This window comes from Streptomyces sp. NPDC111520 (assembly GCF_055635295.1).
Genome location: NZ_JBVKBW010000007.1, coordinates 56,974 through 111,217, shown reverse-complemented (window position 1 = coordinate 111,217; position 54,244 = coordinate 56,974). Strand labels below are relative to the sequence as shown.

The window sequence follows — 54,244 nt, the reverse complement described above, 5'->3', positions numbered from 1 at the left end:
CGCGAGGTAGCCGAGTTCGTCGAGGGCGCGGCGCAGCCCGGCCGGGTCCGGGACGCGCCGCTCGGTGAACGTGCTCACCGCGCCTCCGCGTGGTCGCCGCGGCCGGCCTCGAACGCGGTGCGGCAGCCCTCGCAGCAGAACCAGCGGCGTTCGCCCCCGGCGTCGGAGTACGGGGTGCCGGGCACGGCGGCCACCGTCATCCCGCAGACGGGGTCGAGCGCGGTGCGTGCGCCCTCCCCGCCCGCCGGCCCGCCGGCGGGCACCGCCGCGGCGGCCGGGCCCCGCCTCCCGTCCCCGCCCCGCACCGAGGCGACCACCTCGGCGAGGATGGACAGCGCGACCTCGCCCGGTGTGCGGGCGCCGATCCACAGGCCCGCCGGCGTCCTGACCGCCTCGCGCTGCTCGCGCGTCAGGTCCAGCCCGCCGACCACCGCCGTCCCGCGCCGCGGGCTGGCCACCAGGCCGACGTACGGCACCCCCGCGCGCACCGCCGCCGTCAGCGCGGCCTCCTCCTCGCGCCCGTGCGAGGCCACGACGACCGCGTGGACGCCGGCGAGCGCCTCCGCGTCGAACCCCCCGGCCGGGGGCCCCGCGACCTCGTAGCCGAGAGCGGGGCCGAAGCCGGCCAGGGCGCGGGCGATGGGCGTGTCGCCCAGTACCAGGACCCGTGGGACGGGGCGCCGGGGTTCGAGGAAGATCTCCAGTTCGCCGCCCGACAGGCACGGGTTGCGCAGGCTCAGCGCCCCCTCCTCGGCCTCCGCCGCCCCGGCGGCGTCATCCTCGGCCGCCTCCGGGGAGATCCGCAGCAGCAACGCCTCGCCGCTCGCCAGCGTCCGCAGCGCCTGCGCGCGGACCGTCGCCTCCGCGCAGACGCCGCCGACGAACCCCTCGATCCTGCCGTCCTCCAGCACCACGGCGGTGTCGCCGGGGCGCGCGCTCGCCGGGCGGCGGGCGCGCACCACGGTCGCCCGGACGAACGGGACGTGCCGCGCCGTGAGTTCGGCGATCCGCTCGTCCAGCGCCGGAGCCCCGCTCACTGCGGCGCCTCGACCTGGCCGTGCCGCATCGCCTGCCACACCCGGCCGGGTGTGAGCGGCATGTCGGCGTGGCGCACGCCGATCGCGTCCAGCACCGCGTTGACCACGGCCGGGGGCGAGCCGACCGTCGCGGACTCGCCGATGCCCTTGGCGCCGATCGGGTGGTGCGGGGACGGCGTGACGGTGTGCCCCAGCTCCCAGGCCGGCACCTCCAGCGCGGTCGGCAGCAGGTAGTCCATGAAGGAGCCGGACAGGCAGTTGCCGTCCTCGTCGAAGCCGATGAACTCCATCAGGGCCATGCCGACCCCGTCCGCGAGGCCGCCGTGCACCTGCCCCTCGATGATCATGGGGTTGATGCGCGTCCCGCAGTCGTCCACCGCGATGAACCGGCGGACCTTCACCGCGCCCGTGCCCGGGTCGACGTCGACCACGCAGACGTACGCCCCGAACGGGAACGTCAGGTTGGGCGGGTTGTAGACCGTCGTGGCCTCCAGATGGCCCTCGACGCCCTCCGGCAGCTCCAGCGCGCCGTGCGCCGCCAGGGCGATCTCCTGGATCGTCCGGGTCATCGCCGGGTCGCCCTTGACCGACCAGCGGCCCTTGGTCCACTCCAGGTCCTCCGGGGACACCTCCAGCATCGCCCCCGCGATGATCCGCGCCTTGTCGCGCACCTTGCGCGCCACCAGCGCGGCGGCCGCGCCCGACACCGGGGTGGAACGCGAGCCGTAGGTGCCCAGGCCGAACGGCGTCTGGTCGGTGTCGCCGTGGACGACGTCGATGTCCTCGGGAGGGATGCCCAGTTCCTCGGCGACGATCTGCGCGAACGTCGTCTCGTGGCCCTGGCCCTGCGTCTGCACGCTCAGCCGCACCACGGCCTTGCCGGTGGGGTGGACGCGCAGCTCGCAGCCGTCGGCCATGCCCAGGCCCAGGATGTCCATGTGCTTGCGCGGGCCCGCGCCGACCGTCTCGGTGAAGAACGACAGCCCGATGCCCATCAGTTCGCCGCGCTCGCGCTTCTCCGCCTGTTCACGGCGCAGATCCTCGTACCCCGCGAGGTCCATCGCCTTGCGCAGGCAGGCCGGGTAGTCGCCGGAGTCGTACTCCCAGCCCGTCTTGTTCTGGTACGGGAACTGCTCGGGCCGTAGCAGGTTGCGCATCCGCAGCTCCGCCGGGTCGGCGCCGAGTTCGGCGGCGAGGCAGTCCACCATGCGCTCGATCAGGTAGACGGCCTCGGTGACGCGGAAGGAGCAGGCGTAGGCCACCCCGCCCGGCGCCTTGTTGGTGTAGACGCCGGTGACCTCGCAGTGCGCGGCCTCGATGTCGTACGAACCGGTGAAGATGTGGAAGAAGCCCGCCGGGTACTTGGTGGGCTGCGCCGTGGAGTTGAAGGCGCCGTGGTCGGCGAGGACCTTGACGCGCACCCCGAGGATCCGCCCCTCGCGGGTCGCCGCGATCTGCCCGGTCATGTGGTAATCGCGGGCGAAGGAGGTGCTCATCAGGTTCTCGGAGCGGTCCTCCACCCACTTCACCGGCCGGCCCGTGACGATCGAGCCGACGACCGCGCACACGTAACCGGGGTAGATGCCGACCTTGTTGCCGAACCCGCCGCCGATGTCGGGGGAGATGACCCGGATCTTGTGCTCCGGCAGCCCCGCGACCATCGCGTACAGGGTGCGGTGCGCGTGCGGCGCCTGGGTGGTCGTCCACAGCGTCAGCTTGCCGTCGACGGGGTCCATGGAGGCCACCGCGCCGCAGGTCTCCAGCGGCGCGGGGTGCACGCGCGGGTAGAGCATCGTCTGCTCGACGACGACGTCAGCGCCGGCGAACACCTCGTCGGTGGCGGCCCGGTCGCCGGCCTCCCAGTCGAAGATGTGGTTGTCGGTACGGCCCTCCAGGTCGTCGCGGATGACCGGCGCCGCCGGGTCGAGGGCGCGGCGGGCGTCGACGACCGGGTCGAGCGGCTCGTAGTCCACGTCGATCAGCTCGATGGCGTCACGGGCCGCGTAGTGGTCCTCGGCGACGACGAAGGCGACCTCCTGGCCCTGGAAGCGCACCTTGTCGGTGGCGAGCACCGCCTGGCTGTCCATCGACAGCGTCGGCATCCACGCCAGGCCCAGCCCGGCCAGCGTCTCCCCGGTGATCACGGCCTTCACCTTGGGGTGCGCCTCGGCGGCTGAGGTGTCGACGGACACGATCCGGGCGTGCGCGAAGGGGCTGCGCAGCACCGCCCCGTGGAGCATCCCGGGCAGCTTCACGTCGTCCACGTAGCGGCCCTTGCCGCGGACGAAGCGCGGGTCCTCCTTGCGCTTCATCCGGCCGAAGCCGATCGGCCGCTCCTCGGCGGGGGCGGCGGGGGCGGCGAGCGCGCCGGGAGCTGCCGGGCCCGCGGGTTCCTCGACGGTGGTCATGCCTGGCTCCCCGCTTCCTCACGGCCGGCGGACTCGTGGGCGGCGGCCCACCGGATGGCCTTGACGATGTTGAGGTAGCCCGTGCACCGGCACAGCTGCCCCGAGATGGCCTCGCGGACCTCGTCCTCCGTCGGGTCGGGGTTGCGGTCCAGCAGCGCCCGGCCGCTGAGCATCATCCCCGGGGTGCAGAAGCCGCACTGCAGCCCGTGCTCCTCGATGAAGCCCTGCTGCACCGGGTCGAGCCGGTCCCCGTCCGCCAGCCCCTCGACGGTGCGGACCTCGTGGCCCTCGGCCATGGCGGCCAGGACCGTACAGCTCTTGACCGGCTCGCCGTCCATCAGCACCACGCAGGTCCCGCAGTTGCTGGTGTCGCAGCCCCAGTGCGTCCCGGTCAGCTCCAGGTCGTCACGGAGGAAGCGGACGAGCAGATGGCGGGCCTCCACCTCACGGGTGTGGTCCTCGCCGTTGACGTTCACCGTGATCCGCACGTCCGTCATCCCTCCTTCGCGGCCGTGGCCGGGGCGGCGGCCCGGGCGACGGCGCGCCGCAGGGCCCTCTTGGTCAGTTCTCCGGCCAGGTGCCGCTTGTAGTCCGCGCTCCCGCGACCGTCGGTGACGGGCGAGCAGCTCGCCGACGCCACGCGTCCGGCCTCCTCGACGAGCTCCGGCGACGGCTCACGGCCCTCCAGGAGCCCCTGCACCGCCTCCGCGTGCAGCCCGTCGGCGCCGACCGCCGCCAGACCGACCCCGACGTGCGTCATGCGCCCGCCGTCCAGGCAGAGCGCCACCCCGGCCGCCGCCACCGCCCAGTCGCCGGCCTTGCGCTCCAGCTTCTCGTAGGCGCTGCCGGAGCGCGGCCGTACGGGGAAGCGCACCTCGGTGAGCATCTCCCCGGCGCCGACCGCCGTCTCGTACGGGCCGCGGTGGAAGTCGGCCATGGGGACGGTGCGTTCCGCGTCCACGCCGCGGATCACGGCCACCGCGTGCAGCGCCGCGCACACCGCCGACAGGTCCTCGGAGGGGTCGGCCTGGCACAGCGAGCCGCCGATGGTGCCGCGGTTGCGGACCGGCGGGTCGGCGATCACCCGCTCGGCGTCGTGGATGATCGGGAAGTGCCGGCCGACCAGCGGCGACTCCAGCAGGGTGCGGTGCCGGGTGAGGGCCCCGACCCGCAGTTCGCCGCCGGTCTCGTCGATGTGGTCGAGTTCGGTGAGGTCGTTGATGTCGACGAGCACCTCCGGCCCGGCCAGACGCAGTTTCATCATGGGGAGCAGGCTGTGCCCTCCCGCGAGGACCCTTGCCTCCTCGCCGAAGCGCCCCAGGAGTTCCAGGGCCTCCTCCACGCTCTGCGCCCGCTGGTACTCGAACGAAGCGGGTACCTGCACGGCACCCTCCTTCCCTGCCCGGACGGTGGACGGTGTGGGTCGTTGCGGGGTGCATGTGGGGGGAACACTCGCGCCGCGGACGGGACCGGTCAACGGCAACTGAAGAGAATGGTTAATACGGACTGCGACAGTTGACGCTCGAACAGATGTAATGTCCCCATGACGCTCACGCAGTTGCGGGCCTTCGTCGCCGTGGCCCGGCTGGGATCGGTCAAGGCCGCCGCCGAGTCGCTGGGCGTCACCGAGCCCGCCGTCTCCGGGGCCGTCGCGGCACTCCGCCGCGAACTGGGCGACGTCCTGTTCATCCGCTCCGGCGGCGGCATCAGCCTGACCCCCGGCGGCCAGCGCCTCGCCGCGGGGGCCGCCGAGATCGTCGGCCTGGCCGAGGAGACCCGCCACCGGGTGCGGCAGGCCAGCGCCGGCACCGCCCAACTGCGTGTCGCCTCCACCGAGACCGGCGCCGAGCAGGTGCTCCCCGCCCTGCTCGCGGCCTTCGGGCGGCGCCAGCCCGACCTGGACGCCGACACCCTCGCGGTGCCCGTCGGGGTCTTCGGCGAACTCCTCAGGGACCGCAGGGCCGACGTCACGATCGGGCCCGCGCCCGCAGCGCACCCGGCGATCGAGTCCGTGCCCTTCCTCCGCTTCCAGTTGGTCGTCGTCGCGGCGCCCGGTCACCCCCTGCGGCAGCAGTCCCGCATCGCGCCCGGCCGGCTCAGCCGCGAGCCCTGGCTCCTCGGCCCCGCCGGCATGGACCCCGACACGCTCGCCGGCGCCCTCCTCTCCCGCATCGGCGTCGACCCCGCCAAGGCCACCGCCTTCCCGAGCGTGACCGCCTCGCTCAACGCCGTCGCCGCGGGCGACGGCGTGACGCTGGCCCTGCTGCACGTCGTGCGCGAGGAGCTGCGCCGCTCCCACCTCGTCGTCCTCGACGTCCTCGGCCTGCCCGTCAACGGCATGCTCTACGCGAGCACACTCGCCCCGGACCGCCGCTCCGCCGTCGCCGCCGCGCTGTGCCGGTTCGTCACGACCCCCGCCGCCACCCAGGCCCTGCTGGCCCGCTCCAACGGCGTCCCGCTGACGGAGTTCCGGCCGCCCGTCCACGTCACCCTCTGGAGCTGACCCGCCGCCGCCTCCGCGCGTCGGCGCGCGTCAGCCGTCACCGCACTTCATCGCCTCCACCCGGGAGTCCTCCAGCTCCCGGCACGGCAGGAAGCCCCGGCCCTCGAGGAGCTTGGAGACGCCCCGGCTGCGCAGGAAGTCGAGGAAGGCGCGGGTGATCCCGGTCGCGTCCTCGCGGGTGTAGAGGACCTCGGAGGCCCAGAAGGGGTAGTCGCCGGCGAGCACGCTCTCCCTCGTGGGCGCCGTGCCGTTGACCGGGACGGTCCGGACGTGCGGGAAGAAGGGCAGGGCGTCGGCCTCGGCGTAACCCACGGCGTTCTCGGTGCGGTTGACGTAGTCCAGCAGTTCCATCGTGGACCCCACGGAACAGATCCTCGGGGCGTTCGCGGAGCCCTTGCCGTCGGCCGCGTCGGTCCTGTCTGCCCCGTCGGAACCGTCGCCGCTCCGCTCGGGGACCGGGCAGGGGGAGGCGGGCGTGGTGGGGCGCGTGCCGAGCACCCGCTCCTCGAAGACGTCCCGGGTCCCGGAGCCCTCCGCGCGGACGACCACCACGGGCGCCTGCTCGAACCGCTCGTCGGCGTCGTCCACCGTGCCTCCGGCGAACACCTGCCGCAGCTCCTCCTGGGTCAGCCCGCGGTCCCACAGCTCAGGGTCGTCGGAAAGATCCTCGTTGGCCACGACGGCGAAGACGAGCACCCCGACGTGGTGGCCGTCGAGCCCCTTCTCCGGCGGCTGCCCGGGCACGGTGTCCACCATCGCGATGGTCTCGTCGGCCGGGGTGGCCCGCAGCTTCGCCAGCCCCTGGCGGCTGCCGGTCGCCTCGAGCGACACCCTGGCCCCCGTACAGCGTTCCTCGTACGACTCCTTGACCTGGTGGGCGAGGGGGGAGAAGGCGGTCGACCCGGCCACGGTGAGCTCACTGCCGGAGCAGGTGGCGTTCAGCGCGAGGCTCCGGTTGTTCGCGTAGGTGCCCGCGCCCAGGCTCAAGGCCGCCACCAGCATCACCACGATGCCGGCCGCCCACCGGCGCCTGGCCCGGCCCGCCGTCCGCTTGATGCGCCCGCCGCGTACCTTCCCGCCCGCGGTGATCTTGGGCGGCTTGGCCGAGGAGCCGTTCCGGCTGTCCTCCAGGAGCACCAGCAGGCGGAAGCGGTCACGCCGGTTGAGGGTGAACAGCGGCAGGGTGATCGTGTCCGTACGCGGCAGGGCGTCCTCGGTGGCGGACTGCCGGACGGCGGGGCCGGAGTCGGCCCCGGCGGGGTGGGCGGCGGCCGGGGAGGTGTCGGCCGGCACCGGGGCGGCCTGCGCGGGCACCCGCGGCCGCAGGGCCGTCTCCAGCGTCTCGTTGGCGTCCCGGACCTTGAAGTGCACGACCTTCCGGCCCGCGAAGGTGAAGGTCAGCGGCCCCGGGAAGTGCTCCGGTTCGAGCGTCTGCACCCCCGAGTTGCGGACCTCCAGGATGACCAGGCTGCCCTCGCTGATCTGCTGGCCCTGCCAGTGGATCTCCCACATCCCGGGCGGCGGCTGGTTGTTGATGTGCTTGTTGATGGGCCCGTTGTAGACCTCGCTCCAGCTGATGCGCCGCCAGCCCTGGTAGCGGTCCAGCCAGAAGGCCACGACGCTGGCGCTGACGGCGCAGACCACGGCGCCCGCCCACATCTGCCCGTCGCTCAGCCCGCCGAAGAAGTCGGCGATCGTGTCGAACACTCCCGTCCCCCTGCCCGAGTGCCGTCCCGGAAGGAAGGAATGATCGGCAACGGAGGCTCATGGGACGCCACGGCACGCTGTACGGCGTGTGAACAGGCCCCCAACAGCGTGACGACTCGTCAATTTCCTTGCGGCACAACCCGTTCCTTCGGTCCGGGACACCGCGGAGGCGGTCCGGCCCAGGGAGCCGGTGTCTTAAGCGAACGCTGAACTGCGCGTTGACGGCCCGCGGCGGCGGGCCCAAGGTGTGGGCACCGTCCGGGACCGCCGGCGACGCCCCCACCGGAAGAGAGGTCTGCCCTCGATGGACTTCACCAACGAGTTCCGAGTGAGCCTGCCGCCGGACCAGGCCTGGGCGCTGCTCACCGACGTCGAGCGCATCGCGCCCTGCATGCCGGGCGCCCAGCTCACCGGGCGGGACGGCGACACGTACACCGGGCTGGTGAAGGTGAAGGTCGGCCCGGTGACCGTCCAGTACAAGGGCACCGCCGCCTTCGAGGAGCAGGACCCCGGCAGCCGGACGGCGGTGCTGCGAGCGCGCGGGCGCGACGCCCGGGGCCAGGGGAACGCGGACGCGCGCATCACCGCGCGGCTGGTGCCCGACGGCGAATCGACGCGGGTGACGGTCGGGACGAAGCTGACGATCACCGGCAAGGTCGCGCAGTTCGGCAAGGGCATGATCGAGGAGGTCAGCCGGAAGCTGCTCGGGCAGTTCGTGGAGGCCTTGGAGCGGCAACTGGCGCAGGAGCGCACCCCGGAGCCGGCGACGGTCGGCGGGGGCGGGGCCGCGGCCGCGGCTACGGCGCCGTCCTCGGCCGCCAGCGCGGAAGGCGACGCGCAAGGCGAGGCGCAGGGCGAGCCCCGGCTCGTCGCGGACGGCGCGCCGCCGGCCCCGGAGCCGTCCCCCGAACCAGCCCCCGAACCGCCCCCCGCCCCGGTGCGGACCACGCCGGAGCCGGAGCCGATCGACCTCATGGGCGTCGCCAGGGGCGCCGTGCTCAAGCGGGCGATCCCGGCCGTCGTCGCGGTGGTCGTGGTGGTCCTGCTCGTCGTCTGGCTCGTCTGAGGCCCGCGATGCGTGAGCTGGCCGGCCCCCTCCGCTCCTGGTACGAGGAGGGACGCACCGTCGGACTCGCCACCGTCGTCGCCGCCTACCGCAGCGCGCCCCGCCCCCCGGGCGCGGCGATGGCGGTGTCCGCCGGGGGCGAGGTCGCCGGGAGCGTGTCCGGCGGCTGCGTCGAAGCCGCCGTGTACGAGGTGGCGCGCGAGGTCGTTCGTACGATGACGCCGCAACTGCACCAGTACGGGATCAGCGACGACGACGCCTTCGCCGTCGGTCTCACCTGCGGCGGCACCATCGACGTCTTCGTCGAGCCGGTCTCCCCGGCCGGCTTCCCCGAACTGCCCGCCGTCCTCGACGACATGGCGGAGGGCCGGGCCGTCGCCGTGGCCACCACCGTCTCCGGCCCCGGCACCGGCACACGCCTGGTGGTACGCCCCCAGGGACGCTCGGGCGGGCTCGGCTCCGCTGCACTGGACGACGCCGTCACCGACGACGCCCGCGCCATGCTGGCCCGCGGCACGAGCGGGCTGCGCCGCCACGGCGATCGGCGGGTCTTCGTCCGTTCCTACGCGCCGCCGCCCCGTCTGCTGGTCTTCGGCGCCACCGACTTCGCCGCCGCCCTCGCCCGGCAGGGCGCACTCCTCGGCCACCGGGTCACGGTCTGCGACGCACGCCCGGTGTTCACCACCGCGGCCCGCTTCCCCGACGCCCACGAGGTCGTCGTCGCCTGGCCGCACCGCTACCTCGCGGCGGAGTCGGAGGCCGGCCGCGTCGACGCCCGCACGATGGTGGCCGTCCTCACCCACGACCCGAAGTTCGACGTACCGCTGCTGGAGGTGGCGCTCCGGCTGCCGTTCCTGGGGTTCGTCGGGGCGATGGGCTCCCGGCGCACCCATGAGGACCGCCTCGAACGGCTCCGGCGCGCGGGCCTGACCGAGTCCGAACTCACGCGCCTGAGTTCGCCGATCGGGCTCGACATCGGTGCCCTGACCCCCCAGGAGACGGCGGTGTCCATCGCCGCCGAGATCATCGCGGGGCGGCGCGGCGGCTCCGGGTCCCCGCTCAGCGGCACGGCGGGACCGATCCACGCCGCGGCGGTCCACGCGGGCCGCGGCGCCCTCTGACCGGACGCCGTCCGCCCGGTCCCCTCGGCGTGGGCCGCACGCACGGCCCACTCCGAGGCGACCCGTAGGGCCCGGCGGGCTCAGCCCGCGTCGGCCGCCGCGAAGGAGACCTCGGCGGTGTCGAGGGTGCCGCCACGGCGCCCGGGGGCGTTCTGGTGCCTCCAGTACAGGTTGGTGTGCGCGATCACCTGCTCCGGCCCGGGCGCCCCGTACGGGCTGAGGTCCTCCGTGGTGTGCGCGTCGCCGACGAGGGTGACGTCGTAGCCGCGGACGAGCCCCCCGTGCAGGGTCGAGCGGATGCACGCGTCGGTCTGGGCGCCCGTGACGACCAGCCGGCCCACGCCGCGGTCGGCGAGCACCGCCTCCAGCTCGGTGTCCTCGAAGGAGTCGCCGTAGAGCTTGTGGATCAGCGGCTCCGACTCCTCACGCACGAGCTCCGGCACGTACTGCCAGCCCTCGCTGCCCTTCTCGAGGTCCTCGTCCGAGTGCTGCACCCAGATCACCGGCACGTCCTCGGCCCGCGCCTTGCCGATCAGGGTGTTGATGTTCGCGATGACGTCGTCCCGGTTGTGGGAGCCGGTCACCACCCCGTTCTGCACGTCGATGACGAGCAGCGCGGTGTTCGGACGGTCGGAAAGGGTCGTCATGGGACTTCCAGTCTCTCGTCGCGGTTCCTGGTCGTCCCCACCCTAGGCCGCCCCACTGACAATCCGTCCCCGGGCGGCCAGGGGCCAGGCCCGCGCAGAGCAGCGGCGAAGGATGCGTCGGCCTGTCACAGGTCCCGGAGCACGGGCGTCCCGAGCAGGTGATCCAGCCCGGCCCACTCGAAGAGGCAGGCGGCCAGCACGGCGTGATCCGTGGGTTCCGACAGCTCCCACACGGTGTTCCCTGAGCGGAAGCCGGCCTCCTCCCCCTTCTCGACGAGCCGGAGGCTGAAAGCGCGCGGCACGATCCGGACGTCGATCGCGGGTCCTTCGTACGTGACCGATCGGCGGGAACGCCGGAACGCGGACGTACCGGTGAAACGGAGCGGTTCCCCGTCCACCTCACCCTCGAAGCCCTTCCGGACCCGCCACCGGAGCAACACGGGGTCCGCCACGAGCCGGTGCACCGTGAGCGTGGCCTCCCCCTGCCGCAGGGACACCGTCCAGCTCTCCACCGCGTCGGCGTGGTCCTCCGGACGGGTCCGCGGCCCGCGTTCCCGGACCAGGGTCGCCTCGCCGCGGGGGGTGACGCACTTCGCGTAGACCTCGGCCGCGATCGCCGGTTTCCTCCACTTCGAGAGCGGCATCCCCAGACTCACCCGAAACCCGGCCATATGCGCCCCCCGCTGGTCTTCTTGATCCGGACCACGCCATTATCGCGGGCGCTGCCGTGGAAAGGCTCAGTGCATCCTGTCGATCACTTCGTCCGTCGACAGCAACGCATGGGCGAAGAAGCCGTAGTTGATGATCGCCGCCTGGTAGCCGTCGCCCCAGACCGGATGCCGGGGCCCGGCCGTCGCGTCCCTGACCACGGCGACCTCGAATCCCTCCTCGATGAGGTGACGCATGTGGGACTCGACGCACATGTTCGCCAGCATCCCGCCGAGGATGATCCTCTGCATTCCGCGTTTGCGCAGTTGCAGTGCCAGGTCATTGCTTTCCGGTCCGAATACCTTGTGCGGGCTGGCGACGACCGTTTTGCCGTCCTCGATGTAGGGCTTGAACCGCTCCAGCCAGTCCGCCCCGGAGTTGCGGAACCCGGTCAGATCGAGCTGGCCCGTCCGCGCGAACGTGTGTGTCTCCAACTCGCTTGTCTCGAGCGGCCCGTTCATTCGCCACCCGTTGTCGGTCGGGTAGAAGTAGTGGGGCGAGATGAAGACCTCGTACCCGCCCTTCTTCGCCGCCTCGAAGATCCTCTCCATGTTCTCGACGGTCATGTTCTCCGTGACGCTCGCCCCCACCGCGTCCCAGTTCGCTCCGTCCTTGCTCAGAACGTCGTTCTGTGGGTCAATGAACACGACCGCCGTGTCGGCCCTGTCTATTTCCACCTGCCGCTCCTCACGCGATGACGGGCCACCGGTGCGATGGGCATCCGGTCGGGCGGATGCCCATCCGGAGCGCTTCCGATCCGGTGGCGAGGGGCCTGTGCCGTGGGTCGGTGCGGATTTCCGGCACCGAGCAGCAGCAATCCACTCGGTGCGCCCCGGAGCCTGTGCTCCGAAGAGGCGCTGTCCCGGCGATTCGGCCCTCGGTTCCACCTTGCCCCATCGTGAGGCTTTCCGCATGGGGTGCATTGCTGCGCACGGGAAACCGGCCCTGTCCACGGCACGAGTCATCCGTGTGGCCCTTTCGGGCCAAGCCTGCGCGCCACCCGACGTGACCCGCTCATACGCTCGAACGGGTGCCCAGCCCGTGACGCCGAAACGCGGCATGGGCCGGTTGTCCTGGCAACAGTGCCGAGAGGTGAGGAGCGCTGCCGCATGGCGAAGGCAAACGACCAATCGCAGCTCGGGTTCGGCTTTGAACAGCGCATCCGCGAGGGGGTCACCCTTTCGTTGAGCTCCTTCATCGACGGGAAAAGCCTCTCCGATTCAGCCGTGCCCAGGGTTTTCGAGCACCAGGACTTCGGAGGGCGGGCCGCGGAGCTCGAGGCGGGCACGTACACCGTGCTCACCGATGAGCAGGTCGGTGACGACATCATCAGCTCGGTGCGGGTCCCGGCCGGATGGAAGGTCACCCTCTGCACCGATCCCGGCCTGAAGGGGCGTTCGCTGGTCCTGACGGCCGACCTCGCCCGCTTCGACGGTGAGTTCAACGACAGGGTCTCCTCGATCAAGGTCGAGAAGAACTGAGACCGACCGACCGCCCCCGGCCAGGGCGCCGCTCCCCTCAGGCTCTGCCGCCGTTGCGGAGGTCGTCCCAGGACGGCCTCGTTCAGGGAGCCAGGGTCTCGGCGAAGTCGCGTGATGCCCGGTTCGTGACCCCGGGGTTCTGGGCGATGAAACGGGCCGAACGGCGCAGGCCCCATGAACCCGAGTGCTGATAGCTTCGCGCCCGTGATCGTGTATCCGCTGTGGCACGTCGGCCACCAGAACGAAGCCGGCGACGACGGCTCGACCGTGCACGTCGATGAAGGTGGCGTGTTCTGTGATGAGTCGGATGGTGACGACGTGAAACTGCTCGGCGTCTACTCAACCCTCGAACGGGTGGAGGAGCGTGTGCGGCAGGCTCGACTGCTACCGGGCTTCCGTGATGAACCGGAGTGCTTCTACTTCGACCCCTACAAGCTCGATGAGGACGAGTGGACCGAGGGCTTCGTTCGAGTCCTGCCGGGCGAGTAGGTCTGTGGGCAGGGATTCGACGGGATGCCGGTTCCTGGTCATGTGAGCCCGAGGAGCGCGAGGGGACGGGTCACGTCGCGGGCGTCGCGCCGCAGGCCGGCGACGAACCGGGATCCGGTCCGGGTGCATCTCCGCGCTGTGCGTCACGGGGCTCATCACGCCGCCGGCCTCCGACACCAGGGCACGGCAACTCTTTGGTGAGGGCCACCCTCGCGCCTTGCTCGTCCGCCATCCGCCACGCGTCGCTCGGCTTCGGCATCGCGAACGCCTCGTGGGGCCTTGCGGTGCCGTCGGGAGCGGTGTTCCTCACGGCCGCTGTGTGGGTGGGCGGTTCGGTGAGGACGCACCGCAGTGCGCGCCGCCTGGAGCGGCGGGCCCGGAGCACGTCCGGGGAATGACACGGACCGGCGCGGGGGCGTGCGATTCCTTGCCCACGCACCGCGACCTGGGTGCCGCGTCGCGGTCGCTCGGCGGGTGTGCCGGGCGGGGGTCCGCCGGCCGGGTGGCCGGCAGCGGGTGACCGGCGACCGTGCTCGCAGCTCACTGCGGCGCCTGATCGGCCACGGTGTTCCGGTGGCCGGGAGCCTGCGGCCGTAGTCGTGGGACCGTGCGCGGGGTCCGGTGGCCGTGTCGTGGTGCCGTCCGGGTGCCCCGTTCCACGAATGGCCCAGCCGGTCGCTCGTCAACTGGACCACACGCCGGGAACACCGGCTGCCTGGGCTCGACACGAAAGCTGCTGCGACCGCAAACGACCCTCGCTGGGCGTCCCGAGGTCGACACTGGTGCCTGCTGTCGGTTTCCGGCCGGTACCTCCCTGTCGGCCGGACCCGGTGAGAGGACGGAGAGTTGCTGTGAAGGCGTGCGGAGTGCTCGGGGCGGAGAAGGAAGTCACCCTGCTGGAGTTGCCCGAACCGCCGTCTCCCGGGCCCGGTCAGATCCTGGTGGCGGTCGAGGCGGCCGGGGTCGGTCCGTGGGACGAACTGCCGATCGACGCCAGTTGGGACGTGGGGCTGCGGCCGCCGGCGGCGCTGGGAGTGGAGGGCGCCGGGAAGGTGCTGGCCGTCGGCGCGGGTGTCACCGGGTTCGGCGTCGGCGACCGGGTGCTCGCGCACGAGGCCCCGCTGCCCGGGGGCAGCGGCTTCTGGGCCGAACGCGTCCTGATCGACGCGGATCACACGGCGGCCTGCCCGCCCGGGCTGGACGCCGTGCAGGCCGCGGCGCTGCCGGTGAACGGACTCACCGCGCTGCAGGCCCTGGAGAAGCTGGACCTCAGCCGTGGGCAGCGGCTCCTGATCACCAACGGAGCCGGGGCCACCGGAGCCCTGGCCGTCCAGCTCGCCGCGGCCGAGGGCATCGAGGTGACCGCGACCGCGTCCCCCGCCGCCGAGAAGCGCCTGCTCGGTCTGGGGGCGGTGGAGGTCGTCGACTACCACGACCCGGACTGGCCGGCCAAGGTGCGCGGCGGGTTCGACGCCGCCCTGATCATCGCCGCCGGCACGGCGGTGGCGGCCCTGCCCTTGGTGCGGGACGGGGGCCGGCTGTGCTCCCTGACCTCGGACGCGCCGCCGGAGGAACGGGGCATCACGAGCTGGGACCTCTACATCGAGCCGAACGGCGCGCAGCTTGCCCGGCTGGCGGAGCACGTCGCCGCGGGAACCTTGCAACTCGCACCGGAAACCGTGCCGCTGAGCGAGGGACCGGCCGCGTTCGTCCGGGTGGTCAACGGACGGGCCGCCGGGAAGAAGATCGTGCTCACCCAGGCATGACGGACCGGGACCGGGTGAGGGCCTCGAAGTCCGCGGGGGAGAGCGGACGTCGAGGCCCTCGGTCCTGTGTGCCGCCGGCGACGTTTCCCTCCCGGAGGCTTGGATACGCCAGGTCGGCCTGACCTTGCGGGAGCGCGTCCCGCGTGAGCAGCGGGGCGGCACGGTGGCTCGCGGACGGGTCCCGCCGCCTTGAGTCAGCCGCCCGGACCGGATGATGGCCGCGACGTCTCGCCGGCGACGGCCCGGTCGTACGGGCGCCTGTCCGGCCGGCCCGTACGACGGTGATCAGGACGGCGCACAGCCGGACGCGGCCGGTGCCGACGCGGGCGTGACGTGGGACACACCACCCCCGGAAGCAACCCCGGCCGGACCCGCGCGTCTGTGGGATCGAGGGCCCCGGCGAAGAACGGGCCCACCGATCGACGTGTCCTGACACCAGGGATTCCCATGCCATTCAAGCGACTCAGCCCCCTCACGGCACGGTCCGGCGTCCGCCACCTGGCGGTAGGCGCCGTGGCCTCGGCAGTGCTGGCCGTCCTCTCCGGGTGCGGCGGCTCCGCGAGCGACCCGGCCGCCCACGACGCGGAGCCCCAGGTGGCTTCGCTGCCCCCGTCCGGCTCGGCCTCCGCGCCGGACGGGTCACCGGTCGCGTCGGGGGCGCCGGCGGACTCCGGGAACCGCCCCCAGCTGCGGCTGGACGACTCGCCGGAACGCCGCGCCCGTCTGATCAAGGCCTGGGACAAGTGCCTTCTGGCGAACGGTGCCAAGACCGGAGGGGCCGGCGCCGCCGCTCCTCCCGGCGAGGAGCAGCCGCTGTTCATCGCGGAGCCGGTGCCGGAGGGCGCGAAGCGGGCCTGCGCCGACAAGTTGCCCCTCGCGCCGCCCGAACTCGACCCCGCCCTGAACCCCCGGTACCGCCAGGACTGGCAGGAGGACGTGAAGTGCCTGCGCTCCAAGGGCATCAAGGTCCACCTGGTCGACGACACCAGTGACGGCCCGAACGGACTGTCCTGGACCTACGACGACGACTACGTCGGTACCGGGCAGGACACCTCCAAGATCGAGCACGACTGCGAGATGGAAGCCTTCGGTGGCAACGAATAGGCGGGTCCGGGCCTCCGGGAAGCGCCCGCTGCGGCGTGCCGCCACGGTCCTGGTCGTGGTCGTCGTGGGGGGAGGCGCCGTCCTCGGCGGGTACGAGCTCGTCTCCGACCGCCACCGCGCGCCCGGTACGGTCCGGAAGCCGGCGGATTCCGCCGTCGCGACGGTGGTCCGGCGGGACCTGGCCGACAGCCAGACCTACCGCGGAACCCTGGGGTACGGGGCCGACATCACGGTCAAGGGCGTCGGTACGGGAACGATCACCCAGCTCCCCGCGACGGGGACGACGGTCAAGCGCGGCCGGCAGCTGTACGCGGTGGACGACCGGCCGGTCGTCGTCTTCTACGGCAGTACGCCGCTGTTCCGGAAGCTGGACAAGTCCACGCTGCGCGGCAGGGACGTGACCATGGTCGCCGACAACCTGGAGGCGCTCGGTTACGACATCGGCCCCCGCGCCGACCCCGTCGCCCGGGGCACGGCGACGGGTGGCAGCCGGGCCGACCAGACGGGGGACGTCTACACCGCGGGTCTGTCGGCCGCGGTGAAGCGGTGGCAGGAGTACGTGGGAATGACTCCCACCGGCACGTTGGACGTCGGGCAGATCATGGTGCTCCCCGGTCCGGTGAGGATCAGCTCGCTGCAGGCCCAGCTCGGGGACCCGGTCGCCGAGCCCGTCCTGACCGTCACCCGGACCACCAAGTCCGTGAGCGTGCCCGTGCAGGCGACGGACACCGACGGCATCGCGGCGGGCGCGCACGTCGTGATCACCCTGCCCGACAACCGGGAGATCCCGGGGACCGTGGCCTCCATCAGCCAGAGCGTCCAGGGCGGCGGGGACGGTGCCGAGAACCAGAACACGCCGCCCACGCTCAACGTGAGCGTCGTGCCCGGGGCCCCCTTGAAGTACGACGCGGCGAGCGTGCAGGTCCGTTTCACGGCCGCCGCCAGGAAGGACGTCCTGGCCGTACCGGTCGGTGCCCTGGTCGCGCTCAGCGGCGGCGGTTACGCGGTGCAGAAGACCGACGGAACCTACGTCGCGGTCCGCACCGGGCTCATCGCCGACGGCCTGGTCGAGGTCACCGGTGACGGCCTGACCGAGGGCCTGCGCGTGGAGACCGCCTCATGAGACCCCACCTCCCGGACGGCTCCGGCATCGACACCGTGCGGCTGCGCGCGCCGGCCCCCGCGCCGTCGGGACGTCATCGGGCCCGGGCCGACGCGCCGCATGCCGGCGGGCCGCAGGCCGGGGGGCCGGGTGAGCCCGTCATGGAGGTCGTCCGGGCGAGCAAGGTCTACGCCGGTGATGTGCGGGCCCTGGACGACGTGTCCCTCACCATCCGGCGCGGGGAGTTCCTCGCCATCGTCGGGCCCTCCGGCTCCGGGAAGTCGACGCTGCTCAACATCATGGGCACCCTCGACAAGCCGAGCAGCGGGCGGGTGGAGATCGCCGGGCGGGACGTGTCCGAACTGCGGGACCGGCGTCTGTCGGTCCTGCGGGCGCGGTGGCTGGGTTTCGTCTTCCAGCAGTTCCACCTCACCGACGGCCTGTCGGCGGCCGAGAACGTGGCCACCGGGCTCCTGTACGCGGGCGTGCTGCGCCGACGGCGCCGTCCGCTGGCCCTGGAGGCTCTGGACCGCGTGGGCCTGGCCCACCGCGTGGACCACCTCCCGCACCAGCTCAGCGGTGGGGAGAAGCAACGAGTGGCCATCGCCCGGGCGTTGGTCAACGCGCCGGCCCTGGTGCTGGCCGACGAGCCCACCGGTGCTCTGGACACGGCCAACGGCCGGGCCATCCTGCGGTTGCTGAGCCGGCTCAACGACGAGGGCACCACCATCGCCGTGATCACGCACGACCGGGACATCGCCGCGGGACTGCCCCGGCGTGTGGAGATGCGGGACGGCCGTCTGGTGCGCGACACCGGCGTGGAAGGAGCCTCATGACCAGGACACCCGTGGACGACGCCACGCGCGGGGTGCGCCTTCCGCCGGGCGACCTCCTGCGGCTGGGCTTCCTCGGCATCCGCATTCGCCGCCTGCGCGCGGCGCTGTCCGCCCTGGGCATCTCGATCGGCATCGCGACCATGATCGTCGTGACGGGGATCCCGGCGTCCAGCCAACGGCACCTCGTCGACGAACTCAACGCCCTGGGGCCCAACCTGCTGCGGGCACAGGCCGTTCCCCAGCCCAAGGAGGAGGCCGCCCTGCCGGTGGAGGCCGTGGCCATGGCACGCCGTGTCGGCCCCGTGACCTCGGCCGCCGGAGTGGCGAACCTCAACGCGCAGGTGCGGCGCTCCGACAAGGCCTCGGCCGACGACGGCGTGGGCATCACCGTACTGGCCGCCCAGGACGAACTCCTGAAGACCGTTCACGGCAGCGTCCGCACGGGACGGTTCCTCAGCACGGCGAGCGCGTCCCTGCCGACCGTGGTGCTGGGCAACCAGGCCGCGGCCTGGCTCGGGATCACCAGGCTGGACCCGGGTGGCCCGACCCCGTTGATCTCGGTCGACCGCCGTTCGTTCGCCGTCATCGGCATCCTCGACCCGATGCCGCTCACCCCGGAACTGGAGCAGGCCGTCCTGGTCGGCTGGCGGTCGGCGCACTCCTACCTCGGCTTCGACGACCGTCCGACCGTGGTGTACGTCGAGGCGAGGGAGGACGCGTTGGAGGACGTCCGGGCGGTGCTGCCCGCCACGCTCAACCCCCAGGCGCCGGGCATGGTCCAGATCAGCCGGCCCTCCGACGTGCTGGCCGCCAAGCGAGCCACACAGAACACCTTCGCCTCGCTGTTCCTGGGCCTCGCGGGGATCGCCCTCCTGGTGGGGGGAATCGGGGTGGCCAACACGATGCTCATCTCCGTGCTCGAACGCCGCAAGGAGATCGGGCTGCGCAGGGCCCTCGGCGCCAACCGGGGGCAGATCCGCGGACAGTTCCTGGCCGAGGCCGTGATGCTGTCGGCGTTCGGCGGGATCGCCGGCACCGCCCTGGGCGCGCTGGCCTCCATCGGCTACAGCGTCCAGCAGGGGTGGCCTCCCGTCCTGCCCCTGCGGATCGTCGCCGCGGGGGTGGTGGGAGCGGTGGCCGTCGGGGTACTGGCCGGGGTCTACCCCTCGGTCCGCGCCTCACGCCTGCCCCCCACCGAGGCACTGGCACTCTGACCCGGGCACACGGTGTCCGCCCCGTCGCGGGGCCCGGGCGGCACGGCCACCGGGCCCCGCGGGGGGACCTGTCCGTCCTGGACTCAGCTCCCGCTGCCGGAGGGGGCCGGGACGGGCGCCGGCGAAAGGGAATCCGAGGGAGCCGTCGGCTCTCCGGTCGGCGAGACCGTCGGACGGGAGGGAACCACCGGTGCATCGGGCTGCGGCCACTTCAGGACCGCCAGCAGGCACACCCCGGTCAGCACCGCGGTCAACGCGACCACGACGGCCACCCGCGCCGGGCGCCACCGGTGCAGCCACGGCACACGGGCGAGCGACGGCGGCTGCGCCGCACGGAGATCCGCACGGGTGATCGCGTCGGCGTGCGCGGCCAGGGCCTTGGTCAGACGGTCCTCGAGCCGCTCCAGGTCCCGGGGGTCGGACTGCGCGGTCACCGGCGTGCCTCCAGGTTCCTGCCCAGGGCGGTCAGGGCCCGGCTGGCCGTGGACTTCACCGTTCCTCGCGACAGACCCAGGGAATCGGCGATCTGCGCCTCGGACAGATGCGACCAGTACCGCAGCACCAGCACCTCGCGCTGCCGGCGGGTGAGGAGCCGCAGGGCCTCGAACACCTCGCGGTGCTCCTCCTCGAGCAGTACCGCTTCGTCGGCGGCCGGCACCGGGACCGGTTGCTCGGGGACATGGGCGCGCACCGTGCGCCGGCGGCGCAGGACCGAACGGGCGCCGTTCACGACACTGGCCCGCACGTACGCCTCGGGATCGTCCACGCCGGCGAGGGAGCTGCCATGGCGGCGGAACAGCGCGGCGAAGGCGTCCTGCACCACGTCCTCGGCGGTGGACAGGTCGTCGACCAGGAGCAGCGCGAGGCGCACGAAGTGCAGCCGGCGGTGCTGATAGAGGTCGTCGATGCCGGGCCGCGCAGCGTGACCGCCTCCGGTACCGGACTCCGCGACCGGCTGCCGGCCGGCGGCGCGAGCGGGGCCGGGCTCCCGCCGATGTCCCTGGGACAGGCGCTTCAGCAGCCACGCCCGCGGCCGGCGCCACGCACCCGTACCCGGGGCAACCGGCCAGGCGACGGTGCTCATCCCAGAACCGCCCGTTCCCCTCCCGGTGCCCCGGAGCCGGAGTCGGGCAGCCGTAGCGGCGCGCTCGCGCCGAAGGTGTCGTGATGTTCGAACATGTGCGTGACCTCGAGGCCCTAGGTGTCGGGGGACGGCTGTCCCCTCACGTTGGACGCCCAGCCGAGGCTAGGGTTGCGGGCCGACGGAATCTGCGGCGTGGCTCACACTCACCGGCCGCGCACCGTTCCCACCGGCCCGCCGCCGGTGCCCGCCGACCGCCGTCGAAGCCCTGGCTCACCTCGAGGCGGCCGGGAAAGCCGCTGGTCAACGCTGTGCGTGTCGGCCGCGGACGCTCAGGGCGACGGCGGAGACGAGGAACCAGAAGGCGCCGAAGGCCGAGTAGCCGGCGACGGTGGACAGGCTGCTCGTCGCGGAGGCGGACGTGGCGGCGATCGTGGCGCCGGCGAGGACGGACTGTGCACCGCTGATCACCATGGGCCACTGGGCGCCGACGCTGCGCCGGCGCCGGATCGCCACGACGAGCTGGACGGCTCCGGCAAGGAGGGCCCAGACGCCGAACACGACGAGGGCCGTCCCGATGGTGGAGAACACGGCGCTGACCATCCCGGCGGTGGCGGCGAGGCCGAGACCGATGTTGACGGTACTGACGCGGTCCGCCGCGCCGCCGCCGGCCAGGCGGCGTTCGAGCAGCGTGGCGATCACGTCCCACAGCGGGTAGACGACGAGCAGCACGGCCGCGATCACCGTGGGACTGTCCGCCGACACGAGCGAGGCGGAGGTCGTGGCGAGGAGCGCCACCCAGATCAGGGAGAAGACGACCCGGATCAGGTGGAGCGATCGCAGCCCGGAAGGCGTCGTCGTGGCCGGGGTCGAGGAAGTGGCCGAGGTTACGGTGGTCTGAGTCATCGGGTGTCCCGTGGTGATCGTGACGGTGTGAGACGGTCGCCTCGACGACGAGTCTCGGGCGCCTCGGGAAGGGCCGCGTACTTCGAACGAAGTAGTTCCGCCCTCCGCTTCGACGGCACGCGTCCCCGCCGTCCCGGTCGACCGGGACGGCCGCGCGGTCTACATCGTTCGAAGTACACGCCCGCCGCACACGTGGACGACAATCGGCTCATGGTCAAGGCGCAGAACAGTCAGGACGGGCTCGCGGCACCGCTGTGGGTCCGCCGCCCCGAGGTGCTGCACCGCGGCGCCTACGCACTGGCCGCCCTGGCGTTCACCGGGCAGATCGTGGCCGTGGTCCTGCGGGGTTCGGACTGGCCGACGGCCCTGGCCGTGCTCCTCGCCGGCGCCGGCGTCACGTTGTCGTGGTGGAAGCCGTGGGCGGGACTGGTCGTGACGAGCGCGGCGTCCTTCGCCGTCACAGCGGTGGGCCACGACCCCCTGTCGGTGTGGATGATGGCCGTGCTCGTCCTGTTCTCGGTCACCCTCAGGGGCAAGCAGCCGCTGGCCGGAACCGGCATCGTCGCGGTGTTCTTCCTGGGGGCGTTCATGACGGTCGGCGGGTTCCGGGGCGGCGCGGTCGTGGGGGCCGCCGCCGTGTTCTCGGCCGTGGCCGGAGGCGCGACGGGGGCCGCGCTCCGCATTCACCGGGCCCACTGGTGGATCCTGGAGGAACGGGCCGAGAGCGCCATCGCCACCCGCGAGATCGAAGCCACCCGACGGGTCACCGAGGAACGACTGCGGATCGCCCGGGACCTCCACGACGTCATCGGCCACCAGGTCGCGATGCTGAGCCTGCACCTCGGTGCGGCGGAGATCGGGTTGCCCGAGGACGCCGAGTCCTCCCGGCAGGCCCTCGTGTCGGCCAGGTCGAGCGCCCGCACCGTGGTCGTCGAGACGCAGCGCATCCTCGCGCTCCTCCGCCTCGGGGACGAGGTCTCCGACGACGAGGCGCTGCGGCCGACCCCGGCGCTCAGCGGCCTGGAAGGACTCATCGCCTCCTTCGAGAGCATCGGCCTCGACGTCCGGCCCTCCCTCGACATCCCCGCCGGCTTCGTGGAGCCCAGCGTCGGTGTGACGGTCTACCGGGTCGTCCAGGAAGCACTGACCAATGCCTACCGGCACGGCGAGGGGACGGCGACGGTGGACGTGCGCGAGCACGACGGCAGGATCCGCGTCACCGTGGAGAACCGCGTCGGTCCCGCACCCCGCGGCTCCGGCCCGGGCAGCGGACTCGGACTCGTCGGGATGCGCGAACGCGTGGAGTCGTCCAGCGGGCGGCTGACGATCGACAGCCACGACGGGCGGTTCCGCGTCCACGCGGAGTTCAGCCCCCTGGGGGCCGTCGTCCGATGACGCGGATCCTGATCGTCGACGACCAGGACGACATCAGGGCCGGGATCCGGGTGATGCTCCGGCTCGACCCGGCCCTCGTCGTCGTGGGTGATCTCTCCGACGGGCTCCAGGTCGTCCCCTTCCTCCGGGAGCACCCCGTCGACCTGGTCCTGATGGACATCCGGATGCCCGGCATCGACGGTGTCGAGGCCACCCGCCGGATCCGCGCGGAGCATCCAGCCGAGAAGACGCGGGTCATCGTGCTGACCACCTTCGACCAGGACGACATCGTTCTCGCCGCCCTGCGCGCGGGCGCCAACGGTTTCCTGAGCAAGACCGTGAGCCCCGCCGAACTCGTCGCCGGGATCACCGAGGTCGTCGCGGGCGGCGGCGCGCTGTCGGCCGCGGCGACGGCCGCGCTCATCGGCCACATGACCGACCGGCCGCCCCCGGTCGTCGACCGGGAGCTGCTGCACCGCTTCGGCGCCCTGACCCCCAGGGAGCGGGACGTGGTCGTCCTCATCGCGAGCGGCCTCGGCAACGACGAGATCGCGGCCCAGATGTCCGTCTCGCCGTTCACCGTGAAGACCCACGCGGTGCGTGCCATGACGAAGGTCGGCGCACGTGATCGAGCGCAGCTCGTCTCGTTCACCTTCCGGGCCGGCCTCTACCCCTGAGCCCGCCGGGAAGACCCCGCAACAGGACGGCTCAGCCGGAAGCGCGCTGCGCGGCGAGCGGTCCCAGGGAGCCGAGGAGGGTGAGACGGTCGGTCGTCGGTGTGCCCGCGGCCGGCGAGAACAGGGCGAGGATCTGGGTGCGGTCGTCGTCGACGAGCATCTGGCAGTCGAATTCCAGCAGGCCCACCTCGGGGTGCTGGATCCGCTTGCGCCTGCCGCGCATCACTCCCACCGCGTGCAGCCGCCACAGGGCCGCGAACTCCGCGCTCGCCCCCAGCAGCCGTTCGACCAGGTCCCTGGCCTGCGCGTCGTCGCGGCGGACGACCGCCGCCCGCAGGTCCGCGACCAGCGCCCGGGACTCCGTCGCGTGGTCCTGGACCGGATACCCGGCCCGGACGCTGGGGTCGGTGAACCAGCGGTACACCGCCGTGCCCGTGGCACCGCGCAGCCGGGTGAGGTCGCCGAAGACGGCCCGTGCCAGGTCGTTCTGCACCAGGGTGACACCGAGGTCGGTCATCACCTGGGCCGGGACGTCGGACAGGCGGTCCAGTACGGCGAGCAGGCTCGGCGCGACGTGTTCGTCGGACCGCCTGCGGTCCGGCGGCCGGTGCCCGGCCAGCCGGAAGAGGTGGTCGCGCTCGTCCAGGGTCAGGCGCAGCGCCCTGGTGATCGCCCGCAGCACGCCCGGCGACGGCTGCGGCGCACGGTCCTGCTCCAGGCGCGTGTAGTAGTCCGTGGAGATGTCGGCCAGGCGCGCGACCTCCTCACGGCGCAGTCCGGGGGTGCGCCGGCGCCCCGTGCCGGGGAGGCCGACGTCGCCGGGGGTGAGCGCCTCCCTGCGCACCCGCAGGAAATCGGCCAACTGCTTGCTGTCCACCCTTCGAGTCTGCGTCACGGCCGGAGCGGCAGCCAGAGACCGCCGATCCCTGGGTAAGGCGACTCTGCCTGCCTTCTCCGGTCGGCGGAACGCTGGTCACCGGACCGGGAGCCGCCCGGTCGTACGACGACGGAGAAGATCCCCATGAGCAAGGCAACGACTCCCCGGACCTGGTTCCTCACCGGAGCGTCCCGCGGACTGGGCGCCCACTGGGCCGAGGCGGTCCTCGCCCGCGGTGACCGGCTCGCGGCCACCGCCCGCGACAAGGCGGCGCTGACGTCGCTGTCCGAGCGGTACGGCGACCGTTTCCTGCCCCTGCGGCTCGACGTCTCCGACACGGCGGCCGTTCGCGACGCCGTGCGGAGCGCCGAGGCGGCGTTCGGCGGAATCGACGTGCTGGTGAACAACGCGGGTCACATGCTGGTCGGCGCCGTCGAGGAGATCGAGGAGGAACAGGCCCGGGCCCAGATGGACGTCAACTACTTCGGCGCGCTGGCCGCCACGCGTGCCGTGCTGCCCGGGATGCGGGAGCGCCGCGCGGGCCGGATCCTCCAGGTCTCCTCGTTCGGGGGCCTGGTCGCCTATCCGGCGCTCGGCGTCTACCAGGCCACCAAGTGGGCGCTGGAGGCGATGAGCGAGTCGCTCGCCGCCGAAGTGGCCGCCTACGGCATCCACGTCACCTTGATCGAGCCGCTCATGTTCCCCACCGGTCTGGCCGCCGCGTCCCCGCAGGTCCCGCAGGTCCCGGCGTACGCCCACGCCCGGCAGGCGCTCTATGCGGGGGCGGAGGCGAGCGGGTTCACGCCGGGCGATCCCGCGGCCACGGCCGCGGCCCTCCTCGCGCTCGTGGACGCGCCCGAGCCGCCCCTGCGGGCCCTGTTCGGGACCGGCGGCCTGGAGGCCCTGCGCACCGAGTACGCCGGCCGGCTCGCCGGGCTGGAGCAGTGGGACCACGTCGCGCGCCTCGCGCAGGGACAGCCCGGCGGAGCGTGAGCCGCTCCGCCGTGCGCCCGCCGGGCGCACGGCGGCTGCGTCCCGGCGGACGAGAACGGGGCGGCCCGGTCCGGCGGTTGGGGCCCGTCCCGCGCGCCGGTCCTCGCCCGGCACGGCGGGAGAGGGAGGCGACGTGGTCCGCGACGCTAGTCGAGCGGGTCCAGCGTGACGTACGCCTGCTGCGGGTTGGCGTCGTTGACCAGCGACTCGTGGTGGCCGACGTCGTCGAAGGCGAACGCGTACGCCTTGCCGTCGGCCATCCGCGCGTGGATCTCGCGGGCGTAGTGGTTGGTGACCGCGTCCTGGTAGAAGCCGGCCGCGCTCGTGTCCGGCTGGGCCGGGTTGGTGAGCAGGGTCGAGCGGTTGAAGCCGGCGCACAACGTGCGGGAAATCGGCCCGCGCACCGCGTCGTTGGGCGCGTCGAGCAGCTTGTGGCAGCCGAAGACGCTGTCGGCGTCGGGCTTCCGGAACGAGGTGACGACGGCCCCCGAGGCGTCGGTGAAGTTCATGACGCCGCCCGAGACGCGTCCGAAGTACCTGGTGCCGGGCCGGTCGCCGAAGGGGGTGACCGTCAGGGTCGCCGTGGAGTACTTCTGCCAGACGCGGTTGACGTAGTCGTCCATGGCGGTGCGCGGGAGGGCGCCCGTCTCGATCCCGTGGCCCGGGGAGAGCGCGCGGAGCACGGTGCCGTCGGAGCGGGTCTGCACCAGGTCGGCCCAGCCGCCCGTCCGTCCGCGCAGGGCGGCGAAGAAGCCCCTCCAGCCGCCCGTCACCAGGTGCCCGGTGGTCGCGGTGCTGCCGTCGGCGTGCTTGACGCCGACGGCGTACGGGGCGGAGAACATGTCCACCTGGGTGCTGTTGAGCCACAGGCCGGAGTCGCCCAGCGTGTACTCGGACCAGTTGAAGAGGATGTCGCGGTTGGGGTCGGAGGGGTTCTGCACCGCGGGCTGCACCAGGCCCCCGGTGGTCAGCCGGAAGTCCAGCTTGCGGCCGTAACTGAAGTAGAGGCGGCCGGAGAACTTGGGGATCCGGATGGTGACGGACCTGCCGTTCGCGGGACCGGCGATCGAGGCGTCGGGCGCCGGGGTCGGCGGGTTGCCGCCGGCGGGCCAGGGGTGGAAGGTGCCGGCCGCGTCGGCCCAGCCCTGTCGGCCCGTGGGGAGTTCGGTGCCCAGGTCGTAGAGGTACACGGGTTCGCTGCGGCCGGAGTTGTTGGTGACGGTCAGCGCGATGGTGGCGGGGACGGCGGCCTCGGCGCGGGGGGACGTGGTGCCGAGGACGGCGAGGCCGGCCGTCATCAGCAGTGCGGCCGTCAGGGCCGCGACCAGGTTGCGTCGGATGTGCACGCGACTTCCTCCTCGTGTGGGGGGTGGAGGGACGCCGGGGGAGTGGCGGAACGGTGCGTGAGAGCGCTCTCAAGCGTCAGCGAATGAGGCGGACATGTCAATGCGTCGGCTGGGAGATCGTCGCGAGGGCACACCTCCGCGTGGCCGGCGGGACCATCCGGAGGGGCCCTCTCAGACCGCGTGCCGCAGCCAGACGTACGCGACCGGCCGCGGCACGTTCCACTCCGCGGCCAGTTCCGCGGCGACGGGCACGAAACCCGCCCCGAGGTGGCAGCGCAGCGCAGCCGCGTTGCCGGGGTGCACGCGCAGGAAGACCATGGCCAGGCCGGTCAGCCGGGCCCGGGCGGCCAGGGCGGCGATCAAGTGCCGCCCGAGGCCGCGCCCATGGACGCCCGGCGCGACGATGACCCGGGCCGGCTCGACCTCCTCCTCCTCGGCGTCCAGCCAGAGCTCGCCGTAACCCACCGGTTCCCGCCCGTCGTGGAGCAGGTACGCCTCGACGGCCGCCGCGTCCCGCCGGCCCGCGACGACTTCGGGCGGCAGCGGGTGCTCCTGCCGTCCGCACCACAGGGTGACCTCGCGTGCGGTGGCGGGCCGGCTGGCCACCGTGCGGGCGTACGCCGCGGCGGAGGCCGCCGTTCCCGGCCGGCCGGGCATGTCGGACGGCCGCATGCCGGACCGGGGCCGGGCGACCGCGAAGAGGAGCAGGTCAGCCCGCACGCCGCAGATCCTCCACGGGACGGGACGTAGTGTCGTCCTGGGAAGACGGGTCTGAACCGGACGCTGGAAGCCGCTCCGTGCGGGAGGAGGCTGGCCGGGTGGTCGCCGAACAGCGGCGGCCGCCCGGAGGGAGACACGTATGAGCATCAGGACGCACGCGCTCGGCAGCCAGGGACTGACGGCGTCGGTCGAGGGCCTGGGCACCATGGGGATGACCGCCATGTACGGCACCCGGGACGACGCCGGGTCGGTGGAGACGATCCACCGGGCGATCGAGCTCGGGGTGACCCTCTTCGACACCGCCGACATGTACGGTCCCCACAGCGGTGAGGAACTGCTCGGGCACGCGGTGGCGCCCCACCGGGACCGGGTGCTGCTCGCCACGAAGTTCGGCGGGCTGACGCTGGACGAGTCCGGCAAGGTCGTCGGCGGCCCGAACGGGCGGCCCGAGTACCTGCGGCGAGCGGTGGAGGGCTCCCTGCGCCGGCTGGGCACGGACCGCATCGACCTGTACTACCAGCACCGCGTGGACCCGGACGTGCCGGTGGCCGAGACCTTCGGGGCGCTGGGAGAGCTGGTCGCCCAGGGCAAGGTGCGCTACCTCGGCATCAGCGAGGCGTCCGCCGAGACGATCCGCGCCGCCCACGCGGTGGCGCCGCTGTCGGCCGTACAGACCGAGTACTCGCTGTTCACCCGGACCGCGCGGGGCAACGGCGTGCTCGACACCGCACGCGAACTGGGCATCGGTTTCGTCGCCTACGCCCCGCTCGGCCGCGGCTTCCTCACCGGGCGGCTGCGCACCCTGGACGCGCTGCCCCAGGACGACTGGCGGCGCACCGCCCCCCGCTTCAGCGACGAGAACTTCGCGCACAACCTCGCCCTCGCCGACAGGGTGCGCGTGATCGCCGAGAAGCTCGACGTCACGCCCGGGCAACTGGCCCTGGCGTGGGTACTGTCCCAGGGCGTCACCGCCATCCCCGGCACCAAGCGCCGCGCCTACCTGGAGGAGAACGTCGCCGCCGCGGCGCTCACCCTCGACGCCGGCACGCTCGGCGACCTCGACGAGGTGATCGCAGCCGACGAGGTGGTGGGTGAGCGGTACCAGGGGGAGGCAATGAAGGCCGTCCAGGAATGAGCGGAGCCATGCACCACAACGACCTCGGTGGTTTCCTGCGGACCCGCCGCGAGGCACTGCGACCGTCCGACGTCGGACTGATCGCCGGCGGCCGCCGCCGGACCCCCGGGCTGCGGCGGTCCGAGGTCGCCCTGCTCGCGAACATCTCCGTCGACTACTACGAGCGGCTGGAGCAGTCCCGCAACGCCCACCCCTCGCAGGCCATGCTGGCGAGCCTGGCGGGAGCGCTGCGTCTGTCCGTGGACGAGCGCGACCACCTCTACCGGCTCGCCGGCTACGCCCCGCCACGCGCCGGGGGAGCGGGCAGGTACGTCGACCCGGCGATGATGTTCCTCCTCGACGCCTTGACGACGGTGCCCGCGCAGGTCGTGGACGACCTGTCCACGGTGATCGCCCAGAACCGGCTCAGCCGGGCCCTGTTCGGCACGTGGGCACTGGGGGACGTCCGGGCCGGCAACGTGACGTGGCGCTGGTTCACCGATCCGGCGTCGCGCGCGCTCAACGTCGCCGAGGAGCACGAGGCGATCGGCCGCGGCTACGCCGCGGACCTGCGGGTCGCCGCCGCGGGGCGCGGCAGCGATGCGGCGGCGGACCGGCTGATCGCCGATCTGCTGGCGGCCAGCGAGGAGTTCACGCGCTACTGGAACGAGATGGCCGTCAAGCCGATGAGTTCCACGCGGAAGCGGCTGGTGCACCCGCACGCCGGGCCGCTCGATGTGCAGTGCGACATCGTGGTGAGCCCCGCGACGGGCCACCGCATGGTGATCTTCCGGCCGCAGCCGGGCTCGAGTACGGCGGAGCGGTTCGATTTCCTCGAGGTGATCAGCGAGCAGATCCTCGACGTCTGAGCCGCCCGCGGCCAGTTGTGACGAGGACGGGCCCGAACGTATCCGTCCACGGTGTCCAGCAGCCCCGGCGCACGGCCAAGGCCCGGGCCGTCCGGCATGACTCCGGACGGCCCGGGCCTTCGGTTGCCGCGCATGGGGCGGTGCCGCCCGGGTCGCCCCGGCGTACGGCACTGGCGGCACCTGGTTGCCGCAGGCCGGCATCCGCGCACGTGAGCCACGCGGCGCCGGGTGGTCGCGCCTCAGACCGGCTCGGCGGCGTCCGCATTGCTCAGGTCCGCGTCCTGGCCCCGCCGGAAGTAGGCGTACGGCGCCACGGACACACCTTCTGCAATGGCGCGTTCATCGTCCTCGACGGCTGCCGGGTCGAGGTCACCCGCCCACAGCGAGTGCATGGACCACACGGCGAAGCCGGCATGGAAGTCGTGACCGATGTCGGAGGGGGTGCTGGTGTACCCCCGGGCATGGAGCTCGGAGACGACGTCATCGAGAAACCGGTACGTCAACTGGACGCCGTCGAAGGCGGCTTCGGCCTCCCCTCCCTCGCCGCAGTAACTGATCTCGACGAGTTCGACCGTGTCGTCCGCCGCGTAGGTGACCACCAGCATCGGCGAGGTGCGGTAGACCGCGCGCTCGCCGCCGGGGCCGTGATGCGGCAGCCCGATCCGTTCCTCGACGCGCGAACGGTGCTCACCGATCTCGACGAGGCCGACACCACGGCCGGGGACGATCTCCATGCCGCCATCCTCCCAGGGGCCGGAACCGGCGCCGGCCGCAGGTCACGGACCCCTGCGGTCAGCTGTGGCCATGCAGCGGAACCGACCCCGTCCGCCCCACCGTCCCTCCGGACGTCGGCGGCGGCTGGCGCAAGAGACCCCTCGCCGACCGCGTTGTACCCTGCCGCCATGAAGCGGCATCCGAACGACCCGAACGCGGTCGACAGCAGGGAAGCCCTCGCAGCCCACGTCCGCCGACTGCGAGCGGATTTGATGGACAACGCCGACCAGTGGGAGAACGCGACACTGGAGCGTTACCTCGAAGCCCTGGCAGCGTGGATCCAGGCATCGCCGAACTGGTACCGCAACTCCGATCAGCCCATGCCGTCAGACGGTGACTGGAAACTGTTCGCCCGCGCGTTGAGCGCAGCCGTCGTGTACGAGTGATGCCAACGCGATCTGAGAGCCGGAGGCCCAGGTCAGCGGGCCGGATCACTTGCGGAAGAACTGACTCGAAGCCTCGGAACACGGACGCCGCCAGGCCGTGAACGCGTAGCGGATAGGGTCCGATCGTGCAGCGGACCCGAACGTCGGTCGAACGAGGTGTGCCCGAGATCGACGACTACGCGAGGACGAGTGCCAGACTGACCATGTGGGGGTGTCTTGCTGGAATGGTTGTGGCTCTCGCTGTTCCGGTGGGTCTTTTCGTAGTCGTCATGGTGTGGGGGATGCCGACCCCGTAGGCGCCCGTGGCTTTCGGGCCCCCGGGCGGCGTGGCCGGGACGGTCGCGGGTGGAGCGGGGCGGGCGTCAATCCCAGACTCGGTGATCCCAGGCCCAGGGCTTTCCGTCGGATACGCGGTGGCCACGTGCCGCGTGGTTCTGTAGCGTGCCCCCATGACCGACAACCGAAGGGGCAATGCCGCGTAGGCGCCCGTCAGTTCTGCGGGGAAGCCTCCCCGTCCGTTCTTGGACGCGGCGTCGTTACCCGCCCATTGATCGTCTCTCGGGATCCTGCACAGCTGACCTGCGTCGGCTGGAGCGGACCCGCTTCTGGCCCGAAGCCACTGAAGAGGCCTTCTGGCACTGGCAAGCCTATGCCCATGGCCCGCTCAGACACCTTGTGGACCGACGCGCAGATCCTGACTGCGGCATCCCGGAGTGCGGGTGTTACGGCGCCGACTTCCGTGAACTCCTTGAAGCCGTTCTTCACGCACTACCCAGGAAGAGCGCACGTGAGCTGCGCGTTCTCGTACGGACCCTCGACGGACGGATTTTGGCAAGAGCCAAGGTCATCGCTGCTGACAGCCAGGACGCGCCGTGGTGGATAGGTCAGCTGTAGGACGATCGTCAGGCGTCCTCTCAGTTTCGTTGAACGGCCTGCCGCAGGGCCCGGCAGGCCATGACGGGCTGTGCTCAGCCCACCCTGTTGTCAGGGCATGGGCGCGGTGTTGCCGGGCGGGCCCTACAACTGGGCCTGGCCGGGAAGCCGGAGAGCGTCCGGATCGTCGTGTGCGACGAGAAGTCCGACGGGCGAGGCGGTAGCCACGTCGAGTGCGTTGCGGATCTGGTGCGGAAGGAAAGCGCTGCCGGGCCGTCCCGGGTGACCGTGCTGTTGCAGGGCAGACCGGGGCAGGTGACGGAAGCGGTCAAAGGCCCCGGAGGGTAGGTGGATCCCACGTCGACACGGCCCTCTGGCGTGGGCGGAAAGGGTCCTCCTGAGTTTGCTTCCCCTGGCGGCCGCTGGGTTCTGTTGCTGGTTGGCTGTGCGTGCGGCGAGGAAGCCGGAGAGCTAGGGCAGCGGGCGAAGTCGGGGCGGCGGAGTACCTTGCCGGCGACGACGCAGCGGACCAGGTGCTGAGGGAACTCGCGCGGTCGCCGCAAGCCTTCGGCACGTCCTTCGGCGACCTGGCTCCACCCCTGCAGCTCCAGTCCACGTCGTACGAGGACCTGCTTGCGGGGCGACGTGCGAGCTGATTCCCGGCCCTACAGGGGGAACCACTCCGCGAGTTCCTCGGCACCACGGCGGACGTCCCCATCGGGGTCGTCGGCAAGGGCGGCGCACGCGGCCGGAACGCCACGGCCCGCCTCACCCGGCGGTCAGGCCACGTCGAGTGCGGCCGTCCGCAACCAGTCGCCGTGGTGGTCGTCAGCGCGGGCCACGAGCCGCACCGCAGCCAACCACCCATGCCTGAACAGGACTTCAGCGGTGACCCTGGTCACGAACGTGCTCTCCGGATCGAGCAACAGGCGTACCAGGACGGCCGCAGCGGACGCATCTGCGGCATGTGGGGCGAGGCGCGGGCGCGCGTCCTGTCTACGTGTCGCTGTTCGTCGGCACCGGTGCCACCGGACGAACCGCGGTGAAGCCCCGCATCTCGTAGCGCGTGGCGGAGAGCAGGAGCAGCCACTCGTCGCAGCCCTGCCACGGAGAGATGTCGGCGGCGCCTCCGCGCGCCACCCGCGGACCGTCGCCGGTGCGTGGGCGGGCGTCCGTGGGAGCGTCCTCGAAATGGGGGATCCACACGTCGGAGCAGACTTCGTTCGCGGACCCCATCGCCGCCAGCCCGAAGGCGTTCTCGGCCGCGGCCGTGCGTTCCTCGTCGGCGAAGTCGTCGAGCAGCTGGTCCTCGTCCGGCTTCTCATTCCCGCGGAAGGTCAGGGTGGTCGTGCCGGCCCGGGCCGCGTACTCCCACTCCGCCTCGCTCGGCAGCCGGAAGGGCGACGCACCGATCAGGTCGTCCACGTCGTCGAGGTCGTCCTCCAGCCGGGCGGTGGTCGAGTCCGAGTCGGCGTAGTCGTCCTCGTACTCGGGCAGCCAGTGACGGACCTGCGCGACCGTGAGCGGATGCCGGGCGATCATGAACGGCTCGACCCGCACCTCGCGGACCGGCTGGGCCTGGCCGGCGCCGGCGAAGAACCCCCCGATGTGGTCCTCCACGCCGCCCGCACGCTCGATGGCACGGACCGCGTCCAACTCCGCGTCGGACAAGCCCATACGGAACGTCCCACCGGGAACCACCCGGAAGACCACTCCGGAAGGGGTGTGCCGCCAGGCCGCGCGGCCGGCCACGGTCTCTTGAGCCCACATGGGACCGGACGTTAGCAGCCGGGCCGCCCGGACCGGTGAGGGGGTTCCGGAGCGAGCTCCCGTACGCGGTGGAGGTCAGGGACGCACCGGCTCCGTCCCGGCCGCCACCTGCCGCACCGTCCGGCCCGAGTGGGCCGAGCGGGCACGTCGCGGGTCTGTGGAGTGGTGGGCGCAGGCGTGCCGGTCCGCGCGCTTGACCAGCAGCCACGCCTCGCGGTTCCCGTCGGGGCCGCCACGGGTGCGGGTGAGGGAGTAACCGCCGTGCAGCTTGGAGCCGTTCAGCCAGAACGAGGCGTGACCGTGCTCCAGCGCCTCCGCGAACGGCCCGTCGGTGAGCGGCCGGTAGCCGCCCTCGTCCCAGACGATGACCGTGCCGCCGCCGTACTCGCCGGCGGCGATGACGCCCTCGAAGTCGGCGTACTCCAGCGGGTGGTCCTCGGTCGGCACCGCCAGGCGCCTGTCGTGGGGGTCACCGGACGGGCCCTTGGGGACGGCCCAGCTCTTCAGCACGCCGTCCACCTCGAGCCGGAAGTCGAAGTGCAGGGTGCTCGCGTCGTGGATCTGCACGACGAAGCGCGGTCCCGCGCCCGGCTCACGGGCCCCGCCCTCCGGTTCCGGGGTCCGGGCGAAGTCCCGCTTGCGCTGGTAGTCGGCCAGCGCGTCCTTCGCGGGCACGGTCCCCGTCCCCTCAGGTCGCGGGCTGCGGCCCGGGTCCCGGGGACGGGAGCGGCCCCGGTTCCGGCCCGGGACCCGGCGGCGTGGGGTCCGGGGGTACGGGGTCAGGGCCGGGCGGCGGGGGCGTGGGCGGCAGCGGGTCCGGGCCGACCGGAGGCGGCATGGGCCCGGGCGCCGGACCGGGCTCCGGTCCCGTGGGGCCGGGCGACGGCGTGGGGTTCGGGGGCACCGGATCGTTGGGTGGCGTGGCGTTCCTCGTCATGCGTTCCTCCCGGTTCGGGCCTTCTCCGCTGAGGGGCGCGTACCCGGGAGGCCGCCCCTCACTCGGCCCGTCCTCAGGAACCGTGGCGGGAACGTCCGCGGGCCGGGCTCCCGCCGGCCGGGTTCCCGGCGGCCTGGCACGGGCGGTCGCCAGCGCGGCCTCCACGTCCCTGGTGCCGGTGGCGACGCACAGCGCGTCCGCGACGTCCTCCAGCCGCCGGCGCGCCTCGGGCCCGCCGTTCGCGCCGCTCCCGGCGTCCGCCGCCCGCAGCGCCTCGTACTCCTCGACCAGCATGTGCAGGACCACGGGATGAGCCATCAACACGATCGGAATCCCTCCGTCACGACACCGGCACATTCTGCGACTCCGCGACCGCGTACCCCTCATCCCTCCCGCCATTCGGGGTAAAGGACAGGCATGGGCGGGTGGTGGAGGGGGCGGTGATGGAAGGTTCGGGGCTCACGGAGCGCGAACGGCGTGCGCTGGCGGAGATCGAGGACCTGATGCGCGACGACGACGTGCTCGAACGTCAGTTGCGCACGATGCGTCTGGACCCGGAGCCGCAGCCGGGCCCCGGCCCGGCCGAACTGCTGCGGCGGCCACGCACCCTGCTGCTGGCACTCCTGGCGATCGTGTGCCTGGGGCTGCTCATCGCCGCGACCGTGACGACGCTGCTCGCGGTCGTCTGCGCCTTCGTGGTGACGTGGCTCGTGACGCTGGTCGTGGCCGTACGCCTCCCGGGCATGCGCCGCCGCCGCGGCTGATCCGCCGCTCTCGTCCTCTGCGTCCGGGCGAGTACGTGCGGGCGGCCGTCCGGGCGCGGCCTCGGGCGAGGGTGCGCTGTGCCGGGGAGCGGCGTTCAGGGGAGTGATTCGGCCCCCCCAGCGCCCGTGCCTCGTTGTCGCCCCGGCCTTCGCCGCCTTCTTGGGCGAGCGCTTCCCGGCCTCCCTGGGCGGCGGAGGGACGCACCCCCATGGGTGCGGCCCTGCTCAGCAGTCGAACACCGACCAGCAGATGTCGTTCCGCAAGCGCTGGTCGTCCAGTACGAGTTCGCGAACCGCCTCCGGGAGCTGGTCGCGCTGCCACTGGCACTCGCGTCGGCCTGCGGCATCACTGTCGTCCTTCGGCGCGGCAGCGCGTACGGCCTTGATCGCGTAGGCGGCCGCACCGAGTTCGTGCGCGGCGACGTGTGCCACGACCGCGGCCTGGCCGGCGGCGTAGGCGGCATGCCGTGCCGCGCCACGCAGGTCTCGAGCCGCGCCCATGGCATGGCCGCCTGCCGCGCGGGCCTGCATCATCCCGACTTCGCCCCGCACCCAGGCGCGGGCGTGCCCGATCGCCTGGCGCGGTCGTGGGTCCCCGGGCCGAGCCGACTCGAAGAGGTCGAGAACGTGCTCCGCGCAAGCTGCCGCCCACAGGGCGAGGAGATGGTGATCCGGGTCAGTGAGCGTTCCACCGCGGCGGATGGTCGCGAAGCGGGGGTCCCGGACCTTCGGGAGGATCATGGTCGGCATTCCTTCCTGCCGGCATCCGCCCCAGGCCCGGGGACGCGCACCGATCACCTCGCCTCACGGACACCGGGGCGGCGGACTCGTCGACGAGGCGCGCACCCGCGGAGGGATGCTCCCATCGTGCACGACCCGGGCGCCACCGATGCCCTCCGCTCCCCGCGGTCGCGGGAACGGTGTGTGTACGTCTTCGCCGCTGACGGATCCCGACGGCAGTGTTGTGCCGCGTAGTTGACGCGCGGGGCGCCGGGCCGTTCACCCGCTGCGGGCGGCGCGGCGGCGCAGCGCGCGGCGGTCCTCCTCGGAGGTGCCGCCCCAAATGCCGGGGGACTGGCCCGTACTGAGGGCCCACTCGAGGCAGTCGCCGACCACCGGGCACCTCTCGCAGACCGCCTTGGCGCGGGCTTCCTGCCCCGCGCCCGGGCCCGACGAGCCGACCGGGAAGAACAGTTCTGGATCCTCGTCTGCGCAAGCGGCGCTTCGCCACCAGCCCATCGTTTCGACTCCTTCCGGAGGAAGCGTTCGGGGGTGTCACGGACGTTGCCGTGATGCGTCGCGTACCCGCTGCGCCGGAGGCAATGCCGGCCGATCGGATGCGGATGTGCGAACGGCCGGAAGTGGTCCCGGCCGACCAGGGCGTCCCACGGGCGGCACCGACTGCTCGCCGTCGAGATCGCCGACCCTGACGTGATCAAGGCCGGTGGAACCGATCGGCACCCGGAAGCGGGACGCGGGGACCGGCTCCCGGTGCACAATCGCACGCCGGGGGTTGAGGACCGCCACCGGGAGCCGTACGCCGCCCGCCCGGCCGCGCGGGCCGTGACGGGTGCGGGCGCGTGGCAGGCGCGGCGGCGGTGGAGCGGACGGGGCTCCGCGGCGCTGAGGCGGACGTCGCCGCCGTCCCGCCTCGTCGGCTCGGAGCCCCCTCCGTCCGCTCCCGTTCACACGACGGGCGACCGACTGCCGTCCCGCCGGGAGCCGGTGCCGGTCAGGGGTTGAGGAAGCCGGCGTCGCTGAGGACCTTGCGGCCCTGGTCGGACTGGACGAGGGCGATGAAGGCCTCGGCGGTGGGGGCGTTGGGGGCGTCCTTGAGGAGGACGATGGGGTAGTCGTTGACGGCGCCGGCGGACTCGGGGAAGTCCACGCCCTCGACCTTGCCGGCGGCGGCCTTGACGTCGGTCTTGTAGACCACGGAGGCGTCGACCTCCTTCAGTTCCACCTTCGTCAGGGCGCTCTTGACGTCCTGCTCGTAGGAGACGGGGGTGAGCTTGAGGCCGGCGCCGTCCAGTGCCTTCTGCGCGGCTGCGCCGCAGGGGACTTCCTTGGCGCACAGGGCGACCTTGATGCCGGACTTGGTGAGGTCCTTGAGCGTGGCGACGTCCTTGGGGTTGCCGGGGACGACGGCGATCTCCAGCTGGTTGCGGACGAAGGTCGCGGGCTCGCCGGCGGCGTCCTTGGCGTCGGTGACGATCTGCATGGTCTTGGCGGAGGCGGCCGCGAAGACGTCGGCGGGGGCGCCGGAGGTGATGCTGGCGGCGAGGGCGTCGCTGCCGCCGAAGTTGAAGGTGACCTTGGTGCCGGGGTGAGCCGCCTCGAACTCCTTGCCCAGTTCGGTGAAGCTCTCCTTGAGCGAGGCCGCGGCGAAGACGGTGACCGTGCCCGTCAGTTCGTCCGCGGAGGACGTGCCCGCCGAGGGCGAGGACGACGCGGAGGCGCCGGCGGAGTCGTCCGAGGACGAGCAGGCGCTGAGGGCCAGCAGCACCGCGGTTCCTCCGACGGCCAGCTGAAGGGTCCGGCGGTGCGTGGGACGGGTCATCACAGGGCTGCTCCTCCGAGTCTCGGTCTCTACGGTCTCTCGACGACCACGTTGGTCGACTGTATGCAATGACCGCGAGGTGATCATAGCCAACGCAGATGCGGGCTTGAATACCCCTACCGCATTGCATCAGCAGGCTCATCGCGAGAAGAGGCTCGCAAGTGCCGCACCCGGCTCCCGAGCCGGTGCAGGTGTGTGCGACCGTGAGCCATGCTGCTTCGTCAACTGGAGTACCTGGTGGCCCTGGCCAGGGAACGGCACTTCGCGCGTGCCGCCGACGCCTGCTTCGTCTCGCAGCCCTCGCTGTCGGCGGGCATCCGCAAGCTGGAGCGCGAGCTGGACGTGCCGATCGTGCGGCGCGGCCGCCGTTTCGAGGGGCTGACCCCGGAGGGCGAACGGGTGCTGCTGTGGGCGCACCGCATCCTGGCCGAGCGGGACGCGCTGCAGCAGGAGCTCTCCGAGATGCGCGGGGGGTTGACCGGCACGTTGCGGCTCGGCGCGATACCCACCGCGCTGACCGCCGCCTCCTTGCTGACGACGCCGTTCTGCGAGCGGCACCCGGGGGTGCGGGTCAGCCTGGAGTCACTGTCCTCGCGGGAGATCAGCGACCGGCTCGGGGAGTTCGAGCTCGACGTCGCGATGACGTACCTGGACGACGATGCCCTGCGCCAGGTGCGGCGCTTCCCGCTCTACGAGGAGCGCTACCTGCTGCTGACCCCCGACGACACGCCGCCGGCGGCGTTGCCGGTGGCGCGCTGGGAGCAGGCCGCCGCGCTGCCGTTGTGCCTGTTGTCGTCGCGGATGCGCAACCGCCGGATCATGGACGAGTGCTTCGCCGCGGACGGGGTCACCGCGGCGCCGGCCGTCGAGACGGACTCCGTCGCCGGGCTGTACGCGCACCTTGCGGGTTCGGGCGGGCGCTGGTCGAGCGTCATCTCGCACGCCTGGCTGCACATGTTCGGGGTGCCCCCGGGGATGCGCGTGGTGCCGCTGGAAGGGCCCGCGCACGGCCCCCGGGTGGGGCTGGTGATCGCCGACCGGCGGCCCGAACCGGTGCTGGCCAGGGCCCTGTTGGCGATCGCCCGCCAGGCCCGGGTGCGCGACGCGCTCGACGCCCTGGTGGAAGCGCACCTGGGCGGCTGACCGGCCGCCGAGCACGGCTGGTGAGCCGCGCGCCGCACATCGATCACGTCCCCGTCCCCGCGACCGGTGTTCGCGCAGCCACCGTCAGCGGGCCGCCCTCCCGTCCTCGCCGGTGACCTTGCCGGTGCTGAGGGCGATCCTGTGTTCCAGGTGTTGCTGGTGAGGAGCAGGGCGAGGACACGGTCCAGCTCCGCGTCGTCGAAGTGGCGGGCCGCCTCGGCGTAGACGTCGTCGGCACGCCGCCGTGGGAGACGAGGGTGACGGCCTCGGTTCAGGGCGAGGGCGGCCCGCTTTGTCTCCGTGAAGAAGGTGCGGGCCTCCCGCCACGCACTGATCATGTGCAGCCGGGCACTCGAAGCCCTGCTCCGGGCCCTGCCGCCCTCCGACGCCTGAGCCCTCCCACGGAGACCCCCGCCCCGGGGCCGCCCGGCAGCCGGCCCCCCGGCCCGCGGCCGACGTCCGACCGGTCACCCGGTCGGGCGGCGGGGGGTGCGGCGGTGATCTCCCGGCGTGAACCTTGCTGGGGATCGCCCCCGTCCCCAGTCCCTCCGGGAGGACACATGCGGAACCGCGCAACCGGGCCCTCGCCGGAGAGGACGGAACGGTCACGCCGGGCGGGCGCGTGGATGGCGGCCGTGGCACTGGCCTCCGGCACCGTTGCCGCCGCGGCACCGACGGGCAGCGCCCATGAGGCTCCCGCGATGCCCGCAGCGGCCCGCGGGGGCGGCCAGAGCACGGCACACCCGTGCTTCTTCTCACCGGCGTTGCCCGGCTACTGCCCGGGACCCCCGGGCCGGCACGGGCCTCCCGGACCACCCGGACCACCCGGACCTCCCGGCCCCTCGGGCCCGGCCGGCCCTGCGGGACCCCCGGGCCCGGCAGGGCCGCCAGGGGCGTCGGGTGCGCCGGGCTCCGCGGGCCCGTCGGGTCCTGCCGGTCCTGCCGGTCCTGCCGGTCCCTCCGGTCCCCCTGGTCCGCCCGGACCGGTCCGTACGACGAGGGTCACCAGTCAGCCGGTACCCACGGACACCGAGGGCGACTCCGTGGCGACCGCCCCGTGCCCGCCGGGCACCACGGTGACCGGAGGGGGCGTCACGTTCCTCACGGGGCCGCCCGTTCCCGTACGGTCCTCGGACCTGGTCGGCAACGGCTGGACGGTGGTCGTCCCCGCGTCGGAGCAGCCCAGCACTTTCGTGGCGTCGGCGATCTGCGCCCAGTGAGCGAGGCGCCCGCTGCCGGCCCGGCGCGGGGAACGGCCGGGCCGTCTCAGGCGGACGGAGGCCCGAACGCCGCCACGAGCAGGGCCAGTTCCGTGGGGTTCATACCCTCGCCCTTCGCGTCGGTGGCACCGACGTTCACCACCATCGTGCGGGACAGGTCGCGGGTCGCTGCGACGACGCTGGTGTAGCCGTACCGGCTGCCCGTCTTGCCCCAGACCTCGCGGCCGCCGAGGGTGACCACGGACAGCCCCGCGCTGTACGAGGCCGGGGCGCCCGAACCGTACTCGCGCACCGAGGGCGCGGGCAGGGTGAACATCTCCTCCAGCTGCGGCCGCGGCACCACGCGGCCGGTGAACAACTCTCGCAGGAACCGTTCCAGGTCGGCGGCGGTCGAGATGACATCACCCGCCGCGTAGCCCTCCGTCTGGCCCCACACCGTCACGTCGCGGAGCTCGGTCGAGCCGTCGGGGCGCGGAAAGGCCTGGTAGCCGTGGTTGTGGGGGCCCTTGATGCGCGGGTCGGTGCCGGGGTAGGAGGTGTTCCGGAGCTGCAGCGGCCGCAGTATCCGCCGACCGACCTCCTCCTCGTAGGCGTGTCCGGTGACCTTTTCGACGAGCAGACCCAGCACGGTGTAGTTGATGTTGAGGTAGTGCTGTTGCGTGCCGGGCGCGAACTCGGGTGTCTTCGCGGTCGCGTTCCCGACCATGTCCTCGGGCGTGAAGAGGTCGAACCGGTGGGCGTAGGCCCCCTCGACGGTGTCGGCCGGCATGTCGGCCGCCGGGATGCCGCTCGTGTGGTCGAGCAACTGCCGTACGGTGACGCCCCCGTACGCCGCGGGGATCAGCGCGGGCAGGTAGTGGCGCGCGGGCGCGCCGAGGTCCACCTTCCGCTCGGCGGCGAGTTGCAGGACCACCGCCGCCGTGAACACCTTGGTCACCGAGCCGGCCCGGAAACGGCCCTGCGGATCGGCCGGGCGTCCGCTGTCCAGGTCGTGCACACCCGCGCTGCCGCGCCAGGTGCCGTCGGTGCCGCCGACGCGGACGAGCGCCGCGGTGGTGCCGGAGTCGGGCAGCGAGCCGAGCGCCGCGCACAGCGCCGCGGTGTCGAGCCCGCCGGTGTGCGCGGTGGAAGCGCACGCGGACGGCGACAGGGGTGGAGCGGCCACCGCCGCCCGGGCCGCCGGGAAGGTCACGGCGCTCAGGGCGAGGACGGCGGCCAGGGCGGTACGGGTGCGCGTGGAGGTGCGGGCACGGGTGTTCATCGTGTGGTCTCCTGACGACGGGGAACGGCTCGAGCCGTTGCCTGCCATCCTGTTGATCACCGCCCCCGAGCGGATCGCCCGGGCGAGGGGTCTTGCCGCGGGCCCCGGCTCGCCCGCGCGGGGGAGGGGGCCGGACCGGCTCCCCCGGCAGGGGGATCGCCGGCCGGGTGCCCGGCGGCGGCCGCTTCCCCCGCGGCGGCCGGTTCCCCCGCGGTCACGAGTCCGGTCTCGTACGCGCAGATGACGGCCTGGATGCGGTCCCTGAGCCCCAGTTTCGCCAGCACGTTGCCGACATGGGTCTTCACGGTGTGCTCGCTGACCGTCAGCGCGGCCGCGATCTCGGCGTTGGACAGCCCCCGGGCGAGGTGCAGCAGCGTCTCGCGCTCCCTGGCGGTCAGCGCGTCGAGCGGTGCCGAGGGAGGCGCCCAGGCCGGCCGGGGCCGGCGCCGGTACTCCTCGACCAGCCGGCGCGCCACGGTGGGGGCGAGCAGGGAGTCGCCCGCGGCCACCACCCGCACCGCGTGCACCAGGTCGTCGCGTCTGACGTCCTTGAGGAGGAAGCCGCTCGCCCCCGCGCGCAGCGCCTCGTACACGTACTCGTCGGAGTCGAAGGTGGTGAGCATGATCGTCCGGCAGCCGGTCGCGGCGCTGATGGCGCGGCACGCCTCGATCCCGTCCGTGCCCGGCATCCTGACGTCCAGGAGCGCCACGTCCGCGCCCTGGAGCCGTACGGCTTCCGCCGCCGCGGCGCCGTCAGCCGCCTCCGCGACCACCTCGATGCCGGGCTGGGCGTCGAGGATCATGGCGAAGCCGCTGCGCACCAGCTCCTGGTCGTCGGCCACCACCACGCGAATCGTCACCCGTCCACCTCCGTGAAGTCGTCCGCCACCGGGAAGCGCACCCTCACCCGGAATCCCGTGCCGCCCGGGCCCGGGCCCGTCTCGACGGTCCCGCCGTGTGCCGCGGCCCGCTCGCGCAGCCCGATCAGACCGTGCCCCGTGCCACCGCCCGGCCCTCCGGCGGTGCCGGCCACGGCGCCCCTGCCGTCGTCGGTGACCGTCACCTCCACGGCCCCGGCGCCCAACTCGACGCTTACCACGGCCGATTCGGCGGACGCGTGTCTGACCACGTTGGTCAGCGACTCCTGCACGATCCGGTAGACGGTCGCCTCGGCGGCCGGCGACAGGGACCCCGGAAGGCCCACGGGCACGTACGCGACGGCGAGGCCGCCCGAGGCCACCTGCTCCACGAGCAGCGGGAGGTCCACCAGGGCGGGCAGCGGCTTGCGGGACGCGGGCTCCGGGACCCCCGTGTCCTGCCTGAGCACCCCCAGCATCCTGCGCAGCTGCGCCATCGCGTCACGCCCCGTCCCGGAGATGGCCTCGAACGCCGCCTCGGCACGCTCCGGCGCCGTACGGACCGCGACCGGTCCCGCCTCCGCCTGCACCACCATCAGGCTCACCGCGTGCGAGAGGATGTCGTGCATCTCCCGCGCGATCCGGGCCCGTTCCGCTGCCGCCGCCTGCTCCCGTTCGATGCGGTTCGCCCGCTCCAGCTGGGCCGCCCGGTCCTCCAAGGCGGCCGTGTAGGCCTTGCGGGTGTGCGTGAGACGGCCGAATCCGTAGGCCGCGCCGAAGAGGAACAGTGAGAACAGCAGCTCCCTGGCCTCACCGGAGTTCAGCGCCACCGACGGGAAGATCAGCGCCAGCGTTCCCGCGGCCACGGGGACACGCCATCTGGCCGGCGTCAGCTCGGCGACCGTGTAGAGCGCCACCAGCGCGTTGTACGGGAGGGGCTGCCCCGGCCCGTCGACCGTGAACCGGTAGAGCGCCTGCGCGGCGAGGACAGCGGCGAGCACGGCCACCGGCGCCCTGCGCCGCCACAACAGGGGCAGCACGCCGAGCGCCGTCAGGCCGTACGACGCCCAGGTGGCGGGCGGCAGTGACGGCGAGCGCGGCACGACGAACGGGATGGTCTCGGCCGCCAGTACGAGCAGCGTCAGCCCCGCGTCCACCGCCCAGGGGCCGGCGAGCGGCAGCCGCAGACGCGATGCGAGGAGCCTCGAACGGTCGGTCACCGGCACGGCCTGCCCGTTCCCGCCCTCAGTCCGAACCGTGCAGCCCGCGGCCCCGGTTCCGGCCGGCCGCCCGTGCGGGACGCGATCCCTGCCGGCGGCCGGTCCGGGCCCTCCGTCGCCGTGCACCCGGTCATCCCTGCCACTTCCGTTCCCCGCGTCGTGAACGCCGGTCCCGACCCTGCCAGGACCCGGCCCGATACGTCGACCCTGCCGGGCGGTGATCGCCGGCGGGACCATCATCTCGCGGCCGGTCGTGCACCCGAACGACACCGAGGGAGGGGCGTCTCGCGCCGCCGGTGCCTCTCCGGGCCGGGAACGAGGAGGCACGAGGCGCCCGTTGACGGCGGTCAGTCCGCCACACAGGGGCTGGTGGCCGAGACACGCACTTCCAGGTAGCCGGTTCGGGCGAGCACGGGCCCGGCCGCGTCGACGACGTCGCCGTTCGCGTGGACCGTGATGCGGATCTCGCCCCGCATGACGATCTCCGGGTCTGGCCCCGCCGGTGACGCCGCCTCACGCACCGCCGGGCTCGGGCGCCCAGGAAGTGCGGCCCACCGCGCCCCGGACCGCGGGGAACGAGGAGTGGAAGTCCAGCCGCCGGTCCGCGTCGGCGGCGACGCCGGCGAGGAACCCGTCCAGCGCCAGGAACACCTCCCAGCGCTCGTCGCCGGTCGCTCCGGCCAGCCGGTCCACGACCAGGTCCTCCAGTTCGGTGACGCGCTTTCCCTTCCAGACCTTGTCGGCCACGCTCACCAGCAGGTCCTCCATGGTGACGGCCGCGTCCGTCCACGAACCGTGGGTGGCCGCGAACCGTGCCAGGCGCGGCGCGACGCCCCGCGCCAGCAGCAGCGTGCGGCCCGCGTCCTCGTGGGCGCTGCCCGGGCCCGACAGTTCGGCGACGTGCAGTGCCTTGCCGATGTCGTGGGTGGCCGCGCCGAAGAGCACGGCCTCCCGGTCGACGGCCAGGGCCGGGCTGTACCGCCCCACCCATGCGACCAGTTCGTACGCCACGTCGTGCACCAGTCGCAGGTGGGCCGCGAGCCTCGGCGGGGCGTCCACGTCCCGCAGCAGGCGCGCGACCTCGGGCGGCAGCGGCCGTTCCCGTCCCTGGGTGAGGGCCCGGTCCAGCCGCGACCCCGGCCCGGAACCGCCGATCCCGGCGGTGGCCCCGGCGTCGCGCAGCGCGGCGACGGCCGCCTCGGCGTCCGCCTCCGGCACGTCCCGCAGCACGGCCACCGGGGTCCTGTCCGTGAGGGACCGGCACCGCTCCGCGTCCAGACCCGTCAGGAGCCCCAGCGCGGTCACGACGTCCGTCACGCGCGGCCCCACCTCCCCGAGCACGACCGTCGCCGGCATGCCGTCCCCCGCTCCCGTCTGCCCTGCCCCGCCCATGCGTCCTCCCCGTACATCCGCACATCCCCGTACATTCCCGTGTATCCGGGCGGGTCCGACCCGCTCCCGGCCGACCTGCCGCGGACAGCGTGCCCGAGGCCGCCCCGGAGGGGAACCGCGCGTACGGCCCGGATGCCCCACTTCCCCTCCGCTTCCTGTGACAATGCCCGCGACGGCTGCCCCCGCCCCCGACCGCTGGAGGACGACGACGCATGGGTGGACACCCCGAGGACACCTCCGGCCCCCGGCTCCCGCAGGCACCGGCGATCACCTGTGACGAGCCCGGGTCCTTCGCCCGGAGCGTCTTCCAGGAGCGGCACCCCGTGCTGGTACGGCGCATCCTGGACGCCGTCCCGTACGGCCCGGAGCGCCGCCGGGGCTTCGCGGCACTCCTGGAGGAGTCGCGCTCCGGCACGGTCGCCGCGTTGCCGCAGGACGCGCCGGACCGGGCGGTCTGGGAGGAGTGGGGCGAGGGCCGCTTCGGGCGGCCGTGGCCCGAACTGCCCTTCCTGTGGTCCGAGTCGTACTTCTACCGCCGGCTCCTCGACCCCGCCGGATACCTCGCCGCGGGGGCGTGGCACGGCGTCGACCCGTTCGCCCCCTTCAAGGACGCCGAGCTGGACGGTCCCGGCTTCGCCGCCGACCTCGCCGCCCTCGACGCGCTGCCCGGGCTCGCCCCCGGCGAGCGGGAACGGACGCTGCTCGCGGCCGCCGTGTGGGGCAACCAGGCCGACCTCGGCTTCACGATGGTGGCCGGGTCCGCCGACCCGGAGGCCTCCGGCACGTTCGTCGCCGACGAGTCGGAGCGGTTGTGGTCCCTGCTGGACGGCGGCACCGTCGTCGTGGTCGCCGACAACAGTGCCCGCGAGATCCTGGCCGACCTCGCCCTCGTCGACCACATCCTCGTGAGCGGACGCGCCCGCGAGGTCCAACTGCTCGTCAAACCACGCCCGTACTACGTCTCCGACGCCACCACCCAGGACGTCCTTTCCTGCCTGCGCCGGATGACCGCCGCCCCTGGTGCGGCCGGGGAGGCCGCCCGCATCGGCGGACGGCTGCTCGCGGCCCTGCGCGAGGGCCGGCTCGCCCTGGTCGCGCACCCCTTCGCCTGCGCGCCGCTCGGCTACCGCGACATGCCGGACGATCTGCGGGAGCGGTTCGCGGCGGCGCGGCTGACCGTGATGAAGGGCGACCTCAACTACCGGCGCCTGGTGGACGACAGGCTGTGGCCCCCGACCGTGCCGTTCGCGGAGGTCACGGCCTGGTTCCCCGGCCCGCTCGCCACCCTGCGCACCCTCAAGTCGGACACCGTCACCGGGCTCGCCCCGGAGACCGTGGCCCGGCTGGACGCCGGCGGCACCGCATGGCGCACCAGCGGTACGCACGCCCTGGTCCAGGTCACGGTCCCGGGGTGACGGCCCGTCCGGTCAGTGCGCCGCCGGCGCGGTCCGCCCGGAGGAGGCCAGCCCCGGCGGGGCCGCCGCAAGGGCGGAGCGGATCGCGTCGACCAGCGCCAGCGCCGCCTCCTCGGTGAGCTCGACGGCGACCCGGGCCGAGGGGCCCAGCGCCGGGTTGAGGAAGTCGATGTTGACGGTGTGCTCGTACGGCGCGTGCTGCGGGTGGTCGACGTAGACCATGGCCTCGGTCAGCCCGAACCAGCCCTGGGCGCCCTTGCCGCTGCCCTCGATGCGGATCTTCTCGGTGAGGTACGTGCACATCAGAGGTTCTCCCTGAAGAAGGCCAGGACCTTCGACCAGCCGTCGACCGCCGCGTCGGGGCGGTAGCTCGGACGGTTCACGGCGAAGAAGGCGTGGCCCGCGTTCTCGTAGGTGTGGAACTCGTACGGCTTGCCATGCGCCTTGAGCTCCGTCTCCAGTTCGGCGACGTGCTCGGGGGAGGGGTAGCTGTCCTCGGCGCCGAACAGGCCCAGCAGCGGGCCGCGCAGGTCCTTCGCCAGGTGGACGATCGGCTCGACCTGGAGCGGGAAGCCCTCCGGCGGCCGGCCCGCGACGAAGGCGCCGTAGCAGTCGACACCGGCCTGCACGTCCAGCGAGGCCAGGGCGAGGAACGCCTGGCGCCCACCGGAGCAGTAACCGATCACGCCGACCTTGCCGTTGGACGACGGCAGGCCGCGCAGGTACGCGGCGGCGCCCGCGGCGTCACCCAGGAACCGCTCGTCGGGCACGCCGCCCTGGGCGCGCGCCGCCGCGGCCGCGTCGTCCGGCGAGGCGCCCGGCGCCTCGCGGCTGTAGAGGTTCGGGCAGACGGCGGCGAAGCCCTCCGCCGCGAGCCTGCGGGTGATCTCCTTGGTGGGGTCGTCGTAGCCGGGCATGTGGTGGATCACCACGACGCCGCCGTACGGACCGGGGGCCATGGGGCGGGCGGAGTACGCCTCGATGCGGTCGCCGCCGTGACCGGTGACGGTCACGGTCTCGGCGAGGAGTGCGTCATACATCTGCGTCGGTCCTTCCGGGGGGACGGATGATCAGCACTCTATGCCGCACGCGCTTTTCCCCCCGCCCCCGCCCCGCCCTGGCGGACGGCCGGCACCGTACCCCTCCGGGGCGGGCCCGCCGCGCCGGTTGCCCGCGCCCCGGAGTTCCCGTGGAATCCGGGGCGGGAGCCCCGCGGCAGCGCTTAGGGTCGTCACATGAGGGAGCGGCCCGAGGGGATCGGCGAGGCGGAACTGGGTGACGCGCTGCGCGCGTGGGGGATCGACGTGGCGTCGTGGACGCACGAACCCGTCGGCTTCGGCGACCACCACTGGACGGCGGCCGACGTGCACGGCGGCCGGTGGTTCGTCACCGTGGCCGACCTGGTGCACAAGGGTCACTGCGGCGCGGACGCCGACGCGGCCTTCGCGGGGTTGAGCCGGGCCATGGACACCGCCCTCGCCCTGCGGGCACACCCGGGACGGGACTTCGTGGTCGCCCCGCTGCCCGCCGCCGGGGGCGGCACGGTGCTCCGGGCCGGCGCGCGGTACGGGGTGAGCGTCTTCCCCCACGCGGACGGCGTCGCCGGGCAGTTCGGCGACCGCCTCGACGCACGCGAACGCGGCGCCCTGCTGGACACCCTCGCCGTTCTCCACCGGACGCCGCCTCCGGCCCGCATACCGCGCCCGCGGCTCGCCCTCCCCGGGCGCGCCGCGCTGGAGTCGGTCCTCGCCGGGCTGGACGACACGTGGCACGGCGGCCCGTACGCCGAGCGGGCCAGGGACCTGACGAGGGAGCACGAAGGGGTGCTCCGGCGCCGGCTGGCGGAGTTCGACCGGCGTGCCGCCGCCCTCGAACGCGACGGAGCGGAACGCGTCGTCACCCACGGCGAGCCGCACCCGGGCAACCTGTTGCGCCAGGGCGCGGGGTACGCGCTCGTCGACTGGGACACCGTGGGCCTCGCCCCGCCCGAGCGCGACCTGTGGCTGGTCGCCGCCGGGCCCGGGGACCTCGACCGCTACCAGGACGCGACCGGCCACCGCCCGGACCGGGAGGCCATCGCCCTCTACGCCCTGCGCTGGCAACTGGACGACGTCGCCGCCTTCCTCGGCGACTTCCGCTCCCCGCACGCGGCCACGCCCGACTCCGACCTCGCCTGGCGGTCCCTGGCCGGCACGGTGTTCGCCCTGGCGCAGGCGTAGTCGCGGGCACCGGCACAGGCAGGCCCGCCGGACCACCGCCCTTGCCGATGACCCTGCGGATCGATGCGTTCACGGGCGGCTTGCGGGTGCCGTCGCCCAGGGCCGGGCTCTTCCGCAACCTGGCGGTGAACCGGCGGGCGTCACCGGTCGGTGGGGCGCAGCGACTCCAGGACGCGGGTGGCGGTCTCGACGTCCTGCCCGGACAGGGTGACCGCGACGCCGTCGTGCTCGAAGGTCAGCTCCGGCGCCGAGGCGCGCGCGGCGTGCCAGGCGAGCCATGCCAGGGCGAGATTGGCCAGCCGGAAGCCGCTGTCGAGGGCGATCCGCACACCGTCCAGGGTGCCGCCGCCCACGCGGCCGGGCGCCGGGCCGCGCCCGTCGAGGATGACCTTGGCGTTGCGCCGCACATAGGAGTCGTTGAGCAGCCAGGTGTGGAACGAGCGCAGCTCGTCCTCGGCGTCCCGCGCCTGTGTCGTGACGATGAGGTCCATCGGCACCGTTCCCCCCGGGGTTGAGCACCGTCGTGCCGTCACTGTGGCACAGCGGCGCGCGCCGACGCAGGCGTCCGCGCGAAGCCGCACGGGACGCACCGCACGGTGTCCTCGGCCGTTCCCGGCCGTCGCTTGCCGCGGCAGGACACGGGGCGCAGGCTGGAGTCATGGCTGCTCAGGGCGGGCCGACGCTCATCACGTCCGTCCAGCGGGCCTTCCGCCTGCTGGAGGCGGTGGGTGCACACGAGTGCGGCGCGCCGGCGAAACAGCTGGCGCGCGAGACCGAACTGCCGCTCGCCACCGCCTACCACCTGCTGCGGACCCTGACCCACGACGGCTACGTGCGCAAACTCGACGACGGCGGCTTCGCCCTCGGCGAGAAGCTGGACGCCCTGCACGCCGCGAGCCGGCCCCAGATGCCGCTCAGCCGCGTCCGGCCGGCGCTGGCCGCGCTGCGCGACGAGCTGTCGGCCGCCGCCTACCTCACGTTCTACGAGGACGGCGAGATCCGGGTGGCGGACATCGTCGACGGCCCCCGGACCCCGCGTGTCGACCTGTGGGTGGGCTTCGAGGAGGCGGGGCACGCCACCGCGCTCGGCAAGTGCGTGCTGCGCGAGCTGGACGAGGAGGCCCGCAACGACTACCTCTCCCGGCACCCGCTGGCCGATCTCACCCCGCGCACGATCACCCGCCGCGCCGAGCTGCTGCGGCGCCTGGAGGACGTCCCGGCCCCGCCCGCCGTCATGGACCTGGAGGAGTACGCCCTCGGCACGGTCTGCATCGCGGTGCCCGTCTACTGCGGCGCCACCCTGGGCTCCCTCGGTGTGTCGCTGCGCGCGGACCGCGTCGCCGCCCTCGACGCGGTACGCGGCAGGCTGCTCCCCACGGCGAGCCGTGTGACACGGGGGCTGTCGCTCACTATCTGAAATCCCCACCCTTGTGGCCTGGGTCATACACCCATTAACTGGTTGAAACGGACAGCGGCGGTGTGACGCCTCGCACAGGCAGGGATTGCGGACGAACATGAGTCAAGCCCCGGACCAGCCCCACGGCGGCCGGCCGACGTGGCACGTCGCCACGGGAGCGCCGTTTCTGATCATCTGCGCGGTGGCCCTCGTCGCCTTCGTCAGCGGCAGCGGCCCCGACTGGCTGCCGCTGCTCGCCGTCGGCCCGGCGCTCACTGCGGCCATCGGGGGCCCCTGGCGCGTGCTGCGCGTCGGCGTGCTCACCGTGGCGCTGGCCGCCGTCCTCGGCGCGTACAAGGGCATGCCGGGCGACAAGCTCGCCATCGTGCTGGGCGCGCTGACCGCCGTCACCCTGGCGAGCGGGCTGGGGGCCGCCGTCCGCAAGCGCCGTGAGCGCGTGCTCGCGGCTGTCCGCTCGGTGGCCGAGGCCGCCCAGCAGGCGCTGCTGCTGCCCGTGCCCGAGACCGTCGGCCCCTTCCAAGTGGCGGTCCGCTACAGCGCCGCCGCGGCGGAGGCCCGGATCGGCGGCGACCTGTACGCGCTGGTGCCCACGCCGTACGGGGTGCGCCTGATCGTGGGCGACGTCCGCGGCAAGGGACTGCCGGCGGTGAGCACCGCCGCGCTGGTGCTGGGCGTGTTCCGCGAGGCCGCCTACGACGAGCCCGACCTGCTGGACGTCGTCGACCGGATCGAACGCAGCCTGGCCCGCAACCTCGGCCCCGACGACTTCGTCACCGCCGTCGTCGTCGGGCATCCGGGCCCGGGCCGCATGGAGATCGTCAACTGCGGCCACGCCCACCCCCTCCTGCTGCGCGGGGGCGACGTCGTCGCCGTCGAGTCCTCCGGCCACGTCCCGCCGCTGGGGCTGCGCGCCCTCGCCGGGGAGGACCCGGTCCTCCAGGTGCTGCCCTTCTCCGAGGGCGACCAGCTGCTGCTGTACACCGACGGCGTCATCGAGGCCCGCGACCACGGCCGCCGCTTCTACCCCCTGGACGAGCGCGTCACCCGCCACCTGACCGACGACCCCGCACGGACCCTGGCCGCGCTCCACGGCGACCTGCTCGACCACGTCGGCGGCAGGCTGCACGACGACGCCGCGCTCCTCCTGCTGCGCAACACCTGCGGCGCCGACCCCGTCACCGAGGTGCCCGTCGCCGCGGTGCCCGGCGGCGCGTACGGGACCCGCGCGGCTGATCCGGCGGTCTGATCCGGCTGCCGGGGGAGGAGCCGTCGCCGGGAGGAGCTCGCCGCCCCGGGCCTGGCCGGCGCCGGCCTCAGGCGTCCTCCGCGGCCCCGTCCGGCGTGGGCAGCGGCTGCTCGGCCCAGAGGGTCTTGCCGCGGGCGTGGTAGCGCGTCCCCCAGAGCGACGCGACCTGCGAGACCAGGTAGAGCCCGCGGCCGCCCTCGTCCGTCTCCAGGGCACGCCGGACGTGCGGGGAGGTGCTGCTGCCGTCGCCGACCTCGCAGATCAGCCGGCGGTCGCGGATCAGCCGCAGCCGCACCGGCGGTGAGCCGTAGCGGATCGCGTTCGTGACCAGCTCGCTGACCAGCAGCTCGGTGGTGAACTCCAGCTCCTCCAGGTGCCACTCGGCCAGCTTCCCGGTCACCAGCCCCCGCGCCCGCCCGACCGACTCCGGCGCGTCCCTCAGGTCCCAGGTGGCGTGCCGGTCCGGCGGCAGCCGGTGCAGCCGTGCCACCAGGAGTGACACGTCCTGCCCGCAGCGCCCGCCGGGCACGAGCCGGCGCAGTGCCTCGTCCGCGACCTCACCCGGCCCCTTCCTGGCGGAGGCCCCGGCCCCGGCCAGCGCCCGGCCCAGCCGGAGCGCCGTCCCGTCCCCCGTCTCCGGGGCGAGCAGCCCCTCGGTGTAGAGGGCGAGCAGGTCGCCGTCGGCGTGGGCCACCTCCACGCACTCGAACGGCACCCCGCCGGTGCCCAGCCCGGGCGTCGCGGGGGTCCCGGGCACCGACACCTGGCCGTCGGGGCTCACCCGCGCCGGCATAGCGTGCCCCGCGCTGGCGACGAGGGAGCGCATGGTGATCGGGTCGAAGATCGAGTAGAGGCAGGTCGGGGCGCCGGCTCCGGGTGGCGTCGGCCAGCCCTGCTCGTCGCGCAGGCGCTTGACCTGGTCGCTCAGGTGCGTGAGCAGTTCCTCCGGCGCCATGTCCAGGTCCGCCAGCGTCCGCACCGCCGTCCGCAGCCGGCCCATGGACACCGCCGAGTGCAGCCCGTGCCCGCCCGCCTCGCCGATGACCAGGGCGGTCCGCGCGCCGGACAGCGGGATGACGTCGAACCAGGTGCCGCCCAGCCCGGGGTGGCCGTCCCGCGACAGGTGGCGTGAGGCCGCGTCGACGGTGGCCAGCGTGGGAAGCCGCTGCGGCAGCAGGTTGCGTTGCAGGGCCAGGGCCGTGGCGCGTTCCCGGGTGTAGCGGCTGGCGTTGTCGATGCAGACCGCGGCGCGCGCGACGAACTCCCGGGCGAGCAGGACGTCGTCCGCCTCGAAGGCATGGGCCCGGGTGAACCGTACGAACAGGGCCACGCCCAGCGCCGCCCCGCGGGCGAACATCGGCACCAGCAGCCAGGACCGCACGGCGAAGCCGCGGACCATCTCCGCGCGGGCGGGATCGGCGGCCTCCAGCTCGACCAGCAGCTCCTCGCCCGTCAGCAGGACCGGCTTGCCGTTGGCCAGGGCCCTGGCGGCAGGGGTGCCGGGCAGGGACGCGAAGTGGTCCACCTCGCCCGGCGAGACCACCGTCTGCGCCGGGCCGTCGGGGACCATCGTCGCCGCCGCGCGGCGCAGGGGCACCGCCTCGGCGACCGGTCCGGGCAGCGGCTCCTCACCGCCCATCACCGGGTCCAGCAGGTTGACGTAGCTGAAGTCCGCGAAGCGCGGCACCGCCACGTCCGTCAGCTCCTGGGCGGTGTGCAGTACGTCCAGAGTGCTGCCGATCCGCGCGCTCGCCTCGTTGACCAGGTCGAGCCGCTCCCGGGCGCGGGCCTCCGTGGTCAGGTCGAAGACCATGTGCGCCAGGGCCACGACGTCGCCGTCGGCGCCGCGCAGCGGCAGGATCGTCTCCGACCAGACCGTGTCCCGGTCCGGGTCGCGGGGGTCGCGGCCGCGCACCTCGCTGCCGATCATCGCCCGGCCCGAGGTGAGCACCAGCCGCTGGCGCGCCTCGAAGGCGTCCGTGTCGAGCAGCCCGGGCGGGGCCACCTCGCGCATGGTGAACCCGACGAAGTCGTCGGCGAAGCCCGTGGCACGGATCTGGGAGTCGTTGCGGGCCAGGAAGCGCAGGTCCGTGTCGAAGACGTCGATGATGAACGGCGACTCGGTGAACAGCCCGCGCAGCAGCGCGCCGAGCAGGTCGTCGTGGCGCACCGCGTCGGCGTTCTCCGCCTGCAGCAGCCACAGGTCGCGCGCGAGGGGGTGCCCCCACAGCAGCACCCCGACGGGTGCGCCCTCCCGGTGCCGCAGCAGCAGGGGGCCCAGGAAGACCGAGTGCTCGGGGCACACGATGCCGGCGAGGCGGGCGCCGTCGGAGCGGGACCACAGCAGCCGGGACACCGGACCGAGGGCCTGCTCGGCCGCCCAGCCGAGCAGCCGTTCCGCGCCGGGGGTCCAGTTCGTCACGGTGCCCCGGGCGTCCACGACGGCGAAGGCGTCGCCTCTGGACCGGGGGAAACCGTCAGGGGCGTCGGCGAACAGCGTGCCGCGCATGTCCACCCGTCACGCCCACCCGGCCCTGGCACACCCAAGGATTCCCACAGACCAATACTGCCCGCCGTCAAGATCTGAGGCACGCGGTGCGTGCCCCACCGCTGTGACCTGCGGAGACGCGCCGTGACAGGGGCGTTGCGGCGGCACACCGATGAGTTCGCGGCGCCGCACCGGTCCCCATCGTGACGGCCACCGACCCGGACGACCACCGACCCAGGGGACCCCATGACACGTCATCCCGACCTCCGCCCGGCCGCCCGGGACGTGAGCGCCCTGCTGGAGCAGATCGCCGACAAGCAACTCGACGCCCCCACGCCCTGTCCCGACTACACCGTGGCGCACCTCATCGGGCACGTCGCCGGGCTCTGCGCGGCCTTCCGGAACGCCGCCCGCAAGGACTTCGGCCCGGCAACGGACACCGACCCCGGCTCCTCCGTCCCCGGGCTCCCGGACGCCTGGCGCGGGCTGCTGCCCGTCCTGCTGACGGAGGTGTCCGCAGCCTGGGACGCCCCCGGGGCGTGGGAGGGCGAGACCCGCGCCGGCGGGATCACCCTGCCCGCGCAGGCCGCGGGCCGGTTCGCCCTGAACGAGCTGCTGGTGCACGGCTGGGACCTGGCCCGGGCGACCGGGCTGGAGTACCGCCCCGACGGGGCGTCCGTGGAGGTCGTGCTCGGGCTGCTCACCTCGTTCGGGGCGGCGTCCGGCGACGGCTCGGGGCCCTTCGGCCGGCCCGTGCCCGTCCCGGACTCCGCGCCGCCGCTGGACCGGCTGCTCGGCCTCACCGGCCGGGATCCGGGCTGGACGCCGCAGGGCTGAGCGGCCGGCGGCCCCAGGCGGAGACCATCGGCGCCGTGGCCAGGTCGAGCGTGCCGGTCGCGACGTTCGCCAGATGGCGGTCCACCTCCTCGTCGGTGGCCAGACCGGCCGCCACGAGGCGGTCCCTGATGTGCCGCACGGTGGCCGCCTCCAGGACGGCGCAGGCCGGTGACGTGATCGGGAAGTAGGCGTCGGCCCCCACGTCCTCCAGCCCGGCCTCCCGCAGCAGGCGCGGCAGCGTCCGCCCGTAGGCCAGGTCCGCGCCCCGCTCGGCCATCAGCGCGCGGAAGCCGGAGCGCAGGCGGTTGGCGAGCCGCTG

The 54,244-nt window shown here is 73.5% G+C and carries 56 protein-coding genes and 1 pseudogene (2 of these 57 running past the window's edge); 24 read left to right on the top strand and 33 right to left on the bottom strand.

All coding sequences use genetic code 11. The features are described from left to right. The 5 genes in view from ACZ7MY_RS18090 to ACZ7MY_RS18070 are tightly spaced (each overlapping or abutting the next) and all read right to left on the bottom strand, a layout consistent with a single transcriptional unit that may run on beyond the window. Window positions 1-78: the 5' portion of an AAA family ATPase gene (locus ACZ7MY_RS18090; RefSeq protein WP_499602903.1), read on the bottom strand. Its footprint begins 825 nt before the window's first position; the window shows 78 of its 903 coding nt (coding positions 1-78); its start codon is at window positions 76-78; its stop codon lies off the left edge, out of view. Further along, entirely contained in the window at window positions 75-1,037 is a 963-nt protein-coding gene (locus ACZ7MY_RS18085; RefSeq protein ID WP_499602902.1) for an XdhC family protein, read from the bottom strand. The genes ACZ7MY_RS18090 and ACZ7MY_RS18085 overlap by 4 nt, the downstream gene beginning before the upstream one ends. Then, window positions 1,034-3,445, bottom strand: coding sequence for an aerobic carbon-monoxide dehydrogenase large subunit (locus ACZ7MY_RS18080; protein ID WP_499602900.1), 2,412 nt, complete (start codon window positions 3,443-3,445; stop codon window positions 1,034-1,036). Before ACZ7MY_RS18080 ends, ACZ7MY_RS18085 begins: the two co-directional genes overlap by 4 nt. Next, a complete protein-coding gene (locus ACZ7MY_RS18075; RefSeq protein WP_499602898.1) occupies window positions 3,442-3,942 on the bottom strand; it encodes a (2Fe-2S)-binding protein in 501 nt (166 codons plus the stop codon). Before ACZ7MY_RS18075 ends, ACZ7MY_RS18080 begins: the two co-directional genes overlap by 4 nt. Next, window positions 3,939-4,829: an FAD binding domain-containing protein gene (locus ACZ7MY_RS18070; protein ID WP_499602896.1), complete on the bottom strand. Its 891-nt coding sequence runs from the start codon at window positions 4,827-4,829 to the stop codon at window positions 3,939-3,941. Before ACZ7MY_RS18070 ends, ACZ7MY_RS18075 begins: the two co-directional genes overlap by 4 nt. 159 nt (window positions 4,830-4,988) lie before the next feature. Between ACZ7MY_RS18070 and ACZ7MY_RS18065 the strand changes: the two genes are divergently transcribed. After that, a complete protein-coding gene (locus ACZ7MY_RS18065; RefSeq protein WP_499602895.1) occupies window positions 4,989-5,948 on the top strand; it encodes a LysR family transcriptional regulator in 960 nt (319 codons plus the stop codon). A 30-nt stretch (window positions 5,949-5,978) separates the two neighbouring features. Here ACZ7MY_RS18065 and ACZ7MY_RS18060 read toward each other — a convergent pair whose 3' ends face one another. Next, entirely contained in the window at window positions 5,979-7,655 is a 1,677-nt protein-coding gene (locus ACZ7MY_RS18060; RefSeq protein ID WP_499602894.1) for a substrate-binding domain-containing protein, read from the bottom strand. A 304-nt stretch (window positions 7,656-7,959) separates the two neighbouring features. Between ACZ7MY_RS18060 and ACZ7MY_RS18055 the strand changes: the two genes are divergently transcribed. Together ACZ7MY_RS18055 and ACZ7MY_RS18050 are read left to right on the top strand one after the other, a co-directional pair. Next, a complete protein-coding gene (locus ACZ7MY_RS18055) occupies window positions 7,960-8,721 on the top strand; it encodes an SRPBCC family protein (RefSeq protein ID WP_499602893.1) in 762 nt (253 codons plus the stop codon). 8 nt (window positions 8,722-8,729) lie between these two features. Next, complete coding sequence (locus ACZ7MY_RS18050; protein ID WP_499602891.1) at window positions 8,730-9,842, top strand: XdhC family protein; 1,113 nt, start codon at window positions 8,730-8,732, stop codon at window positions 9,840-9,842. An 80-nt stretch (window positions 9,843-9,922) separates the two neighbouring features. On the opposite strand, the gene ACZ7MY_RS18045 is transcribed toward ACZ7MY_RS18050, so the two are convergent. The 3 genes from ACZ7MY_RS18045 to ACZ7MY_RS18035 form a co-directional block, all read right to left on the bottom strand. Continuing rightward, on the bottom strand, window positions 9,923-10,489 hold the full coding sequence (locus ACZ7MY_RS18045) for a cysteine hydrolase family protein (protein WP_499602889.1): 567 nt from the start codon (window positions 10,487-10,489) through the stop codon (window positions 9,923-9,925). 125 nt (window positions 10,490-10,614) lie between these two features. Next, window positions 10,615-11,133 carry a hypothetical protein gene (locus ACZ7MY_RS18040; protein ID WP_499602888.1) on the bottom strand — a complete coding sequence of 173 codons (519 nt, stop codon included), beginning with the start codon at window positions 11,131-11,133 and terminating at the stop codon, window positions 10,615-10,617. A 93-nt stretch (window positions 11,134-11,226) separates the two neighbouring features. Further along, on the bottom strand, window positions 11,227-11,874 hold the full coding sequence (locus ACZ7MY_RS18035; RefSeq protein ID WP_499602887.1) for a cysteine hydrolase family protein: 648 nt from the start codon (window positions 11,872-11,874) through the stop codon (window positions 11,227-11,229). Window positions 11,875-12,306: 432 nt separating this feature from the next. Between ACZ7MY_RS18035 and ACZ7MY_RS18030 the strand changes: the two genes are divergently transcribed. From ACZ7MY_RS18030 to ACZ7MY_RS18000, 7 genes are all read left to right on the top strand, one after another. Continuing rightward, a complete protein-coding gene (locus ACZ7MY_RS18030; protein ID WP_499602885.1) occupies window positions 12,307-12,678 on the top strand; it encodes a beta/gamma crystallin family protein in 372 nt (123 codons plus the stop codon). 204 nt (window positions 12,679-12,882) lie between these two features. Next, the gene (locus ACZ7MY_RS18025) at window positions 12,883-13,167 is read left to right on the top strand and encodes a DUF7336 domain-containing protein (protein WP_499602884.1); all 285 of its coding nucleotides are present in this window, start codon (window positions 12,883-12,885) and stop codon (window positions 13,165-13,167) included. 851 nt (window positions 13,168-14,018) lie between these two features. After that, window positions 14,019-14,933 carry an NADP-dependent oxidoreductase gene (locus ACZ7MY_RS18020; protein ID WP_499602883.1) on the top strand — a complete coding sequence of 305 codons (915 nt, stop codon included), beginning with the start codon at window positions 14,019-14,021 and terminating at the stop codon, window positions 14,931-14,933. Between the two features lie 447 nt (window positions 14,934-15,380). Beyond that, window positions 15,381-16,037 (top strand): hypothetical protein, encoded by a 657-nt coding sequence (locus ACZ7MY_RS18015; protein WP_499602881.1) that lies wholly within the window; start codon window positions 15,381-15,383, stop codon window positions 16,035-16,037. After that, a complete protein-coding gene (locus tag ACZ7MY_RS18010) occupies window positions 16,024-17,160 on the top strand; it encodes an efflux RND transporter periplasmic adaptor subunit (protein WP_499602879.1) in 1,137 nt (378 codons plus the stop codon). Before ACZ7MY_RS18015 ends, ACZ7MY_RS18010 begins: the two co-directional genes overlap by 14 nt. A gap of 140 nt (window positions 17,161-17,300) precedes the next feature. Continuing rightward, window positions 17,301-17,975, top strand: a complete 675-nt coding sequence (locus ACZ7MY_RS18005; RefSeq protein ID WP_499603287.1) for an ABC transporter ATP-binding protein — start codon at window positions 17,301-17,303, stop codon at window positions 17,973-17,975. Then, window positions 17,972-19,189 carry an ABC transporter permease gene (locus ACZ7MY_RS18000; RefSeq protein ID WP_499602878.1) on the top strand — a complete coding sequence of 406 codons (1,218 nt, stop codon included), beginning with the start codon at window positions 17,972-17,974 and terminating at the stop codon, window positions 19,187-19,189. The genes ACZ7MY_RS18005 and ACZ7MY_RS18000 overlap by 4 nt, the downstream gene beginning before the upstream one ends. Window positions 19,190-19,272: 83 nt before the next feature. Here the strand turns inward: ACZ7MY_RS18000 and ACZ7MY_RS17995 are convergent, their stop codons facing one another. From ACZ7MY_RS17995 to ACZ7MY_RS17985, 3 genes are all read right to left on the bottom strand, one after another. Further along, the gene (locus ACZ7MY_RS17995) at window positions 19,273-19,623 is read right to left on the bottom strand and encodes a hypothetical protein (protein ID WP_499602876.1); all 351 of its coding nucleotides are present in this window, start codon (window positions 19,621-19,623) and stop codon (window positions 19,273-19,275) included. After that, window positions 19,620-20,273 carry a SigE family RNA polymerase sigma factor gene (locus ACZ7MY_RS17990; RefSeq protein WP_499602874.1) on the bottom strand — a complete coding sequence of 218 codons (654 nt, stop codon included), beginning with the start codon at window positions 20,271-20,273 and terminating at the stop codon, window positions 19,620-19,622. Before ACZ7MY_RS17990 ends, ACZ7MY_RS17995 begins: the two co-directional genes overlap by 4 nt. A gap of 300 nt (window positions 20,274-20,573) precedes the next feature. After that, window positions 20,574-21,176, bottom strand: a complete 603-nt coding sequence (locus ACZ7MY_RS17985) for a DUF308 domain-containing protein (protein ID WP_499602872.1) — start codon at window positions 21,174-21,176, stop codon at window positions 20,574-20,576. Window positions 21,177-21,386: 210 nt separating this feature from the next. On the opposite strand from ACZ7MY_RS17985, the gene ACZ7MY_RS17980 reads away from it, so the two are divergent. Then, entirely contained in the window at window positions 21,387-22,571 is a 1,185-nt protein-coding gene (locus tag ACZ7MY_RS17980; RefSeq protein WP_499602870.1) for a sensor histidine kinase, read from the top strand. Next, the gene (locus tag ACZ7MY_RS17975) at window positions 22,568-23,227 is read left to right on the top strand and encodes a response regulator transcription factor (RefSeq protein ID WP_499602868.1); all 660 of its coding nucleotides are present in this window, start codon (window positions 22,568-22,570) and stop codon (window positions 23,225-23,227) included. Before ACZ7MY_RS17980 ends, ACZ7MY_RS17975 begins: the two co-directional genes overlap by 4 nt. Window positions 23,228-23,258: 31 nt before the next feature. Here the strand turns inward: ACZ7MY_RS17975 and ACZ7MY_RS17970 are convergent, their stop codons facing one another. Next, window positions 23,259-24,104, bottom strand: coding sequence for a helix-turn-helix domain-containing protein (locus tag ACZ7MY_RS17970; RefSeq protein ID WP_499602867.1), 846 nt, complete (start codon window positions 24,102-24,104; stop codon window positions 23,259-23,261). Between the two features lie 144 nt (window positions 24,105-24,248). Between ACZ7MY_RS17970 and ACZ7MY_RS17965 the strand changes: the two genes are divergently transcribed. Continuing rightward, complete coding sequence (locus ACZ7MY_RS17965) at window positions 24,249-25,097, top strand: SDR family NAD(P)-dependent oxidoreductase (protein WP_499602866.1); 849 nt, start codon at window positions 24,249-24,251, stop codon at window positions 25,095-25,097. A 146-nt stretch (window positions 25,098-25,243) separates the two neighbouring features. Here the strand turns inward: ACZ7MY_RS17965 and ACZ7MY_RS17960 are convergent, their stop codons facing one another. Continuing rightward, a complete protein-coding gene (locus ACZ7MY_RS17960) occupies window positions 25,244-26,395 on the bottom strand; it encodes a glycoside hydrolase family 64 protein (protein WP_499603286.1) in 1,152 nt (383 codons plus the stop codon). 219 nt (window positions 26,396-26,614) lie between these two features. Next, window positions 26,615-27,163, bottom strand: a complete 549-nt coding sequence (locus ACZ7MY_RS17955) for a GNAT family N-acetyltransferase (protein ID WP_499602864.1) — start codon at window positions 27,161-27,163, stop codon at window positions 26,615-26,617. Between the two features lie 145 nt (window positions 27,164-27,308). Between ACZ7MY_RS17955 and ACZ7MY_RS17950 the strand changes: the two genes are divergently transcribed. After that, window positions 27,309-28,298 (top strand): aldo/keto reductase, encoded by a 990-nt coding sequence (locus ACZ7MY_RS17950; RefSeq protein ID WP_499603285.1) that lies wholly within the window; start codon window positions 27,309-27,311, stop codon window positions 28,296-28,298. Beyond that, window positions 28,295-29,146 carry a helix-turn-helix transcriptional regulator gene (locus ACZ7MY_RS17945; protein WP_499602862.1) on the top strand — a complete coding sequence of 284 codons (852 nt, stop codon included), beginning with the start codon at window positions 28,295-28,297 and terminating at the stop codon, window positions 29,144-29,146. The genes ACZ7MY_RS17950 and ACZ7MY_RS17945 overlap by 4 nt, the downstream gene beginning before the upstream one ends. A gap of 239 nt (window positions 29,147-29,385) precedes the next feature. Here ACZ7MY_RS17945 and ACZ7MY_RS17940 read toward each other — a convergent pair whose 3' ends face one another. Then, the gene (locus ACZ7MY_RS17940; RefSeq protein WP_499602860.1) at window positions 29,386-29,880 is read right to left on the bottom strand and encodes a hypothetical protein; all 495 of its coding nucleotides are present in this window, start codon (window positions 29,878-29,880) and stop codon (window positions 29,386-29,388) included. A gap of 168 nt (window positions 29,881-30,048) precedes the next feature. Between ACZ7MY_RS17940 and ACZ7MY_RS17935 the strand changes: the two genes are divergently transcribed. Next, entirely contained in the window at window positions 30,049-30,306 is a 258-nt protein-coding gene (locus ACZ7MY_RS17935) for a DUF7660 family protein (RefSeq protein WP_499602858.1), read from the top strand. Window positions 30,307-32,175: 1,869 nt separating this feature from the next. Here ACZ7MY_RS17935 and ACZ7MY_RS17930 read toward each other — a convergent pair. The 3 genes from ACZ7MY_RS17930 to ACZ7MY_RS17920 form a co-directional block, all read right to left on the bottom strand. Continuing rightward, window positions 32,176-32,856, bottom strand: a complete 681-nt coding sequence (locus tag ACZ7MY_RS17930) for a formylglycine-generating enzyme family protein (protein ID WP_499602857.1) — start codon at window positions 32,854-32,856, stop codon at window positions 32,176-32,178. A 168-nt stretch (window positions 32,857-33,024) separates the two neighbouring features. Then, window positions 33,025-33,624 carry a DNA polymerase ligase N-terminal domain-containing protein gene (locus ACZ7MY_RS17925; protein WP_499602856.1) on the bottom strand — a complete coding sequence of 200 codons (600 nt, stop codon included), beginning with the start codon at window positions 33,622-33,624 and terminating at the stop codon, window positions 33,025-33,027. Between the two features lie 13 nt (window positions 33,625-33,637). Next, window positions 33,638-34,204: a DUF5133 domain-containing protein gene (locus ACZ7MY_RS17920; protein ID WP_499602855.1), complete on the bottom strand. Its 567-nt coding sequence runs from the start codon at window positions 34,202-34,204 to the stop codon at window positions 33,638-33,640. 125 nt (window positions 34,205-34,329) lie between these two features. Here ACZ7MY_RS17920 and ACZ7MY_RS17915 point away from each other — a divergent pair, with 125 nt between their 5' ends. Continuing rightward, entirely contained in the window at window positions 34,330-34,650 is a 321-nt protein-coding gene (locus ACZ7MY_RS17915; RefSeq protein WP_499602854.1) for a DUF3040 domain-containing protein, read from the top strand. A gap of 225 nt (window positions 34,651-34,875) precedes the next feature. Here ACZ7MY_RS17915 and ACZ7MY_RS17910 read toward each other — a convergent pair whose 3' ends face one another. The 3 genes from ACZ7MY_RS17910 to modA all read right to left on the bottom strand — a co-directional run bounded on the left by ACZ7MY_RS17910 (window position 34,876) and on the right by modA (window position 37,210). Then, on the bottom strand, window positions 34,876-35,391 hold the full coding sequence (locus tag ACZ7MY_RS17910; RefSeq protein WP_499602853.1) for a putative immunity protein: 516 nt from the start codon (window positions 35,389-35,391) through the stop codon (window positions 34,876-34,878). A gap of 258 nt (window positions 35,392-35,649) precedes the next feature. Beyond that, window positions 35,650-35,889: a WhiB family transcriptional regulator gene (locus tag ACZ7MY_RS17905; protein ID WP_499602851.1), complete on the bottom strand. Its 240-nt coding sequence runs from the start codon at window positions 35,887-35,889 to the stop codon at window positions 35,650-35,652. A gap of 493 nt (window positions 35,890-36,382) precedes the next feature. Then, window positions 36,383-37,210 (bottom strand): molybdate ABC transporter substrate-binding protein, encoded by an 828-nt coding sequence (gene modA / locus ACZ7MY_RS17900; protein WP_499602850.1) that lies wholly within the window; start codon window positions 37,208-37,210, stop codon window positions 36,383-36,385. Window positions 37,211-37,420: 210 nt separating this feature from the next. Here modA and ACZ7MY_RS17895 point away from each other — a divergent pair, with 210 nt between their 5' ends. Further along, a complete protein-coding gene (locus tag ACZ7MY_RS17895) occupies window positions 37,421-38,353 on the top strand; it encodes a LysR family transcriptional regulator (RefSeq protein ID WP_499602849.1) in 933 nt (310 codons plus the stop codon). Window positions 38,354-38,437: 84 nt separating this feature from the next. On the opposite strand, the pseudogene ACZ7MY_RS17890 reads toward ACZ7MY_RS17895, so the two are convergent. Beyond that, window positions 38,438-38,709: pseudogene (locus ACZ7MY_RS17890) on the bottom strand (carboxymuconolactone decarboxylase family protein); the annotation flags it as partial. A 687-nt stretch (window positions 38,710-39,396) separates the two neighbouring features. On the opposite strand from ACZ7MY_RS17890, the gene ACZ7MY_RS17885 reads away from it, so the two are divergent. After that, the gene (locus tag ACZ7MY_RS17885; protein ID WP_499602848.1) at window positions 39,397-39,573 is read left to right on the top strand and encodes a hypothetical protein; all 177 of its coding nucleotides are present in this window, start codon (window positions 39,397-39,399) and stop codon (window positions 39,571-39,573) included. A gap of 46 nt (window positions 39,574-39,619) precedes the next feature. On the opposite strand, the gene ACZ7MY_RS17880 is transcribed toward ACZ7MY_RS17885, so the two are convergent. The 5 genes from ACZ7MY_RS17880 to ACZ7MY_RS17860 form a co-directional block, all read right to left on the bottom strand. Next, window positions 39,620-40,834, bottom strand: coding sequence for a serine hydrolase domain-containing protein (locus ACZ7MY_RS17880; protein WP_499602846.1), 1,215 nt, complete (start codon window positions 40,832-40,834; stop codon window positions 39,620-39,622). Window positions 40,835-40,890: 56 nt separating this feature from the next. Then, window positions 40,891-41,694, bottom strand: coding sequence for a response regulator (locus ACZ7MY_RS17875; RefSeq protein WP_499602845.1), 804 nt, complete (start codon window positions 41,692-41,694; stop codon window positions 40,891-40,893). Continuing rightward, window positions 41,691-42,911, bottom strand: a complete 1,221-nt coding sequence (locus ACZ7MY_RS17870) for a sensor histidine kinase (RefSeq protein ID WP_499602843.1) — start codon at window positions 42,909-42,911, stop codon at window positions 41,691-41,693. Before ACZ7MY_RS17870 ends, ACZ7MY_RS17875 begins: the two co-directional genes overlap by 4 nt. Window positions 42,912-43,258: 347 nt before the next feature. Next, window positions 43,259-43,387, bottom strand: coding sequence for a hypothetical protein (locus ACZ7MY_RS17865; RefSeq protein ID WP_499602842.1), 129 nt, complete (start codon window positions 43,385-43,387; stop codon window positions 43,259-43,261). Window positions 43,388-43,424: 37 nt separating this feature from the next. After that, complete coding sequence (locus tag ACZ7MY_RS17860; protein ID WP_499603284.1) at window positions 43,425-44,039, bottom strand: HD domain-containing protein; 615 nt, start codon at window positions 44,037-44,039, stop codon at window positions 43,425-43,427. 476 nt (window positions 44,040-44,515) lie between these two features. On the opposite strand from ACZ7MY_RS17860, the gene ACZ7MY_RS17855 reads away from it, so the two are divergent. Beyond that, window positions 44,516-45,718, top strand: a complete 1,203-nt coding sequence (locus tag ACZ7MY_RS17855) for a damage-control phosphatase ARMT1 family protein (protein WP_499602840.1) — start codon at window positions 44,516-44,518, stop codon at window positions 45,716-45,718. A gap of 12 nt (window positions 45,719-45,730) precedes the next feature. Here the strand turns inward: ACZ7MY_RS17855 and ACZ7MY_RS17850 are convergent, their stop codons facing one another. Further along, window positions 45,731-46,021 carry a DUF6295 family protein gene (locus tag ACZ7MY_RS17850; protein ID WP_499602839.1) on the bottom strand — a complete coding sequence of 97 codons (291 nt, stop codon included), beginning with the start codon at window positions 46,019-46,021 and terminating at the stop codon, window positions 45,731-45,733. Next, complete coding sequence (locus ACZ7MY_RS17845; RefSeq protein ID WP_499602837.1) at window positions 46,021-46,758, bottom strand: dienelactone hydrolase family protein; 738 nt, start codon at window positions 46,756-46,758, stop codon at window positions 46,021-46,023. Before ACZ7MY_RS17845 ends, ACZ7MY_RS17850 begins: the two co-directional genes overlap by 1 nt. Window positions 46,759-46,953: 195 nt before the next feature. Between ACZ7MY_RS17845 and ACZ7MY_RS17840 the strand changes: the two genes are divergently transcribed. Beyond that, window positions 46,954-47,937, top strand: a complete 984-nt coding sequence (locus ACZ7MY_RS17840; protein WP_499602836.1) for a phosphotransferase — start codon at window positions 46,954-46,956, stop codon at window positions 47,935-47,937. Window positions 47,938-48,077: 140 nt separating this feature from the next. On the opposite strand, the gene ACZ7MY_RS17835 is transcribed toward ACZ7MY_RS17840, so the two are convergent. After that, window positions 48,078-48,428: an effector-associated constant component EACC1 gene (locus ACZ7MY_RS17835; protein WP_499602835.1), complete on the bottom strand. Its 351-nt coding sequence runs from the start codon at window positions 48,426-48,428 to the stop codon at window positions 48,078-48,080. Between the two features lie 167 nt (window positions 48,429-48,595). On the opposite strand from ACZ7MY_RS17835, the gene ACZ7MY_RS17830 reads away from it, so the two are divergent. Both ACZ7MY_RS17830 and ACZ7MY_RS17825 read left to right on the top strand, forming a co-directional pair. Beyond that, entirely contained in the window at window positions 48,596-49,354 is a 759-nt protein-coding gene (locus ACZ7MY_RS17830) for an IclR family transcriptional regulator (protein WP_499602834.1), read from the top strand. A 97-nt stretch (window positions 49,355-49,451) separates the two neighbouring features. After that, window positions 49,452-50,600 (top strand): PP2C family protein-serine/threonine phosphatase, encoded by a 1,149-nt coding sequence (locus ACZ7MY_RS17825; protein ID WP_499602833.1) that lies wholly within the window; start codon window positions 49,452-49,454, stop codon window positions 50,598-50,600. Between the two features lie 67 nt (window positions 50,601-50,667). Here the strand turns inward: ACZ7MY_RS17825 and ACZ7MY_RS17820 are convergent, their stop codons facing one another. Beyond that, window positions 50,668-53,109 (bottom strand): SpoIIE family protein phosphatase, encoded by a 2,442-nt coding sequence (locus ACZ7MY_RS17820; protein ID WP_499602832.1) that lies wholly within the window; start codon window positions 53,107-53,109, stop codon window positions 50,668-50,670. A gap of 225 nt (window positions 53,110-53,334) precedes the next feature. On the opposite strand from ACZ7MY_RS17820, the gene ACZ7MY_RS17815 reads away from it, so the two are divergent. After that, window positions 53,335-53,925: a TIGR03086 family metal-binding protein gene (locus ACZ7MY_RS17815; protein ID WP_499602831.1), complete on the top strand. Its 591-nt coding sequence runs from the start codon at window positions 53,335-53,337 to the stop codon at window positions 53,923-53,925. Here the strand turns inward: ACZ7MY_RS17815 and ACZ7MY_RS17810 are convergent. After that, window positions 53,888-54,244, bottom strand: partial view of a class I SAM-dependent methyltransferase gene (locus tag ACZ7MY_RS17810; RefSeq protein ID WP_499602830.1) — the 3' portion only. The gene runs 507 nt beyond the window's last position; only the last 357 of its 864 coding nucleotides appear in the window; its start codon lies beyond the right edge, outside the window; its stop codon occupies window positions 53,888-53,890. The two genes, ACZ7MY_RS17815 and ACZ7MY_RS17810, sit on opposite strands and share 38 nt — an antisense overlap.

Excerpts from the sequence above, each read along its gene's own strand:
- ACZ7MY_RS17880 (WP_499602846.1), bottom strand. The coding sequence starts at position 40,834 with ATGAACACCCGTGCCCGCACCTCCACGCGCACCCGTACCGCCCTGGCC.
- ACZ7MY_RS17825 (WP_499602833.1), top strand. The coding sequence starts at position 49,452 with ATGAGTCAAGCCCCGGACCAGCCCCACGGCGGCCGGCCGACGTGGCAC.
- ACZ7MY_RS17905 (WP_499602851.1), bottom strand. The coding sequence starts at position 35,889 with ATGGGCTGGTGGCGAAGCGCCGCTTGCGCAGACGAGGATCCAGAACTG.
- ACZ7MY_RS17940 (WP_499602860.1), bottom strand. The coding sequence starts at position 29,880 with ATGGAGATCGTCCCCGGCCGTGGTGTCGGCCTCGTCGAGATCGGTGAG.
- ACZ7MY_RS17820 (WP_499602832.1), bottom strand. The coding sequence starts at position 53,109 with ATGCGCGGCACGCTGTTCGCCGACGCCCCTGACGGTTTCCCCCGGTCC.
- ACZ7MY_RS17975 (WP_499602868.1), top strand. The coding sequence starts at position 22,568 with ATGACGCGGATCCTGATCGTCGACGACCAGGACGACATCAGGGCCGGG.
- ACZ7MY_RS18055 (WP_499602893.1), top strand. The coding sequence starts at position 7,960 with ATGGACTTCACCAACGAGTTCCGAGTGAGCCTGCCGCCGGACCAGGCC.
- ACZ7MY_RS17960 (WP_499603286.1), bottom strand. The coding sequence starts at position 26,395 with ATGACGGCCGGCCTCGCCGTCCTCGGCACCACGTCCCCCCGCGCCGAG.
- ACZ7MY_RS18030 (WP_499602885.1), top strand. The coding sequence starts at position 12,307 with ATGGCGAAGGCAAACGACCAATCGCAGCTCGGGTTCGGCTTTGAACAG.
- ACZ7MY_RS17980 (WP_499602870.1), top strand. The coding sequence starts at position 21,387 with ATGGTCAAGGCGCAGAACAGTCAGGACGGGCTCGCGGCACCGCTGTGG.
- ACZ7MY_RS17835 (WP_499602835.1), bottom strand. The coding sequence starts at position 48,428 with ATGGACCTCATCGTCACGACACAGGCGCGGGACGCCGAGGACGAGCTG.
- ACZ7MY_RS17945 (WP_499602862.1), top strand. The coding sequence starts at position 28,295 with ATGAGCGGAGCCATGCACCACAACGACCTCGGTGGTTTCCTGCGGACC.
- ACZ7MY_RS18045 (WP_499602889.1), bottom strand. The coding sequence starts at position 10,489 with ATGACGACCCTTTCCGACCGTCCGAACACCGCGCTGCTCGTCATCGAC.
- ACZ7MY_RS18040 (WP_499602888.1), bottom strand. The coding sequence starts at position 11,133 with ATGCCGCTCTCGAAGTGGAGGAAACCGGCGATCGCGGCCGAGGTCTAC.
- ACZ7MY_RS17845 (WP_499602837.1), bottom strand. The coding sequence starts at position 46,758 with ATGTATGACGCACTCCTCGCCGAGACCGTGACCGTCACCGGTCACGGC.
- ACZ7MY_RS17965 (WP_499602866.1), top strand. The coding sequence starts at position 24,249 with ATGAGCAAGGCAACGACTCCCCGGACCTGGTTCCTCACCGGAGCGTCC.
- ACZ7MY_RS17935 (WP_499602858.1), top strand. The coding sequence starts at position 30,049 with ATGAAGCGGCATCCGAACGACCCGAACGCGGTCGACAGCAGGGAAGCC.
- ACZ7MY_RS17830 (WP_499602834.1), top strand. The coding sequence starts at position 48,596 with ATGGCTGCTCAGGGCGGGCCGACGCTCATCACGTCCGTCCAGCGGGCC.
- ACZ7MY_RS18050 (WP_499602891.1), top strand. The coding sequence starts at position 8,730 with ATGCGTGAGCTGGCCGGCCCCCTCCGCTCCTGGTACGAGGAGGGACGC.
- ACZ7MY_RS17985 (WP_499602872.1), bottom strand. The coding sequence starts at position 21,176 with ATGACTCAGACCACCGTAACCTCGGCCACTTCCTCGACCCCGGCCACG.
- ACZ7MY_RS18075 (WP_499602898.1), bottom strand. The coding sequence starts at position 3,942 with ATGACGGACGTGCGGATCACGGTGAACGTCAACGGCGAGGACCACACC.
- ACZ7MY_RS17850 (WP_499602839.1), bottom strand. The coding sequence starts at position 46,021 with ATGTGCACGTACCTCACCGAGAAGATCCGCATCGAGGGCAGCGGCAAG.
- ACZ7MY_RS17840 (WP_499602836.1), top strand. The coding sequence starts at position 46,954 with ATGAGGGAGCGGCCCGAGGGGATCGGCGAGGCGGAACTGGGTGACGCG.
- ACZ7MY_RS18065 (WP_499602895.1), top strand. The coding sequence starts at position 4,989 with ATGACGCTCACGCAGTTGCGGGCCTTCGTCGCCGTGGCCCGGCTGGGA.
- ACZ7MY_RS17930 (WP_499602857.1), bottom strand. The coding sequence starts at position 32,856 with ATGGGCTTGTCCGACGCGGAGTTGGACGCGGTCCGTGCCATCGAGCGT.
- ACZ7MY_RS17815 (WP_499602831.1), top strand. The coding sequence starts at position 53,335 with ATGACACGTCATCCCGACCTCCGCCCGGCCGCCCGGGACGTGAGCGCC.
- ACZ7MY_RS17990 (WP_499602874.1), bottom strand. The coding sequence starts at position 20,273 with ATGAGCACCGTCGCCTGGCCGGTTGCCCCGGGTACGGGTGCGTGGCGC.
- ACZ7MY_RS17915 (WP_499602854.1), top strand. The coding sequence starts at position 34,330 with ATGGAAGGTTCGGGGCTCACGGAGCGCGAACGGCGTGCGCTGGCGGAG.
- ACZ7MY_RS18015 (WP_499602881.1), top strand. The coding sequence starts at position 15,381 with ATGCCATTCAAGCGACTCAGCCCCCTCACGGCACGGTCCGGCGTCCGC.
- modA (WP_499602850.1), bottom strand. The coding sequence starts at position 37,210 with ATGACCCGTCCCACGCACCGCCGGACCCTTCAGCTGGCCGTCGGAGGA.
- ACZ7MY_RS17855 (WP_499602840.1), top strand. The coding sequence starts at position 44,516 with ATGGGTGGACACCCCGAGGACACCTCCGGCCCCCGGCTCCCGCAGGCA.
- ACZ7MY_RS18080 (WP_499602900.1), bottom strand. The coding sequence starts at position 3,445 with ATGACCACCGTCGAGGAACCCGCGGGCCCGGCAGCTCCCGGCGCGCTC.
- ACZ7MY_RS17910 (WP_499602853.1), bottom strand. The coding sequence starts at position 35,391 with ATGATCCTCCCGAAGGTCCGGGACCCCCGCTTCGCGACCATCCGCCGC.
- ACZ7MY_RS18005 (WP_499603287.1), top strand. The coding sequence starts at position 17,301 with ATGGAGGTCGTCCGGGCGAGCAAGGTCTACGCCGGTGATGTGCGGGCC.
- ACZ7MY_RS17895 (WP_499602849.1), top strand. The coding sequence starts at position 37,421 with ATGCTGCTTCGTCAACTGGAGTACCTGGTGGCCCTGGCCAGGGAACGG.
- ACZ7MY_RS18000 (WP_499602878.1), top strand. The coding sequence starts at position 17,972 with ATGACCAGGACACCCGTGGACGACGCCACGCGCGGGGTGCGCCTTCCG.
- ACZ7MY_RS17865 (WP_499602842.1), bottom strand. The coding sequence starts at position 43,387 with ATGCGGGGCGAGATCCGCATCACGGTCCACGCGAACGGCGACGTCGTC.
- ACZ7MY_RS17920 (WP_499602855.1), bottom strand. The coding sequence starts at position 34,204 with ATGGCTCATCCCGTGGTCCTGCACATGCTGGTCGAGGAGTACGAGGCG.